Origin of the sequence: Prosthecobacter sp. SYSU 5D2, from assembly GCF_039655865.1 — a bacterium.
GTDB lineage: Bacteria > Verrucomicrobiota > Verrucomicrobiia > Verrucomicrobiales > Verrucomicrobiaceae > Prosthecobacter.
In genome coordinates this window covers 288357-346027 of record NZ_JBBYXL010000005.1, presented here as the reverse complement: position 1 = coordinate 346027, position 57671 = coordinate 288357, and the positions used below count along the sequence as shown (strand labels likewise).

Annotated in this window: 43 protein-coding genes (2 of these 43 cut by a window edge); 22 read left to right on the top strand and 21 right to left on the bottom strand. The window is 59.6% G+C overall.

Features of this window, described 5'->3' with window-relative positions; all coding sequences use genetic code 11:
- A protein-coding gene (ribD, locus tag WJU23_RS10610) for a bifunctional diaminohydroxyphosphoribosylaminopyrimidine deaminase/5-amino-6-(5-phosphoribosylamino)uracil reductase RibD (RefSeq protein ID WP_346332535.1) crosses the window boundary here: on the bottom strand, positions 1-161 show its 5' portion. It extends 898 nt beyond the left edge of the window; 161 of the gene's 1059 nt are visible here — the first part of the coding sequence; the start codon lies at positions 159-161; its stop codon lies beyond the left edge, outside the window.
- 120 nt (positions 162-281) lie between these two features.
- On the opposite strand from ribD, the gene WJU23_RS10605 reads away from it, so the two are divergent.
- Together WJU23_RS10605 and WJU23_RS10600 are read left to right on the top strand one after the other, a co-directional pair.
- A complete protein-coding gene (locus WJU23_RS10605) occupies positions 282-1337 on the top strand; it encodes a TIM barrel protein (RefSeq protein ID WP_346332534.1) in 1056 nt (351 codons plus the stop codon).
- Positions 1338-1478: 141 nt separating this feature from the next.
- Positions 1479-3140, top strand: coding sequence for an ATP-binding protein (locus WJU23_RS10600; protein WP_346332533.1), 1662 nt, complete (start codon positions 1479-1481; stop codon positions 3138-3140).
- A gap of 157 nt (positions 3141-3297) precedes the next feature.
- Here the strand turns inward: WJU23_RS10600 and WJU23_RS10595 are convergent, their stop codons facing one another.
- On the bottom strand, positions 3298-9654 hold the full coding sequence (locus WJU23_RS10595; protein ID WP_346332532.1) for an immunoglobulin domain-containing protein: 6357 nt from the start codon (positions 9652-9654) through the stop codon (positions 3298-3300).
- A 176-nt stretch (positions 9655-9830) separates the two neighbouring features.
- On the opposite strand from WJU23_RS10595, the gene WJU23_RS10590 reads away from it, so the two are divergent.
- The 5 genes from WJU23_RS10590 to WJU23_RS10570 all read left to right on the top strand — a co-directional run bounded on the left by WJU23_RS10590 (position 9831) and on the right by WJU23_RS10570 (position 13193).
- The gene (locus WJU23_RS10590; protein WP_346332531.1) at positions 9831-11009 is read left to right on the top strand and encodes an FG-GAP and VCBS repeat-containing protein; all 1179 of its coding nucleotides are present in this window, start codon (positions 9831-9833) and stop codon (positions 11007-11009) included.
- A gap of 76 nt (positions 11010-11085) precedes the next feature.
- Positions 11086-11682, top strand: coding sequence for a L,D-transpeptidase (locus WJU23_RS10585; RefSeq protein ID WP_346332530.1), 597 nt, complete (start codon positions 11086-11088; stop codon positions 11680-11682).
- 153 nt (positions 11683-11835) lie between these two features.
- A complete protein-coding gene (locus tag WJU23_RS10580) occupies positions 11836-12024 on the top strand; it encodes a type II toxin-antitoxin system HicB family antitoxin (protein WP_346332529.1) in 189 nt (62 codons plus the stop codon).
- 14 nt (positions 12025-12038) lie between these two features.
- Positions 12039-12263 carry a type II toxin-antitoxin system HicA family toxin gene (locus WJU23_RS10575; RefSeq protein WP_346332610.1) on the top strand — a complete coding sequence of 75 codons (225 nt, stop codon included), beginning with the start codon at positions 12039-12041 and terminating at the stop codon, positions 12261-12263.
- A 156-nt stretch (positions 12264-12419) separates the two neighbouring features.
- Positions 12420-13193, top strand: a complete 774-nt coding sequence (locus WJU23_RS10570; protein ID WP_346332528.1) for a sulfite exporter TauE/SafE family protein — start codon at positions 12420-12422, stop codon at positions 13191-13193.
- 28 nt (positions 13194-13221) lie between these two features.
- Here the strand turns inward: WJU23_RS10570 and WJU23_RS10565 are convergent, their stop codons facing one another.
- Positions 13222-14661: a sulfatase gene (locus tag WJU23_RS10565; protein WP_346332527.1), complete on the bottom strand. Its 1440-nt coding sequence runs from the start codon at positions 14659-14661 to the stop codon at positions 13222-13224.
- Between the two features lie 18 nt (positions 14662-14679).
- Positions 14680-16641, bottom strand: a complete 1962-nt coding sequence (locus WJU23_RS10560; RefSeq protein WP_346332526.1) for a VCBS repeat-containing protein — start codon at positions 16639-16641, stop codon at positions 14680-14682.
- A 207-nt stretch (positions 16642-16848) separates the two neighbouring features.
- On the opposite strand from WJU23_RS10560, the gene WJU23_RS10555 reads away from it, so the two are divergent.
- Complete coding sequence (locus WJU23_RS10555; protein WP_346332525.1) at positions 16849-20343, top strand: PKD domain-containing protein; 3495 nt, start codon at positions 16849-16851, stop codon at positions 20341-20343.
- A 7-nt stretch (positions 20344-20350) separates the two neighbouring features.
- On the opposite strand, the gene WJU23_RS10550 is transcribed toward WJU23_RS10555, so the two are convergent.
- Together WJU23_RS10550 and WJU23_RS10545 are read right to left on the bottom strand one after the other, a co-directional pair.
- Complete coding sequence (locus WJU23_RS10550; RefSeq protein WP_346332524.1) at positions 20351-21670, bottom strand: hypothetical protein; 1320 nt, start codon at positions 21668-21670, stop codon at positions 20351-20353.
- A gap of 38 nt (positions 21671-21708) precedes the next feature.
- Positions 21709-23022, bottom strand: coding sequence for a sialidase family protein (locus tag WJU23_RS10545; RefSeq protein ID WP_346332523.1), 1314 nt, complete (start codon positions 23020-23022; stop codon positions 21709-21711).
- Positions 23023-23084: 62 nt separating this feature from the next.
- Between WJU23_RS10545 and WJU23_RS10540 the strand changes: the two genes are divergently transcribed.
- Positions 23085-24350: a M14 family zinc carboxypeptidase gene (locus WJU23_RS10540; RefSeq protein WP_346332522.1), complete on the top strand. Its 1266-nt coding sequence runs from the start codon at positions 23085-23087 to the stop codon at positions 24348-24350.
- Positions 24351-24355: 5 nt separating this feature from the next.
- Here WJU23_RS10540 and WJU23_RS10535 read toward each other — a convergent pair whose 3' ends face one another.
- Positions 24356-25816: a sulfatase gene (locus WJU23_RS10535; RefSeq protein WP_346332521.1), complete on the bottom strand. Its 1461-nt coding sequence runs from the start codon at positions 25814-25816 to the stop codon at positions 24356-24358.
- Between the two features lie 102 nt (positions 25817-25918).
- Positions 25919-27262 (bottom strand): sulfatase-like hydrolase/transferase, encoded by a 1344-nt coding sequence (locus WJU23_RS10530; protein ID WP_346332520.1) that lies wholly within the window; start codon positions 27260-27262, stop codon positions 25919-25921.
- A gap of 114 nt (positions 27263-27376) precedes the next feature.
- On the opposite strand from WJU23_RS10530, the gene WJU23_RS10525 reads away from it, so the two are divergent.
- From WJU23_RS10525 to WJU23_RS10515, 3 genes are read left to right on the top strand one after another with little or no spacing between them, the layout of a single operon-like run.
- Entirely contained in the window at positions 27377-29428 is a 2052-nt protein-coding gene (locus WJU23_RS10525) for an alpha/beta hydrolase domain-containing protein (RefSeq protein WP_346332519.1), read from the top strand.
- Positions 29429-29453: 25 nt separating this feature from the next.
- Complete coding sequence (locus WJU23_RS10520; RefSeq protein WP_346332518.1) at positions 29454-30869, top strand: Gfo/Idh/MocA family oxidoreductase; 1416 nt, start codon at positions 29454-29456, stop codon at positions 30867-30869.
- A gap of 20 nt (positions 30870-30889) precedes the next feature.
- Positions 30890-31822 (top strand): GNAT family N-acetyltransferase, encoded by a 933-nt coding sequence (locus tag WJU23_RS10515; protein ID WP_346332517.1) that lies wholly within the window; start codon positions 30890-30892, stop codon positions 31820-31822.
- A 14-nt stretch (positions 31823-31836) separates the two neighbouring features.
- Here WJU23_RS10515 and WJU23_RS10510 read toward each other — a convergent pair whose 3' ends face one another.
- From WJU23_RS10510 to WJU23_RS10460, 11 genes are read right to left on the bottom strand one after another with little or no spacing between them, the layout of a single operon-like run.
- Positions 31837-34509 (bottom strand): hypothetical protein, encoded by a 2673-nt coding sequence (locus WJU23_RS10510; RefSeq protein WP_346332516.1) that lies wholly within the window; start codon positions 34507-34509, stop codon positions 31837-31839.
- Between the two features lie 19 nt (positions 34510-34528).
- Entirely contained in the window at positions 34529-35770 is a 1242-nt protein-coding gene (locus tag WJU23_RS10505; RefSeq protein ID WP_346332515.1) for a DUF1501 domain-containing protein, read from the bottom strand.
- Positions 35771-35789: 19 nt separating this feature from the next.
- Positions 35790-38144, bottom strand: coding sequence for a DUF1549 domain-containing protein (locus tag WJU23_RS10500; protein ID WP_346332514.1), 2355 nt, complete (start codon positions 38142-38144; stop codon positions 35790-35792).
- Between the two features lie 13 nt (positions 38145-38157).
- Positions 38158-39114: a hypothetical protein gene (locus WJU23_RS10495; protein ID WP_346332513.1), complete on the bottom strand. Its 957-nt coding sequence runs from the start codon at positions 39112-39114 to the stop codon at positions 38158-38160.
- A complete protein-coding gene (locus WJU23_RS10490; RefSeq protein WP_346332512.1) occupies positions 39111-39662 on the bottom strand; it encodes a sigma factor in 552 nt (183 codons plus the stop codon). The genes WJU23_RS10495 and WJU23_RS10490 overlap by 4 nt, the downstream gene beginning before the upstream one ends.
- Positions 39663-39709: 47 nt before the next feature.
- Positions 39710-41101 carry a sulfatase gene (locus tag WJU23_RS10485; RefSeq protein ID WP_346332511.1) on the bottom strand — a complete coding sequence of 464 codons (1392 nt, stop codon included), beginning with the start codon at positions 41099-41101 and terminating at the stop codon, positions 39710-39712.
- A gap of 31 nt (positions 41102-41132) precedes the next feature.
- Positions 41133-42497 (bottom strand): arylsulfatase, encoded by a 1365-nt coding sequence (locus WJU23_RS10480; RefSeq protein ID WP_346332510.1) that lies wholly within the window; start codon positions 42495-42497, stop codon positions 41133-41135.
- A gap of 20 nt (positions 42498-42517) precedes the next feature.
- Positions 42518-43600 (bottom strand): sialidase family protein, encoded by a 1083-nt coding sequence (locus WJU23_RS10475; RefSeq protein WP_346332509.1) that lies wholly within the window; start codon positions 43598-43600, stop codon positions 42518-42520.
- A 21-nt stretch (positions 43601-43621) separates the two neighbouring features.
- Entirely contained in the window at positions 43622-44350 is a 729-nt protein-coding gene (locus WJU23_RS10470; RefSeq protein ID WP_346332508.1) for a hypothetical protein, read from the bottom strand.
- Positions 44351-44406: 56 nt separating this feature from the next.
- Complete coding sequence (locus WJU23_RS10465; protein ID WP_346332507.1) at positions 44407-45519, bottom strand: sialidase family protein; 1113 nt, start codon at positions 45517-45519, stop codon at positions 44407-44409.
- Positions 45520-45536: 17 nt separating this feature from the next.
- Positions 45537-46451 carry a dihydrodipicolinate synthase family protein gene (locus WJU23_RS10460; RefSeq protein WP_346332506.1) on the bottom strand — a complete coding sequence of 305 codons (915 nt, stop codon included), beginning with the start codon at positions 46449-46451 and terminating at the stop codon, positions 45537-45539.
- Between the two features lie 142 nt (positions 46452-46593).
- Between WJU23_RS10460 and WJU23_RS10455 the strand changes: the two genes are divergently transcribed.
- The 9 genes from WJU23_RS10455 (at position 46594) to WJU23_RS10415 (ending at position 56299) form a co-directional block, all read left to right on the top strand.
- Positions 46594-47466 (top strand): AraC family transcriptional regulator, encoded by an 873-nt coding sequence (locus WJU23_RS10455; protein WP_346332505.1) that lies wholly within the window; start codon positions 46594-46596, stop codon positions 47464-47466.
- Positions 47467-47592: 126 nt separating this feature from the next.
- Positions 47593-48534, top strand: coding sequence for a universal stress protein (locus tag WJU23_RS10450; protein ID WP_346332504.1), 942 nt, complete (start codon positions 47593-47595; stop codon positions 48532-48534).
- Between the two features lie 11 nt (positions 48535-48545).
- Complete coding sequence (locus WJU23_RS10445; RefSeq protein WP_346332503.1) at positions 48546-50057, top strand: potassium/proton antiporter; 1512 nt, start codon at positions 48546-48548, stop codon at positions 50055-50057.
- A 190-nt stretch (positions 50058-50247) separates the two neighbouring features.
- On the top strand, positions 50248-52977 hold the full coding sequence (locus WJU23_RS10440) for a cation-transporting P-type ATPase (protein ID WP_346332502.1): 2730 nt from the start codon (positions 50248-50250) through the stop codon (positions 52975-52977).
- 11 nt (positions 52978-52988) lie between these two features.
- Entirely contained in the window at positions 52989-53987 is a 999-nt protein-coding gene (locus WJU23_RS10435; RefSeq protein WP_346332501.1) for a 2-hydroxyacid dehydrogenase, read from the top strand.
- A gap of 56 nt (positions 53988-54043) precedes the next feature.
- Positions 54044-54775: an SDR family oxidoreductase gene (locus tag WJU23_RS10430; RefSeq protein ID WP_346332500.1), complete on the top strand. Its 732-nt coding sequence runs from the start codon at positions 54044-54046 to the stop codon at positions 54773-54775.
- Between the two features lie 56 nt (positions 54776-54831).
- On the top strand, positions 54832-55074 hold the full coding sequence (locus tag WJU23_RS10425; protein WP_346332499.1) for a type II toxin-antitoxin system Phd/YefM family antitoxin: 243 nt from the start codon (positions 54832-54834) through the stop codon (positions 55072-55074).
- Positions 55071-55457 carry a type II toxin-antitoxin system VapC family toxin gene (locus WJU23_RS10420; protein ID WP_346332498.1) on the top strand — a complete coding sequence of 129 codons (387 nt, stop codon included), beginning with the start codon at positions 55071-55073 and terminating at the stop codon, positions 55455-55457. The genes WJU23_RS10425 and WJU23_RS10420 overlap by 4 nt, the downstream gene beginning before the upstream one ends.
- A 47-nt stretch (positions 55458-55504) precedes the next feature.
- Positions 55505-56299, top strand: a complete 795-nt coding sequence (locus WJU23_RS10415) for an alpha/beta hydrolase-fold protein (RefSeq protein WP_346332497.1) — start codon at positions 55505-55507, stop codon at positions 56297-56299.
- Between the two features lies 1 nt (position 56300).
- On the opposite strand, the gene WJU23_RS10410 is transcribed toward WJU23_RS10415, so the two are convergent.
- Both WJU23_RS10410 and WJU23_RS10405 read right to left on the bottom strand, forming a co-directional pair.
- Positions 56301-56672: a CoA-binding protein gene (locus tag WJU23_RS10410; protein ID WP_346332496.1), complete on the bottom strand. Its 372-nt coding sequence runs from the start codon at positions 56670-56672 to the stop codon at positions 56301-56303.
- Positions 56669-57028, bottom strand: a complete 360-nt coding sequence (locus WJU23_RS10405) for a hypothetical protein (RefSeq protein WP_346332495.1) — start codon at positions 57026-57028, stop codon at positions 56669-56671. The genes WJU23_RS10410 and WJU23_RS10405 overlap by 4 nt, the downstream gene beginning before the upstream one ends.
- A 487-nt stretch (positions 57029-57515) precedes the next feature.
- On the opposite strand from WJU23_RS10405, the gene WJU23_RS10400 reads away from it, so the two are divergent.
- A protein-coding gene (locus WJU23_RS10400) for an AraC family transcriptional regulator (RefSeq protein WP_346332494.1) crosses the window boundary here: on the top strand, positions 57516-57671 show its 5' end (the start). The gene runs 618 nt beyond the window's last position; only the first 156 of its 774 coding nucleotides appear in the window; the start codon lies at positions 57516-57518; its stop codon lies beyond the right edge, outside the window.

The window sequence follows — 57671 nt, the reverse complement described above, 5'->3', positions numbered from 1 at the left end:
TGCCCGGCTTGCCGGTGGTAACCTTGGCCGATGAGCTCGCCATCCGCCACGATCACCGCCCCCACGGCGGGATTGGGACTCGTGAAGCCGATGCCCTGGCGTGCTTGCTCCAGGGCAAGACTCATCCAGTGGAGGTCGGATTCGTGAGTGGTGGCGGACATGGTGAGTCGGTTTCCATAACGCGCCCGGTGGCGGCAGACAAGCCGGGTTTCATGCGCAATGGCTGACAGGGAAGAGCAGGCTTGACCGTTGATGTCAGGCTCTCTTCAATTCCCGTCTGCATGAACCGCCGCTCCTTTCTCCAACAGTCCGCCCTTGCCACCGCCGCCCTGACCGCCTCCAGGCTGCAGGCCTCGGATTCTCGTCCCTTGCTGGGACTGGATCATTTTTCCCTGCGGGCCACGGGTTGGAAGGCGGGTCAATACATTGATCATGCCGCCAGCCTGAAGCTGGACACGTGCTTCATCTCAGAGCTGCACATCTTTGAAAACTTTGAGGACGCTTACTTGAAGGGCCTGAAGGAGCAGGCGGCCAAGGCGGGACTGAAGCTCTACGTGGGCACCGGTTCCGTCTGTCCCACCTCCGGCACCTGGAAGGACACCTATGGCACGCCCGAGGAGCATCTGGCGCTGACCATCCGTATTGCCAAGGCCCTGGGCTCCCCCGTGGCCCGCTGCTACCTGGGCAATCAAAAGGACCGTCTCACCGATGGCGGCATCCAGAAGCATATCGAAGAAACGGTCAAGGTCATCCAGGCCAACAAATCCCGTGCCGAGGCGGAGGGCATCAAAATCGCCATCGAAAACCACGCGGGCGATATGCAATCCCACGAACTGAAGGCGCTCATTGAGGCTGCGGGCAAAAGCTATGTGGGGGCCAATATTGACCCAGGCAACGCCGTGTGGGCCATGGAAGAGCCGATGGCACACCTGGAAACTCTGGGTGCCATGACTGTTTGCTCCAGCGTGCGCGACAGCATGGTGTGGGATACGGAAGAAGGTGCCGTGGTGCAGTGGACCGCCGTCGGAGAAGGCTTGGTGGATTTCAAAGCCTACGCCACCCGCTTTGCCGAGCTGGCCCCTGGCGTGCCCCTGCAAGTGGAGACCATCTCCGGTTTCGCCCGGCCAATGTTGTATAAAAAGAACGAGGACTTTTGGAAGGCCTATCCCGGTTATCAAGAGACGGCGGCCTTCAAGGCCTGGGTGGAAATGTCCAAAAAAGGCAAACCCATCCCCAGCTTCAAAGCCCCGGACGGCCCAGCTAAAAAGGAGGCCGAGATCGCCTATCAAAAGGCGGAATTGCAGCGCAGCATCCAGTGGCTGCAGAACAAGCTGTAATCAGACAATTCTTAAGCCTGCGCCATTTCTGGATTTTCCACAATTTCAGAAATGAGATGCATAAAAGATCGGTTTCCCGAAAATTAAAGTTTACTTAATTATTTAAGGTAGCTTAATGGAGCCATAATACCTGTGGCTGCCATGACCCTATCTCCCGATACACTGCGTCCTGACACATTGGCCGAACTGGAAGCGAGTCTGCACCAGATGAAAACGGCCAATTATTTTCTGCGCGTGGCCGTGGACCAGGTGCCGGAGGCCGTGCTCATCCTGGAGGCGGAGACCAGTGAAAAATCCGGTCCCAAGGTGCTCTTCAGCAATGCCACTGCGGCCATTATGGTCGGTGTGGAGCCTGAAAAAGGCCTGCGGGGCATGGGCATTTCCGATCTGGCTTCAGGAGACATGGATGCGGCCATTTTGCTAAACTGCCTGAACCGTGCGGTGGAGAACGGCGGTGCGCATGAGTGCCAGGCGCTGATGCAGAATTTTTACGGCCAGCCGCCGCAGCCCTGCACCTGGCGGGTGCGTGCGGTGTTTAACAGCCTGCGCAAGCTGCTCAATTTCACACTTGTGGTTACGCCTTTGAAGTCCGCTTCAGCCGTCCTCCCCGCACCGGCAATGGCGGCCCCTCCGAGCTGCGATGATCTGGATGCGCATTCTGACCGGCTGAAGCAGGACAACCTCGCAGCGCTGGCACAGGGCATCGCCCATGATGTGAATAATTTGTTAGGCCCGGTCACAGTGCGGCTTTCAGACCTGCTGCAGCAGGTGGACGGCCAGCCCGGCCTGCAGGAGGAGCTCCAGCTTATTTTTGCCGGTCTCAAGCGTGCCCGCCAGTTCACCTCCCAGGTGGTCACGGCCTGCCGTGCCAAGCCGCATCAAAAGCAGCCGGTGGACCTCTCGGCGATCATTCACGACACAGTCAAATTTGCCGGTGCCGGCTCCAATGCCCAGCTCCGCGTCCGCCTGGGCACGGCCCTGCGCTGGCCGGTAGCGGATGCGGTGAAGATCAGCCAGGTGCTGCAAAATCTCATCCTCAACGGCATCCAGGCCATGCCCCAGGGCGGTTACATGGACGTGGATGCTGAGAACACCGACATCGGCCTGGGCCAGGACGAGATCCTGAAGCCGGGCACCTATGTGCGCGTGACTGTGCGTGACCGCGGCTGCGGCATCCCGCCGGAAAACCTGGAGCGCCTTTTCAAGGAAACCTTCACCACCAAGCCGGATGGCAACGGCATCGGCCTGACGACCTGCAAGCTGTTCATACGAGATCACGATGGCGACATCCGTGTGTCCTCCCGGCTGAATGTGGGCACCGAGTTTTCGGTCTATCTGCCAGCCGTGCCCGCCCAGACCGCCTCTACGGGGGTTGTAGAAAAGGACCTGGCACCGGTGCCTTTGAAAAACGGCCAGGGCAGGGTGCTCATCGTGGATGATGAAGACGATCTCCGCAAAGTGGCGCACCTCATCCTCAAGCGCTGCGGGTATCAGGTCATCGAATGTGACAACGGCCAGGATGCCGTAAAGATTTATCACAGCCTGGCCCGTACCGGCACCCCGCCCGATGTAGTGCTCATGGACCTGACCCTGCGCGGCGGCATGAACGGCGGGGAAACCGCTGCCGAAATTCTCCGCTTTGATCCTGAAGCGCGTCTGGTCGTCACCAGCGGCAGCGTCAATGAAGACGTTCAGATGAGCTACCTCGAAAAAGGTTTTGTCGGCGTGCTGCCAAAGCCCTATGAGGCTGGCGAACTGACCCAGATCGTCCACCGAGTGGTGACGATGATGAGCCGCGCCTGAACGTAAAGCCATGACCGGAACGGCGGGAAAATGCCCGCTTCCGGATCCCCACTGCCTGCCCCCCCAGGATGGAGGGTGACAGGCAGCGCTTCAGGTTAGAACAAAAGCGCTTTTCCATCTGCGGACCGGCACCAGGAAGGGCCCGCATTTTATTGAATCAAGGGTCCTCGTTCGGAGGTGTAAGTGCAGCGGGTGCACTTAAGACAGGGTTGTCGTTGTTGGCGGAGTTCTGCACCTCGACCGTGTACTCCCCGTAGTCTGTCTCACTGAACCCGGTGATTACATATTCAGGGCCGGTGGCATCTTCAAGCAATCCATCATCCTTGAACCATTGGTAGTCGAACGACCCGACCGCACCCGCATTGGGTACAGCCGTGAGGACGACCGTATCACCGATGTTCGGGTTAAAATTGTCATCCAGCACCTCAATGGTCGCCGAGGCCACCGGCAGCTTGACCTGCAGGGTGCTCGGTGCGCTCATCACACCGTCGGGCGTGGATTCATTTATCACCAGGACTTTATAGTCACCGGCACTCTCAGCCGTCACATTTGGGATGGCATAGATGGCGTTGGTGGCTTGCTGGATGAGCACATCTTCGCCCTCAACCACCTTGTACCATTTATAGGTAAAGTCAGGCTCGCCCTGGGCGGAGGAGCGGAATTCCACCGGATCTCCCAGGTCAATGTATTGGGTGGAAGGACTGCGCGTCACCACGACGTTGGCCACCTGGCTGCTCACCTGCAGTTCCACCTCATTACTGACGACGGCCTCGGGTGTGACACTGTTCTTCACCTTGACTTTATAGACGCCCGCATCTGAGCCGGACACGCCTGCAATGGTATAAGTCTCACCGGTGGCCAGTGTGCCGTCCTCGTACACGACAGGGACGTCCTCTTCACCGGAAACCTTGTACCATTGGAATTCATAAGGCCCGCTGCTGTCAATGTCGGCAATGCTAAACTGCACGGCAGCTCCATAGTTCACAGTCTCAGTATCCGGGTCCCGCTGGGCAGTGACGCTGGTGATTGGGTTGGCCACTGTCAGCAGATTCGTCGCGCTGGTGGCGTTTGAAACAGGTGTGGTGCTCATCACCCGCACACTGTACTGACCGGCACTTTCGACGGTGACCGGGCTGATGGTATAAGTGCTCATGGCCGCCGCCGCTCCATCAATGTCTGAGCCATTTTTCCTCCACCGGTAGGTGAAGTCGCCAGCCCCGGTGGCCGTCACGGAATACACCACCGTCACATCTTCCCCCAGCGCCACAGGATTGTTAGCCGGTGTGCGGGTGACCACCACATTGCCGACGGGGTCATTCACGTCCAGCAGCGCCCCTGGGCTGATGATGGAAGAAGTGGCCGTCCGGATCACCACATCATAAATCCCCTGTTGGGTTTCCGTCACCATCGGGATGGTGTAGCTGCTGTTGGTGGCGGTGGAAATGGCCACCCCGTCCTTTCGCCATTGATAGGAAGTAATGGCCACCGGAGCCGTTGCCACTACGGAGAAAGTCACGTTTGCAGTGTTTGGATTCACCGTCTGCGCCACAGGCGGCGTGACGATGCGGATCGGTGTCGGGTAAATCTCCACGCTGCCCGCGAGGATGGGGGCTGTTTTCAGCGTTTCCGCCCCTGAAGGCAGCTGTCCCAGCAGGAAGTGCCCCAGACCGATGGCATCCACCCCAGGAACCTCCGCCCGGGTGGAGCCGTCAGAAAAGGTCGCGGCCGGAATCGTCGGGATCTGCGGGATGATCAGGCCATTAAAAGTGGCTTTCCTTTTGGGTTCTGTTACAGATTCCAATTCGAAGCTGCCGCTGAACAATCCGGTCGCTGCCGTTACTGACAGCTTGAGTTTGCCTTCGTTGGTTGACCCTGAAGGCACCAGCGGTGTGCCGCCAAGTGTCAGCGGATTCACAGAGGGGTCCAGTTCGGACTCTTCCAGGCCGCCTTCTTCAAAAAGGATGCTTGCATTGCCAGCCTGTTTTGGCAGTCCCATCACCACTGCATTTGTGCCCGGGGCCATGTAGGTCATTCCCAGGACACTCACCGGCAGCGGGCCAAACCCGGAGGCGTAATTGCGCTCCTTGGCAGAGGTCTGGGCAGTCTTGGTCCAGGCGAGCTGGCCGTCCACACGGAAGCGGTTGGTCGGATTATTGGCCGGTCCGGCCTGATCCAGGTAAAACAGCGAGGCCTGGCCCACCACGGCACCTGTGTGCTTGTAAAGGGACTGGTAGATAAGGAACTGCTGCTGGGCTCCCAGGAAGGAGCTGGAGGTCACCGTCGTCCCGTCTGCCATGCGTCCTGCCACTTTGGCGGTGCCATTGGCATCCAGAAGGGCCACCACATAGCCATGCCCCTGGGGCACGCTCTCATCTCCCACCGCATCCCCAACCAGGTTGAGACCCAAATTTTGCCGGCCTACGTAGGGGGAGATGCGCCCTTTCTTGGCATTGTACTGGCTGCGGTACGCCGTGAACTGCACGGAGTCCACCTCATCGTAAAGGGTTCCTGAAATGTCACCGCTGTAAATGTTCCCGGAGACCGCATAGGAGGACAGTACCAGTTTCAGCGGAGCAATGTTGCCTTTGCGTTTAACCAGCGCCTCCCCTTGGGTGAATACATTACCCGGTGTCTGCAACATCTGGCCGGTAAAGCTGAGCACTTCCTTGCCCTGGCTCAGTTTGCCTGTGATCTGGCCGCCTTCGGAAACAAACAGGTCAATCCTGCCGCCCTTGTTTTGATTAAAGGCCGGGGATGCACCAATCTGGCCAATGAAAGCCCCCACCACCGATTCTGGCATAGGCAGGACATTCATGGGAATGTTGCTGACGGAGCGGCTGCCTTTCGGATTCTTCACGGTGACTTTCAGCGTGTATTCACCCGCACGGGTGGCCTTGCCGCTGATGTGACCGGTGACTTTGTCCAGCGTCAGCCCGCCTGGCAGGCCAGACACCGCAAAGGAGGCGATGGAGGTGTTGTCATCCCCGCCGCCTGGGATGGTGTAGTTGTATTCGATGCCGACATAGGCATTGGCAGGCACAAAAGCATCCAGCATTGGAGGGGCTCCCGCCACACCCACTTTCCAGGGGCCGGTCTCCGCCTCCAAGTCTGCTGCGGCATTCCTCACCACGCAGGTGTAATCTCCTGCATCCGCGATGTTCGTGCCGAATTTCTTGATTGTTAGGGTGGCGGTGCCAGCGCCGGAAATGCGCTCACCATCGTCGGTGACCTCCGTTTCACCCTTTTTCCATTGATAGGTCAGGTCGGGTCCGGATGCCTGGGCTTTGAGAACCACAGTCTTGTTCGCTGCGGTGATTCGCAGGTTGGTGGCTTTGTCCACCACGATGATGGTCGCCGCATTCGTCTCCACCGTTCCTTCGACGTTTTTCGCCCGCATCACGTACGTGCCGCCATCAGTTACAGCCGCTGCAGGGATGTTCAAAGTCTGCTCCGTCTGTTTGGCCACTTTTTTGCCGCTGCGCAGCCAGGTGATCACCGGGGCGGGCGCGCCGTTGACTTTTCCGGTCAGCACCAGCGGAGTACCGGCTTCCACCACTTTGCTGGCCAGTTGCACCGAGCTGTCCACGACCGGTGCCGACCGGAAATCCACCCGGACCGTATCGCTGGTCAGAACGGTGGTGGCATTGCTCACCTGCACATCGTATTCACCCACATCTCCTTCCTGCACAGCAGCGATGATATGGGTGTTTTTGGTGGCGCCGGTGATGTTGACTCCGCCCTTCCTCCACTGATACAGAATATCCGTGCCGGTTGCAGTGACCTTCAGCGTGGCCTTTTTGCCAGGTTGCACGGCCACGGAGACCGGCTGGCGGGTGATCACGGGCAGCTTGTGCCCTTTGACCACCGTCACGGCAAAGCTCTGCTCCACCAGATTGTTGTCCAGATCTCTTGCCTTCACTTTCACCGTGGAAGTTCCAGGGGAGATGCCGTCCACACGCAAACGGCCATCAGTCACCACCACTGCACGGGCCACGGTTGGGTCGCTGTTTTCCACTTCGTATTTGAAAGCACCCACCTCCCGCGCACTGCGGATCTGCACCGTGGCATTCAGATTCATCGGCACTGGCGCTGCCTCTGTCGTCACGTTCATCGGCACATCCGTCAGGGCGGATGCCCCTGCAGACTGGAGCAGGCTGCCGTCAACAATGATGGACCCCGCCACTGTGGTGCCGTATCGGCCGATTGGCAGTTCGGCAATGTCATCCACCTTTTCCATGCCGTCCCCTGCCACACGGGCAAAGACGGTGAAGCCGGAGTTCTGATTGTCCAGTTCAATGCCTGTTTTGAGGCTGTTGTCTTCCAGGTTAAAGAAGAAGTCATGCGTGGCGCTGTCCGGGTTGTCTCCTACCTTGGCGTGTGCCACGGTGCCGCGCAGATTGGAGATGCCGGGTTCATTGAGCCCTGCCGGGCGTTTTTCGACGGTGGCAAAGGCATTCGGTTCTTGCACCGGATAGAATCCGCCGCCCTGCACAATGAAGCCTGGCACGGACCGGTGGAAGATGACGCCATCGTAGAGGCCGTTTTCCACATACCCCATGAAGTTCTCCACCGATTCGGGAACCAGGCTGGGGAACAGCATCAGGTCAATCACCCCCATCGTTGTATCCAGCCGCACTGCTTTCTCAAATTCTGCATCTGCAAACTTGTCTTCCAGTTCCAGGTAAAACTGCGTCCCGCTTCCCAGGGTCATTGGGGAAAAGGTGGCCGCCACCTGTGGCAGCGTCTGCTCCCTCAGGATGCGCAACGTCAGGGGCAAGGTGGCTGAATGACCTCCCGTATACGTCACCGTCATAGGACTCTCAAAAACACCAAATTCTTCCGGCTCCCCGGTGATCTGGCCTGTGGTCTCATTGAATTCCAGGCCTTCCGGAAGACCGTTCACGGCCCAGCTGGCACGGTTGGATGGATTGGAAACCGTCATCGTGTAATTAAAGGCCTCTCCTACTTTCGCAGGATGGTAGGCACGGCTGGTGAAACCGTGCCGGGAGAAGGCAGAGGCGGTATTGCTGGGGTCAGACTCTCCGCTGGCGGAGCGGCCCACGACGATAAACTCATGCTCCGCATCAATCGTCAACGGCACCCGGGGCGTGGGTACTGCCTGGACGGCGTCAAACTGGTAATCATAAGGGTTGTCAAAAGCCGTCCGGCTGCTGACGGTCAGCCTTGTTGTATCTGCCAGCACCGTTTGCACAAAGTACCAGGTGTCGTTCACCGTCTCCTCATCCACCACCCGGGTGTAGATGTCGTAGCTGCTTTCACCTTCAGAGCTGTCATTCCATTCCAGGTTGATCGTGCCCGAAGCGCCGGAGGTCGTGGCGGTCAGCCCATCCGGCTTGATGAAATCCATGAACACCGTGTACGGGTCGCTGTAATCGGTTGCCTCCACTGGCAGGTCGCTTTTATCATGGATCGCCCGGATGCGCCATTCCAGGCTGCCTCCAGCACCCACGGTGATGGTGTAGGAGGTGAGGTTGGCCTGGTTCAGAGTAAACTTGTCTGTGGATGCCCAGGTGGTCGCTCCCGGTGCACGGTAGCTCAGCTCGAAGCCCGTTTCGTTGAAGGAGTTGTCCTTCCAGCGCAGGATCACCCGTTCTGCGTCCAGCGGCTCCCCAGTAAGGTTGCTTGGCGCTGCCTGCTTGGGTGCGGTGTAATACGTCTGTGCCGCATTCGGGTACGTTTCAACATAAGTCTTGGCACTGTCCAGATTGGAGGCCGGGTGGGACGCCAGCGTGCCATAGGGGAGGCGCCGTGTCGCTCTCAGCATGAAATGATAGGATTCACCGGGGACCAGATTGTGCCTGACCAGCACCTCGGTACGGTCGGTCGCCGCAGTCCCCTCCTTGTTATCATACAGATGCAGCACGTAATTGGCGGGGTTGTTGGGAAAGTCTGGATCGTAGAGCATGGGCAGATAAGCCTCTTCTGCTTCCACCTGTTTTTTATAGAAGATCTGGTAGTAAATCTCGCTCGTGCTGCGGTCCTTCCAGCTGAATTTCAGTACTCCGTCATTCACACCTTCGCCGTTGGGTACCTCCGCCACCCTGAAGTTGCTGGGGGCGTTTAGATTCGCCGTCGAGGTCGTCGCCACGTTCTCAATGGGCACACTGGCAGAGGATTCCACCTTGTTGCCATTGTGCTTGAAGGCCACCACCCGGAACTGCGCCACCCCGCTGTTACCAAAGTCGTAGGACAGAATATACTCTGTCACATTGGCTGACACGGTATCCACAAACAAAAACGGCCCTGAATTGCCAAACCGCAGCTCGATGCGAAAGCCAGATTCATCCAGGGAGTTGTCATCCCAGGTCAGCCGGTAGTAGCGTGAGGTGCCTGAGGCGGGCGGTGCCAGCGCCAGGGTGGTCTTCAAGGCCAGATTGGTCGGTGCCTTTGGCGGGGTTGCCTGGGCTGGAGTCGTCAGGCCGGCAGCTAACACGACCAGGGGCAGCATCAAGGCACGGGCCTGGCGCGTGAGGAGTTCTGAAATGGACGGCATAGTGGATGGAGAGAAAGGGTTGGGGTACAGACCCGTTGGTGCAGGAGTACTGAACCCTGCGGTCTAACTTCGTTCAGTACAAATTACTCTTTTTGTCATTACAAAGTCAATCTTTTTGCAGGTCTGCTTCAGCTTTTGCTCGCCCTTCACGCCGGGATTGCTCAAAATCGCCCTTTATGTTTTTTCGACTTTTAGTTATCCCGTTCATCCTCAGCACCCTCCAGGCCCAGGTCAGCCCGCAGTTTCGTGAGCAGGAAATTGATTCCGAGGTCGGCATTGGCTATGGGCTTGCCCTCGCGGATGTGGATGGCGACGGGAAAAAGGACATCCTCCTGGCGGACAAGGACCGCATCGTCTGGTATCAGAATCCCTCCTGGACCAAACACATCATCGCTGAAAAACTCACCGAAAAAGACCACGTTTGCATCGCCGCGCGCGACATTGATGGCGATGGCAAGGCCGAGATCGCCGTCGGCGCCCAGTGGAACCCCGGGGATACGGAGACCAGCGGCGCCGTCTTTTACCTCCAGCCCCCTGCCGACCGCACGCAGTTGTGGAAGCCCGTCCAGCTGGCCCATGAACCAACCACCCACCGCATGCGCTGGGTGCGCAACAGAGCGGGCAAATATGACCTCATCGTCGCCCCCCTGCATGGGCGGGGAAATAAGAATGGCGAAGGCGTCGGCGTGCGCATCCTGGCCTATCACAAGCCTGAGGATGCCACCCGCCCATGGAATACCACCCTGGTCCATGACAGCATGCACATGACACATAATTTTGAAGTCGTGCCCAGCCCTGGAAATGAGGCCGAATCCCTCCTCCTCGGCGGCCGGGAGGGCATTGTCCGGCTTACTCCAGGGGATGACGGCTGGAAAGAACAGTGGGTCACCCGCCATGACACCCCTGACCTGGCTGGTGTGGGAGAGGTCCGCTGGGGTGCCTTCGCCGGTGGCCAGCCCTATATCGCCGCCATTGAGCCCATGCACGGTCACCAGGTCGTGATTTACACCCCGCCGCCCGCCGGACCCAAGGACGGCCTTTGGCAGCGCAAGGTGCTGGATGATACCCTGGTGGATGGCCATGCTCTCGCCTGTTACGATTACTTGGGCCTGAACAACCGCCAGATCGCCGTCGGCTGGCGTGCAAACAACAAACTGGGTGTCCGCGTGGGCGTGAAGCTTTTCCACACCACCAAGGAGGATGGCAACGGCTGGCAGATGACCCTGCTGGATGACAATACCATGGCCTGTGAGGACCTGATGGGGACTGATTTGGACGGAGACCGCGATACCGATCTCGTTGCCGCTGGCCGACGTACCAAGAATCTCAAGATTTACTGGAATTTACGGGAGTAATCAGCAAGAAAACTTTCCAGCGGTCCCTGCAGGAAACGTTGCAAAACCTTCATCCAGGCGAAAAGATGACGCCGCTATGAAGACTGCACGACTCACTCTGGCTGCCATTGCCGGCTGCGTTCTCTGTGCCTGCCAGATGCCCGCCACCTTTTCCCGTCAGGAAGTGGTCCGCCGCGCTATCTATGTCCAGCCTGCCAATTCCTCCAGCAGCCCGCTCTTTGTCTGGCATGGCAGCGGCCAGCCGGGCCCCGTCCGCGTCACCATTGATCTGAGCGAGCAGAAAGCGTACATCTTCCGCAACAGCGAAAACGTCGGCTGGAGCTATGTCGCCACCGGCACCAGCAACTACCGCACCCCAACCGGCAGCTTTGTCATCACCGAAAAAGTCATCAACAAGCGCTCCAACAAATACGGCAGCATCGTGGATGCCAATGGCAACGTCCTCCGCAGCAATGCCACCGCCGGGGTCCACAGCGCGTCCGGCGGCCGCTTCCTCGGTGCCAAAATGCCCTACTGGATGCGCCTCACTGATTACGGAGTGGGCATGCACGCTGGTCCCATCCCCAATCCCGGCTCCCCCGCCTCCCACGGCTGCATCCGCCTGCCCTACACCATGGCCCAATATCTCTATGAGGCCGCCCCCAGCGGCACCCGGGTGACCATTGTGCCTTGAGCCCGGTCCCGCAGTCTTCACCTAGCTGTAAACGCCGCAGATCCAAACAGTGGTATCCATCGGCCGCAGCAAAACGAGCAGGCCCACACGCGTCCTGTTAGCAGGACAGCATCCTCTGTTGAAAGCCGTGCCGATGACACCTAAACTGACCACATGAAATTTAACATCACCATTGACCGTGACGAGGATGGAGCCTGGGTGACCTCATGCCCATCCATTCCCGGCTGCCACAGCCAGGGGCAGACACGCCAGGAAGCCATTGTCAACATAGGGGAGGCCATCTCCCTGTGCCTGGAAGTGCGGGCGGAACGCGGGTTACCGCTGACGGTGGAAACCTACTAGGTGGAGGTCACGGCCTGATGCCCGCTCTGCCGATTATCAGCGGAGCGGAGGCCGTCAAAGCCTTTGGCAAGGACGGCTGGCAGCCCGTCAGGCAACGGGGCAGCCACATCATCCTGATCAAAGACGGAAGCCAGGCCTCCTTGTCGGTGCCCAATCATCGGGAACTGGCACGGGGGACTTTGCGCAGCCTTATCCGGGACGCGGACTTGACCACCGAGGAGTTTATCGAACTGCTGTAACGATGGGAAGAGGCAAGAACCCTTCCTCCTTTAGGCGTTTCTATTTTGCCATGAGCGTGCTGAACCGCAGAATTCGGCTTCAATAGGTCTCTGGAAAAATCACAAGACAAGGCTCCACCAGGGCGGAAGAGTGGACGGACACACCCCTGACCGCCTTTGATTCCCGACTGGCTCCAGCAGCATACCCTCTTCACTGGGGATCTCCGCATCCTCATTCTGGCCAGCATCGCCGCGCTGTGCATCGGCCTGTCCAAAAGCGGTCTCTCTGGCACCGCCACCCTGAATGTCGTACTGATGGCCCAGGCCTTTGGGGCCAAGGCCTCCGTCGGCCTCGTGCTGCCTTTGCTTATCGTCGCCGATTTCATGGGCTATTTTATCAACCGGCATGGCGGGAGCTGGCGGCGCATCATCCCCATGGCACCGCCGGCCATTTTGGGCGTCATTGCCGGGTATTTCCTCCTGGGGGAAATTGATAACGGCACCGCCAGGATGGTCATCGGCTGGCTCATCATCAGCCTTCTCGGTTTCAAGCTCCTCCTGGATGCCAGCCAGGGTGCTCTGCAAGTGCTCACCAGCCACCGCCTATTTGCCTGGGCCATGGGGCTCTGCGCAGGCGTCACCACCATGCTGGCCAATGCTGCAGGTCCGGTGATGACCGTTTACCTGCTCTCCCAGCGCCTGGAGAAAAAGGAGCACCTGGGTGTCTTCAGCCGCTTCTTTCTCTTCATCAATCTCTTCAAAGTCCCCTTTTCGGCCAACCTGGGGATCATTCACCCCCAGTCATTGATGACCAATCTCGTCCTCCTGCCCGCCGTGGTGCTGGGCATCCTCCTAGGCTGGCAGATCCTCAAGCGCATCCCGCAAAAACCCTTTGAGTGGACTCTCTTTGTGATGACGCTCGTGGCCGCCGTCTGGCTTATTATCGGTTGATCTTTCAAATCCTGTACGGAGTGGAACGTCACTCCAGAACCGGTTTCCAGCCGGGCTGCACGATGGGGTTCATCGTTTGCAGCAGCTTGGCATGCTCTTTGACCACGGCTTCACTATCCTGGTCCAGAGAGACATTGCGGGTTTCATCGGGGTCTGTTTGATGGTCATAAAGCTCCGTGGCCAGCGTCTTACCTGTCTTCCAGTCGCGCCATTCGGTATAGCGGTGCGTGGCGCTGCGGATGGAGTAGCCCATCGCTTCCGGGGCTCCTTTATAATACGCCGGGCGCGGATGCTGGGACAGCGCGGCAGGCCGCACAGTCGCAGTGGCATCCGCCAGCACCGGGGCCAGGCTCACGCCGTCCACGCCCGCCGGGGAGGGGAGGCCACAGAGCTCGGACAGCGTGGGGTAAAGATCCATCAGCTCGGCCAGTGCCGGGGTCTTTTGCCCGGCCGTTTTCCCGCCTGGCTGGGCGATGATGAGCGGAACCCGGGCATCCAGTTCAAAGTTGGAGGTCTTGGCCCACAGGGTGTGCTCCCCCAGGTGGTAACCGTGGTCGGACCAGAAGACGATGAGCGTTTTGTCCGTCAATCCCTGGCGGTCCAGCTCCTCCAGCACGCGACCGATCTGCGCATCCATGTAGCTGATGTTGGCCAGGTAACCGTGGCGGATTTCGCGGATGGCTTCCGGGGTCAGCTCGCGCTGCTTGTCACTGCGGATCTCGCGCCCGTTATGCCAGGCGATGCGGGGCGCATCCACCGGCCAGTCCGGGTTCTTGGGCATCGGCACATCTTCGCGTTGATACATGTCCCAGTAGCGCTTCGGCGCATTGAAAGGGGAGTGCGGTTTCCAAAAGCCGACCGCCAGAAAGAAGGGGTCCTTTTTGGCTTTCAGTTCGCCAATCGCCTTCACTGCCAGTGAGGCCACCCGTCCGTCAAAGTAGGCTTCATCCGGCACGTCCCGGCATTCACATTTTGGGTCCTGGGCCAGGTTTGGCGGCAGTTCGCCTTCTACTTGCGCCTTGTCCGTTCCGTGTGAGGCAAAGTGCATCACCGCCGGCACGCTCCAGGAGGCGGGATCTCCTTGGACTTCGTGGATCCAGTTGTGAAACATCTTGCCCACGTTCTGGGTGAAGTAGCCGTTGTTTTTGAAGTGCTGCGGCAGCGTCACCGCATCGGGAGCATGCTCACGGAAATGCGTGGGCAGGTCCCAGATGCGCAGGTTGTCCAGCCTCCTGCCGGTCAGCAAGGAGGCACGTGAGGGATTGCACACTGCCTGCTGGCAGTAGGCGCGGTCAAAGACCAGACCGCGCTTCGCCAGCCGGTCCAGGTGAGGAGTCTTCACCACGGTATCGCCATAGCAGCCCAGGTCATTGCGCAGATCGTCAGCGGCGATGAACAGGACATTCATCTTTTCTGCGGCGAAGGACGTTGTGCAGAGGAGGAGGCTGGTCAGGAGGGAGAATTTCATGCGTTTCAGGATCAGGATTCAGTGGGTTTTCAGCTTCTTGCCAGGCAGCAAATACAGGCGTCCAGTTTCGCTGCACACCAGCAGGTTGGGGCCGTCTTTGCCCAGCATTGTGCCGACCGCGCCCGTCTCATGGGCGCCGCCTGGCTGGACAATGGCATCGTTTTCATCACGGAAGGGGACGGGCCGGGCGAAGCGGGGCTTTTCCGCCGTGCCGGTGTTCAGCATCAGCAACGGCGTGCCCAGGGTTTTCTCGCCAATGAACGGCATCGGCAGACCGGTTTTCTGGTCCGGGATGGAATTGGTCCTCGCGGTGCCGATGACAAAATCCATCTTGCCGTCCTCATTCCAGTCGAAGAAGTCCAGCTTACAGCGTCCGCTGCGGCCACCGACTCCGCCGCTGGCACCAATGGGTTTGCCGTTTTCCTGGAGCAGTTTGCCGCCGTCCTCCACGTTGTAGTCATCAATCCGCCAGTAGAGGTGAAACTGGTCCTGACCATCCACGATGGCCAGCGCCATGCGGTCACCGATTTTTCCCACCGCCGGGCGCGCCCGCCACATGCCGCGCAGGTCAATGCCGTCACAATAAATCGGCCGCGCAGCCTCCAAACTCGGCTCTTTTTTGCTGCCCCGGTTCATATAAACCAGATAATCCCCCGAGATGTCTCCCGTGATGATATCAGGCAGGCCATCACCATTCCAGTCCGCCACGTTGGGGGAAAGGTAACCCCAGCGCGCTTCCTGAATACCCTGCAAACTTCCGGAATAGCCTGCCTGCACCTGGATGTCGCGCCCGCCTGCCTGGATGCGGGTGGCCGGGAGAAAACGCGGCTCGTCATTGCTGCCAATGTTTTCAAAAAACAGCACAAACCCTTCCGAATTCCCCACCACGATGTCCAGCACACCGTCGCCGTTCCAGTCCACCGTTGTCGGGCTGGGCAGAGTGCCGGCATAGAGATTGGCTTTCTCCTGAATGGCCTCCACTGGCTCTTCATAAACGGGCGCGCCATTGGACGTAAACTTGCCCGTGAAGCGGTAAAAGTAGATCGCCCCTTCACCCCCGGCGATGAGGTCCGAAAGCCCCTCCGCATTGGGATACGCGCACACGCTGGTGCTGATGCTGGGGTGGCGCAGCGCGATACCGTCCGGGCCAGCGCACATCCGCTTTTTCTCCAGTTGGAAACCCATCTCTGCCTGGTTGTGATAATGCACCAGGATGCCCTGCCGGGAGCCGGTAATGAGATCTCTTTCATGACCCTTGCCCAGGTTCACCGCCGTCATCCGGTGCATGGCAAAGAACACTTCCTGCCGTGTCTGAGTGATCTGCTTCAGGTCCGTCAGCGGGCCTTTCAGCAGGGAAGGCAGGTGCGCACCATACAGATACTTGTAGCGCAGTTCCCCCTGGGCGATGCCGGACGAGTTGAAGGGCCGCCACTCTTCCGTGCTGTTCTTGCCGCTATAGACTTTGGCCTCATGCGACATTTCAAAAGCTACATCGTAACTGCCGTCAGCATTGGCCAGCACGGCGATGCTGGCCGGACTTTTCAGCTCCTTCGGCAGCTTCAGGCGCTTAGTCTCCTTGAACTCCAGGGCCTCCAGATCAAACAGAGTGTGGATCATCTCCTCCTTGTCAATCCACAGGCCATGCACTGTCTTGTCAGAACTTTGAAAAACAATGCCCCGGACAAAGGGGCTCTTCACCGGCACCGGTGGCGCAAAGACCGGCGCTCCATTTTCCGCCGTGTCCAGCCAGCGGCACAGATACGTCATCTGCGGCCCGCCACTGCCCGCCAGGAACAGATCCGCGCCTTTGCCTCCATGAACAAAAGCCGAGCCTAACAAATGATGATGCAGATTGTCCAGCGCCAGCGGCCCCCGGCCGTTCTTCGCCGCCGACGGAAGCGGTAGGGTGCCCGGCGGCAGCGAGGGCTGCGCCAGACAGACCGACGTGCAAATGAGGAGAGCAAGAAAAGGACGGAGCATAAGGGTTGGAGGGTGGCCAACCTACCACCGGCTCCCCCAACGGGGCCACCATCGTCTGCTGCCCATCTCTGACTTCCAGATGCAGAAACTTGCCCTCTTTACTCCAATTCTTTATCTCGTTAGGCCTACTCTCATCAGCATTGTTTTGATTTTATTTTAGCAATAGTCTCAGCCTTGATCGTTTAATCTGCGTTTCCCAGCCTGACCATGAACCGTACCGCCCCACTTCTTGCTTCGCTTTTCCTGGCCGCTGCGGCCGGCGCGGGCCTGTGGTGGCAGGGGATGCTAAGCGACAAAACGTCTGCATTAGAAAACATCGCCGCGAATGCCAGGGTGACCCCGGTTCAGGCTCAGCCCGTTCATCCTCCGATTACCGATGCAAACCGCCTAAAGGAGGGGACTGAGGCGCTGCGTCTCTGGCTGACCGCGCGACCCGGCACAGATGTACCGGAGCGTCTTTCTCAATGGGAAGCCGAAGGTCTGCGGCTGGCCTCGGAGCGCCGTGAGCAGCTCTCCATCCTCATGCGCACGGATGCCGAGGCGGCTCTCAGGCAGGCCATCACCTGGGATGAATGGGAGCGGCTGCCTGAGGGCGTCCGCGCCGTCTCCGAGCGCCCGGTCAGCGAGTGGGTGCGCCAGGATTCCTTCATCGGTTGCGATCCGGAAAAGGGCTATTCGCAGCATGAGCTGAGGATCACCCGGGAAGACGGATCCTCTCTGCGCGCTTACAGCCATGGCCGCCGGCGCATGCCGCTAACCCGGGCCGGAGTGCCGGTGCAAGGGTTTGTCCTGGGGGAAGAAGCGGCACTGGAGGCAGATGCTGTTAAAATCGTCACCGGAGACGAAACGGCCGCCGCCCGCCGCGCTCTGCCTGTGCTGGCATCGGCCGCAGGCGTCAGCCTCTGGAGCGGGCAACCCGTAACGGGTGCGGAAACCGAGGCCGTCACCGTGCTTGTCGGCGGTTATGTGGCCCAGGTCCTGCCTGATGAAGTTCCGCTCCTGCGCGAGCGCCTTCATGCCTGGGAGAACATTCCTGGAGAAACCGCAGGCGTGGAGCGTCTTGCCGCCTGGCTGGAGTCTGGTGATTCGGGGGACTTCATTCCGTTCATGGAGGAAGAGTTTGCCCCTCCGGAAGACGATCCTTGGACGGGCACGCCCAAGAAGCTGCTGCTCATGCGTGTGGATTTTTCCGACCTCACCGGCGCTCGCGAAACCCATGCGGCCCTGGTGGACAAGCTGGACAACAGCATCTCGCCTCTCATCGAAGAGATGTCCTATGGCAAAACCCGGCTCATCACCACCGTCACCACCGAGGTCATCCGCATGCCGGAACCCAGCACCTACTATGCCGAGGAACAGGCTGCCGGGAACAATCCCAGCCAGCAGATCATGAATTCCGCCGAGGCGGCTGCGCGAGACCTGGGATACGACGTGGATGACTATGCCCTTTGGTGCGTGCAGTTCAAGGGCATTGGCCTGCCATATGGCGGTCTGGGCGGCATCGGAGGCAAGCGGTCGTGGATCCAGTCCAGCGGCTTCAATGTCTTTGTTCACGAATTTGGCCACAATTATGGCCTTGGCCACGCCAGCCGCTGGCTGCCGGATCCGGAGGATGGGCCACTGGGAGAAGGAGGAACCAGTGTCGAATACGGCAGCGGCTCCAGCATGATGGGTGGCGGGCCTTATCCCACCGGCCATTTTGATGCCCAGTCCAAAGCGTTTCTAAACTGGCTGGATGCCACCCAGTGGCAAAACGTCACCACCAGCGGCCGCTACCGCCTCTGGCGGGCGGATGACCCCCGCTCGCCACTGCCCGGACATCTCGGGGGCTTGCGAATCCCGCGCCCGGATGCGGCGGGAGATTTCCTCTGGCTCAGCTACAAACGCAACATCCCCGGCAGGCGACGCCTGGCGCGCGGCGTGTCGGTGCTGTGGGAAAAATTAGACTCTCCCCGGCGCACCTGGATCATCCGTGCCGGGCGGCCTGGCTCCTTTCCGGAAGATGATTATGAGCTTCCTGTCGGGCAGACTTTCAGCGATGGCAGCGGCGTCCACATCACCCCCGTGGAGCGCGGCGGCACAGCACCCTGGCAATGGGTGGATGTGGAGGTCCGGCTGGGGGCGGCCTCCGGCAACCAGGCCCCCCTGGCTTTCTGGAGCCGTGTGCCCTCCGGGGAAGTGCAGCCATTTCAAACCCTCCGCCTGGATGTCCAGGCCCTGGACCCGGATGGCGACGCGCTGGCCTATCATTGGGATGTCGGCGACGGCAGCGAGGTCAGCTACAATGGCCCTTCGCTGATCCATACCTATGAAACCGGCGGCTTGTACGAAGTGAGCGTCCAAATTTCCGACATGCGCGGCGGCAGCACGACCCTCACTCATGTGATTGACGCAGGTTCGGCCTCCTCCGCCTGGACCAAGCGCAGCAGCGGCACCACGGCCCAGTTAAATGCCATCACTGCTTCCACCACCCGCGCCGTGGCGGTCAGCGCCACCGGTCACATCGTCCATTCGATCAACGGCACAGACTGGACCGCCTACGATCTGAAAGCCGCGCTCGGTACTCACACGCTGGACTTCCGCGAAGTCCTTTCGGACGGCAGCCAGTTCGTCGCCGTCGGCCGCGAGCGCCTGGAATCCGGCGGTTCCTTCGAAGGTTGCATCTTCCATTCCCCAGATGGCCTCACCTGGACCCGGGTTTATTGGGGTGGCTCCATCCTTCAACGTGTGGCCTATGGTGACGGCACCTGGGTGGTCTCGGGGGAAAATTCCACCATGCTCACCTCCACCGATGGCCTATCCTGGTCCGCGGTTTCCTTCCCGGAAACGGACCACATCCAGGCCCTGGCCTACGGTAACGGGCGATGGCTGGCCATGGCCGACAGCAGTGGCCGGCGCACCTGGGCCCACACCTCCACCGATCTGCAAACCTGGACCGAACTCACCTGGGCGGAAACCCTCTCCAACAACCAGATCGTGCGGCCCGTCCGCTGGATGGACGGGGAGTTTTATTTGGGCGGTTTTGCCGTCGGGCTGCGGTCCGTGAGCGCCGATGCCCAGACCCTGGATGAAACCCAGCTCCTCTCCGGCATGAGCGTCAGCGACATGGTCATGGTCGGCGGCATCCGCTACGTGGCGGGAAACATCACTGAAGACGATACCGACCGCGGCCACGTCCACCTTTCCGTCACCGGCCAGGAATGGCAGCGCATCCCTCTTGCCAATGCGCAGCTCATCCGTGGTATCACGCTTCTGAACAACCGCCTCATCACCGTCGGAAATGCCGGGGAAATCTGGCAGTCCGGCTTTCTCTCCGCCCCCGCCGCCAGTGGCTGGCATTTGTGGAAGACGGAGAATAAAAGTTTGTTAGGCGCTGAAGATGACCCCCTGGAGATCCCGCCGGGAAGTTCGTATTCCAATCTCTTCCACTATGCCGTGGGCAATGCCCCCGGCAGCTCCGCCAATGCCCGTCTCCCCTTTGCCTCCGCCGATCCCAACGGCAGGCTCAAGCTCGCCCTTCCCCGCAGCAGCATCCGCCCGGACATTCAGTATCGCGTCCTGCGTTCCACCAATTTGCAAACCTGGAGCAGCACCGGCATCGAGACTCTGGTGGATTCCCCGGATCTCCTGGAAGTCCGCAGCAGCTCCCCTGCTTTCCAAGGCCGCGAGTTCCTGCGCTTTGAAGTGGAGCTGGATCCGTGACTTGTAGTTACGGGTTTTTCAGGTCTTCCTGCTTGAGCGGAGGCGGCGGGCCGGACTCATGTCCCAAGGCAGCTAGACGGGCCATTTGTTCAGGAGTCAGCACCTCATTAAATACCGCCACGCCGCCGATGTAGCCGGTGAAGCCGACACTGCGGCCGGTGTGAATGAAACGGCCGATGGTGAAGGGGCCGCCTTCCTTTTCACTGGCGGGTGTGTAGAGATCATGCGGGAACCAGAAGGGGTTGGCCTTGAGGGCGATGAGTTCACGTTTCTTGATCTGCGTGAAACGGCCTTCGGCATCTTTGCCCAGGGTGACGCGGACGCGGGTGAAGGGATACTGGTGGAGCTCCACGCGCTCGTCATCGGACTCTGAAATGACTTTGTTTTCCAGCGGCTCCTCTTCCGGTGGCTGATAATATTGGTCGGCGGGATAGTCCGGTTCTTCTCCCTCCTGCAGGCCCGGCAGCTTATGCAACTGCGCCTGCAACCAGCCACGGGCGGGCCATTTGAAAAAGTTCTGCTTCTCGGGGGATTCGATCCAGTAATCGGTGGCCTTGCCGTTGAGGTAGGCGGTCACGGTATTGGCCGCGTTGTCAAAGGTGAAGCCGAGCAGGCTCCAGGTGGCATCGAGTATTTCGGGCGTGGCATCCGGCGGAGCGGTAGGAATCAGCTCCGGCGTCACGGCGAGGTTGCGGGCGTATTTGTCACCGAAGGATTTGGCCCCGTTTTCCGAGACATGCACGGCGGAGGCACCGCTTTTGGCCCCCAGACCGGCGAAGATTGCATACTGGCGGCGGCCTTGCTCCACGCGGACAATCGGGCCTTTTTGGGAATGCAAATCGGTGCCCTCATGCCAGATGCCGGCGATGGCGTGGTTGCCGCTTTCACGGATGACCCAGGCGACCATGGAGACGGAGCCGCCGACGCCTTTCACATCCAGCCCCGTATCGTGCAGGCGCTCACGCGGCACCAGCAGACAGGGGCGGAAGGTATCATCCGTTTCATTGAGAAGCCGCACCGCCTGGCCAAAAGGGCCACGGCCTAAAAGAGGAAAGTCCTCATAAGTCGCAGCGCGGCCCTGGCCCCAATAATCCAGCACGTAATTCACAGCCTCCAGGCGAAAGTCATGAGCGCTGCCCTCAGGCTGATGCGCGGTGAACTGGCCGGTGGCGGCATCCCGCCGGACGAAGTCCCACAAGGCCACGAAGCCAGGCAGGCCGCGGACGGTTTCCACGCGCTGCTGATATTCCTTGGCGGCGGCTTCATCAGCCTGGAGGTGGCAGGGCAGAAGCAGCAGAGGCATGAGGGGCAGAAGGCGGCGGGTCATGAGGTGAGCCTATCTTTAGCAGACCGCCCCCATTGAACTCAATACACAAGACTGCGAAACTTCTTCACCCGGTGGAAGGAGATGACATTGCCATTGTGGGCGGAGTGGGCCTTTTCATCGCCGCTGCGGCTCAGGATGCAGAGGTCCTCGCCATCCATGCACATGCTGGCGTAATGGCGAGATTCCTTGGGCGTGGCTCCGGTGCACACGAGCCCGGCGAAGCACCAGTCCATCATGTTTTTGGAGAAGTGCAGCACCAGGCGGTGGCGCTCGTTGTCCGGGGTGCCCCAGCGGTCAGGGGACATGCGGTCCGGGCGGACCATGGAGTCGGTGGACTGGGAACCGAGCATCCAATAGAGCTTGGTCTTTTCATCCCACAGGATGTGGAAACGCATCTGGCCACCGGGGCAGGGGACATAGAGCATGGTGTTACCAGCGGGTGACTTGACCAGGGAGGTGGTCATGCTTCCGTCCTCGTTTTCCTTCACCTGGGCGATGGCGGCATAATTGGTTAGTCCGGTGTGGGCGCGCATCCAAAGGTGGAAGGTCTTGCCCTGCGGATCATGCCAGATGTGATCGGGATCGGTGAATTCCACGACGTTTGTCTCCAGCCAGCCGAGCGGGGCAATGCTGCGTCCCTTCGGCGGCACCAGGAAGGTGGCCTTCTTGCGGTCCACCGGATGAAAAGGAATGCCGAAGTAGTGGCTCTTTTTCGCATCCCAGATGTCTTCAAAAACCAGCTCGCTGGCAAAGGTCCAGTTCTTCCGGTCGGTGAGGGCGGAATCCGCCTTGGCGCGCATGAGCACCGGGGCCAGGTCGCCGATCTGCCAGGCCTGGATGCCGCGCCGAGGGGCGTGCTTTTCCATGACGAGATAGACATTGCCTTTGGAGAAATGCACGTTGCAGGCGGACTGGTGCCAGATGCCAACGTCATTGAGAAAGACCCGCTCACTCCAGGTGACGCCGTCATCGTCTGAGCGGATGATAGCCACCTGCTTGCTGCGGCCCAGGATGTAGAGGGACTTGCCAGCCACAAAGGGACGGGCAAAGCTCAGGTCGTAATTGGCACGGTGCGTCCAGGTTTTGCCACCGTCATCGCTGGTCAGGATGCGGGCTTCATGCACAGCCTTGCCATCCGGCCCCACGGGCTTGCCAGCGGAGGAGATTTCATGGGTGGCCACCAGCCTGCCGGAATCCAGACGGCAGATGCCAGGAGTATAACCATAAATGTGGCGGGGATCTGGTGATTCCCAAAGGGCCACATAATCTTGGGCGAGCGGGCGTATCTGGGCGGAGGCTGATGCAGCGATGAAAAGGCAGCAGGCCAGCAGAGCGGTGTGCAGGTGTGTCATAGGCGGGGGGAAGAGAATACGGATCACGAAAGGAAGGCTTGGTGAATACTGTTGGTAGATGGATGAAACAATGGATCCATGATGCCGGACTGAGCTTGATGACAATGATGATGCTCCTGACTGGCCAGGCGATGGCGCTGACCGTGGAGGCTGATTTTGAAGGCGGCTCGGTGAGGCAGGTGCAAACCGATGCCGCGAGCCAGACGGTGCGCTTCATGCCGGGTGGCGATCCGGCTCGCGGCTGGCCTTGCTGGTGGCAGTTTCGTGTCAGCGGGTTGCAGGCGGGTAAGGAGCTGACCTTGGAACTTCAGGCTTCTGACCTGCCCATGCCTCAGTCCAATGGGCAGCCTTCCGGAAAGCCCCTGTCCGGCAGCTGGGCCATGCCGGAACGGGCCGCCTACTCGGTGGATGATGGTCGGACTTGGCTGCAAACCGCCCCGGGTCGCAAGCAGGAAGACAGGATCGTTTACATCCTGAAGACGGATGCGACGTCGCTTCTCGTGGCCTGGGGTCCGCCTTATACGCCGAAACAGGCCGCGTCCATGGTCACCCGGCTGGGCCAGGCCCATGCGGCCGCTACCGACACCGAACTCTGCAAATCCCGTGAGGGCCGGAACGTGCCGATGCTGACGGTCATGGAAGGAGATCTGGCCAAAGGCAGCCGCTATGGTGTCTGGGTGCAGGCCCGGCAGCATGCGTGGGAATCCGGCGCAAGCTGGGTGTGTGAAGGATTCTCCGAATGGCTGCTGGGCACGAGCCCGGAGGCCGAGTGGGTCCGACAGCATGCTGAAATTTTCATCGTGCCCATCATGGATGTGGACAACACAGCCACCGGCAACGGTGGCAAGGAGGCGTTGCCGCAGGACCATAACCGTGACTGGACGGAGAAGCCGAACTGGAACGAAGTGGCGGCTGCCCAGAAGCACATCAAGAGCCTCGTCGCACAGGGGCGGATGGATGTTTTTATGGATCTCCACAATCCGGCACCTAGAGATTTGAAAGCCTTCTTTTATGCCGGACCTGATGACATGCTTGCGGAGCCGGCCAGGGAAAACTGGAGCCTCTTTTTGAAACTGGCCCAGGAGAGCATCTCCCCCGTCATGCCGATGCTGGATGCTCCCAAAATCACCGGCGCGAGTTATCATCCGCTGTGGCGGCAGATCAGCCGCAACTGGGTCCAGCTTCATGGCAATCCCCACACCGTCTCCGCCTGCCTGGAGACTCCCTGGAATACGGAACGCAGCCATGTGCAGGGGTACAAAGCGGTGGGTGCCGCTCTCGGAGCAACGCTTCACACCTATCTGCAGGCGCAGCCAAAACGGTCCTGATTCTCTCATGGCTTTGCCTTCTTGCCTGCAGGGGTGGCCAGGCGGGCGTTGCTTTCTTTGAGCAGGGAGGTGAGCTGGCCGCGCAACTGCGTGACGAGTTCCGGATGATCCGCTGCGAGGTTGCTGCTTTCACTGGGATCTGCGGACAGGTCGTAGAGCTCATCGCGACCGTCTTCATCAAAGCGAAGCAGCTTGTATCGGCCCAGCCGGATGGCTGAGTGCGGCCGCGTCTGGCTGGTGACGAAGTCGTCCGTGCCGATCTTGGCAGGGGCTTTTTGAAATCCCTTTTCCGGGTGATAATACGGGAAGTGCCAGAGCAGGGGTCGCGCATACACCTTCTTGTTAGGCTCTCGTAAAAGCGCGGTGATGTCCATGCCGTCCAGAGGAACGGATCCGTCCGTTGCCGCCCCGGCCAGGGCGGCAAAGGTGGGCAAGAGATCGCAGCCATGTACCGGCTGGTCACAAGTGCCGCCAGCGTTGATGTGACCTGGCCAGCGGGCGATCATGGGCACGCGGATGCCGCCTTCATAGAGGTTCCACTTGCTGCCACGCAGGGGGCCGTTGGCCGCGTAGTTGGGATGGCCGCCGTTGTCAGACATGAAGACGACCAGGGTATTTTCCGCCAGGCCCGTTTGTTTCAGGACCTCCAGCATGCGCCCCACCTGATGGTCCAGCGTCTCCACCATGGCGGCATACGCGGCCCGTTCATCGGGAATGTCCGCTGGCAGCGCGCGGCGGTATTTTTCAAAGAGCCAGCGGCTGCGGGTGTGCACGGGATCATGAACAAAGTATTGCGACCAGTAGAGCAGGAAGGGCTGCTCATGCTTGCGCTGAAGAAAGCCGGTGACCTTGTTCGTCAACGTATCCTGCGGATACTCGCCTTCCGGCAGGTCCAGGAAGTCGCGGCCCTCCTGCTTGAGATAAGCATAGGGATGGCTGCCGAAGTCGGAATCGCCTTCCGTGAAACCCTGCTGTAAAGGCCCATGCGATGGGGACCAGCCAAGATAACCACCGTGATGCTGGTTGAGGTGCCATTTGCCAAAAAAAGCCGTGTGATATCCGGCTGCGGAAAGCATCTCCGGCATCGTAATTTCCTCCAGCGGTAGATTAAGAGTAAAGGGTGGCGACTGCAAAGGCTGTCCCAGCTTTTGCCTGCCAGCCTCCTGCTTGGTGACAAACTCAAAATTCAACCGGGCCGGTGTGCGACCCGTGAGGATGGCCGCCCGTGAGGCCGAGCAAATGGGCGCGGGTGCATAGGCCTGGGTGAAACGAAGGCCTTCCTTGGCCAGGCGGTCCAGGTTCGGTGTCTGGTGATAACGATGTCCATAGCGGCCCAGGTCGCTCCAAGACAGATCATCGGCAAGAATGAATAGTATGTTAGGCCTGTCTGCTGCATGCACGGCGGTTGCGCCTGACATCAGGCAGCAGGCCAGGAGAGAGATGAAACGGCTGGGTAAACAAATCACGGGTTCATGCCACTATGCATTCGATGCCAAGTCAATGCCGGGCGGCTGCCGATTATGGACCTGGTATGCGCATTCTTGACCGGGGTAGGATTGACAGACAGGTCACGGGACTGTGCGCTGGCGGTGCTTTTCCACTTCCTGACACCAGGCTTCCAGCGCTGATTTCATCTGCTCAAAGCGTGCCGGGTGCTGCTGTGAAAGATCTTGGGTTTCTTGGGGATCGGAGTCCATGTGGTAAAGGACAGGAGCGGCAGGAGTTTCGCCTTTTTTGATCAGGTTTTTCGTCACATAAGGGCGGACCAGTTTCCAGGGGCCATCGCGCAGGGCGGCATTGTGGCCGTATTTCGGCTGCGCCCGGTTCCACTGCCAAAAGCGGGCAGGTGCGGCGAACTGGCCCTTGCCTGTGAGGAGTGGGACAAGGCTGACGCCATCAAGCTTGTTCTTTGGCTCATGCTTCAGGCCGCAGAGTTCAATGAGGGTGGGAAAGAGATCAGTAAAATGGACGGTTTCATCACGCACACCGGCTTTCCAAAGACCAGGGCAGGACATGACCAGGGGCACATGGATGCCGCCTTCATAAGTCTGGTATTTGCCACCGCGCAGGCGCACATTAAAACGCTCCGGCACGACCGTATCAGGACCGTTGTCGCTGGCAAAGACGATGAGCGTGTTCTTGCGGATGCCCAGCTTTTCCAGCTCCGCGATGAGCTCCCCAATGCCCCGGTCCATGATCTCCACCATGGCATAGATGGTGGCCACTTCAGGGTTCAGGCCGGTTTTCAGATATGGCTGAATGGCTGCCTCCGGGGCTTCCAGCGGACGATGCGGTGCATAGTGGGCCAGATGCAGAAAAAAGGGATGGTCCGCATGTCGGCGCACAAAGCTGACGGCGCGTTTGGAAAGCTCGTCGGTCAAGTATTGATCCGTGGCCTCTTTCGGTTTGTCCGGGGAGTCCCCGGTCTGGATGACGTAGTTAAAATAGGCGGTTTTGTCGGAACCGTAAAAGCCTTCGAATTCTTGAAATCCCCGGCTCAAGGGGCCATAACCAGCGCCCATGCCTGTATGCCATTTGCCGACCAAGCCAGTGCGGTAGCCGTTCTCCGCAAAGACGTTGGCCAGGGTAGTTTCGTCTTTGTGCAGCCGGGTCAGCAGCGGCTCCTTGTTCATGTCCAAGGAAACCACGCCCGTGCGATGCGGATACCGTCCGGTCAGCAGCGCCGCCCTTGAAGGAGAGCAGACGGGCGAGCCTGAATAGGCGCGGCTGAACCAGAGGCCGTCGTCAATCAACCGGTCCAGATTGGGTGTGCGGGTCAGTCCCCCGTTGAAATAAGACAGGTCACCGATGGCCATGTCATCGGCCAGGATGATGATGACGTTCGGCGGTGTGGCAGCCAGCCCACAGAGGGGCAGCAGACAAAAAGAGAGCAAGACGGCCAGTCGCATCATAGATGTCAGGGAAACGCATGGGAGCTTCCGTGCTATCACTCCAAAAAGATGCGGGCGCTGCATGTTGAGGCGTAGATTTCTTGCAGAAACCCGGTGAAACGACGTACCCAAAGGATGCCTTCCCGCATTGTTCTGTTTTTGGCCGTTTTCTTCATCTCCTGCTTCCTCCCATTCACCGCCGCCCTGGCTGAAGTGCTGCGCATGGAAATCACTGAGCGCATTCCTTTTGCAGACGGATACTCCTTTGAAAACACGGGGCCTTACGAGCGCATCACCGGCCGCATGATGATGACGCTGGACCCGGAATCCCCGGCCAATGCACGGGTGCATGACCTGAAACTTGCCCCGCGCAATGAAAAGGGACTGGTGGAATACTGGACGGACTTTTGCCTGCTGAAACCGGTGAATCCCCAGCGGGGCAACGGGCGGCTGATTTATGATGTACACAACCGGGGCAACAAGCTGGCGGTCTGGACCTTCAACAGCGCCCAGGAAATCACCAACGATCCTCGGACGCTTGACCATGCGGGCAATGGATTTCTGATGAGACATGGCTACTCCGTCCTCTGGACGGGCTGGAATGCCGAAGTGCCAGAAGGCGCAGATCGCATGACCCTGGGCGCACCCGTCGCCACGGAAAAAGGCCAGCCCATCACTGGACGGCTGCATGTGGAAATCTGTGTGGCGGAGAAGACGCTGAGCCGCTCCTTCGCCTGGAGCCAGTGGGGCATCCCCAAGATCTTTCCTGCGGTGGGCGACCACACCCAGGCCACGCTGACCCGGCGCCCGCTGCGCAGCGAGCCTGCCGAGGAAGTACCCCATTCAGACTGGGCCTTTGGCCGCTGGGAAGATGGCAAGGTGGTGCCGGACAACACACAGGTTTATCTCAAAGACGGTTTCAAACCCGGCTGGCTTTATGACCTGGTTTATACCGCGCAGTCCCCGCGTGTGGCGGGTGTCGGCCTCACCGGCATCCGGGATGTGGTTTCCTTCCTGCGTCATGCTGAAAGGGACCGCGAAGGCCGCGCCAACCCTCTCGCTGGCAGCCTGGAGAAAGCGTATATCTTTGGCATCTCGCAGTCCGGCAGGCTTTGCGTGGCTTTTATTCACGAAGGATTCAATGCGGACTTGAAGGGCCGTCCGGTCTTTGATGCGGCGTTGATCCATGTGGCCGGGGCGGGCAAAGGCCACTTCACCACGCGCTTTCGCAATGCCACGGATGCAGGTAACCACCACGAAGCCAACTGGTGCGGATCGGAGTACTTCCCGTTTTCTCCGGCGCCGCTGACCGACCCGGTGACCGGCCAGAAAGGCAGCGTTCTGGACCGTGCGCAGGCAGCGGGCACCGTTCCGAAGATGATCTATGTGCAAAGCTCCACGGAGTATTGGGCACGGGCGGCTTCACTGGTGCATACGGATGTAGAAGGCCAAACCGATGTCGAGCTGCCGGACAATGTGCGTGCTTATCTGACTGCCGGGTCGCAGCATCTGGGCAAAGGCGAATGGACTCCTGGCGAAGGCCAGCAGAACCGGAATACCTTGGACGACCGGGGCCCTGTCCTGCGGGCCATGCTGACGGCGCTGGACCGCTGGAGCAGCACAGATACGGCCCCGCCGCCGAGCCGTTATCCACGGATCAGTGACAGCACGCTGGTGGATGCGGCCACCTTCGCCAAACAGTTTCCCAAGCTGCCCGGTGTGAATCTTCCGGAGAGTTATTATGAGCCGGTGAGGCTCGACTTCGGCCCACGGCTGGAAAGCGAAGGCATCGCCGACACGATCCCTCCCAAGATCGGCCAGACCTGGCGGACGCTGGTACCGGCGGTGAATGCGGATGGCAATGAAACCAGCGGCATCATCTTACCCGAAGTGGCCGCTCCTCTGGGCACACACACGGGCTGGAACCTGCGTTCGGCTCAGTTCGGCCCGGAGAAAATGCTGACACGTTTTGACGGCATGTTCCTGCCCTTTGCCAAAACGAAATCGGAGCGTGATAAGACTGGCGATCCCCGCCCGTCTGTGGAAGAGCGTTACCCGACCCGCGCCGATTATCTGAGCCGCATCACCGATGCCGCCTTGAAACTGCGTGACGAAGGTTATCTGCTGGATGAAGACCTCGCTGACATTTTGGACCGTGCGGCCCGCCAGGAACTTTGGAAAAACTGACACCCTTTTCGCCTAACTATCTTTTATGCAAAACACCGATCCGACAACAAAAAGCCGTCGCCAGTTCCTGAAAACCGCCGCCGCCACGGTGGCCACGTTTAACATTGTTCCCCGCCACGTGCTGGGCGGTCCCGGTTTCGTCGCTCCCAGTGAAAAGGTGAACGTCGCTCTTATCGGCGGCGGCGGCCAGGGCCATTCCAATTTGAAGAACCTCTTCCAGCTTGAGGATGTACAGGTCATCGCCGTGGCCGATCCTGCGGAGGCTTATGATCACTCACAGTCGTATGCCTACTACAAGACAATGGGCGGCCGCATGCCGACGAAGGCCATGATCGAAACGAACTATGCGGAAAAGACACCCAACTTCCGCTGTACTCCCTATGAAGACTTCCGCGTGATGCTGGAAAAGGAAAAGAGCATTGATGCCGTGCTCTGCGCCACACCGGACCACACGCACGCCTACATCTCCGTGCACTCCATGCGTGCAGGCAAACATGTGTATTGCGAGAAGCCGCTCACGCATAACATTTGGGAGGCCAGGCAGGTGGCCAAAGTAGCCAAGGAAACCGGTGTGGCCACACAGATGGGCAGTCAGGGGCACTCCTCCGTAGGCACCCGTGAAAACATCGAATACATCCAGGGCGGAGCCATTGGCGCAGTCCAGGAAGTGCACGTCTGGGTGCCTGCCACCCGCTATAATTTCGACCTCAAAGGTTATCCCGCCGACAAGCCGGCGGCACCTGCCGGGCTGAACTGGGATCTGTGGCTGGGGCCACGTGACAAGCATTCCTATCACCCCGCCTACCATCCTTTTTCCTGGCGTGATTTCTGGGCTTTTGGCAACTCGGCTTTGGGGGACTTCGGCACGCATGACATGAACAGCGCGGTGCGTGCGCTGGAGCTCTGGTCACCCACGCTGGTGGAGGGTTACGGCATCGGTTTTTCCAATGAGGAGATCGCGCCCTATGGGTCCATGGTGCATTTCCACTTCCCGGCGAATGACAAGCGCGGCCCTGTCAAACTGCACTGGTACAGCGGCGGCGCCAAGCCTGCGCAGCATGAAGCCCTTGGTGCCTTCACCCTGCCACGGCGCGGTGCTCTTTACATTGGGGACAAAGGCGTCATCCAGCATGACGGAAGCGGCGGCCCGCCACGCCTTTTCCCGGATACACGCCGCGTGGCATTCGCCAAACCTGAGCCACGGCTCCCCCGCTCCAACGGCCATCACCGTGACTGGATTGATGCCTGCAAAGGCGGCAAACCCGCCTCTTGCCCATTTGATTACGGCGCTCAACTGACGGAAACCGTGCTGCTGGGCGTGCTCTCTCAGCGCCTGGGCAAGGCCATCAAATGGGATGCCGAAAACATGAAGGCCACCGGCCTGCCTGAGGCGGACGCCATCATCCGTGAAGCCAGCCGCCCCGGCTGGGAGATCGCCTGATTTTATCCCAACAATTTGTTATGTCCTCCGCTGTAACCCTCACCACTCTGCTGCCTTCCGATGCGGAAGCCGCCGCCCGTTTGATCCACCGCTCGCTGGTGGACTGGTATCAAAGCCGTCTGGGCCAGGGCGCCCGCTTTGGCGACAGCCACGAGCCCTTTCTCCAGTTCCCCCAGGTCTATGAAGCCCTGGATCCTGGTGAGGGGCTGGCGGTGCGGGATGAACAAACAAATAGTTTGTTAGGCGTCTGCTTCACTCACGAGCGGGAAACCCATGTGGCCATCGGCATTGTGGCCACCTCGCCTGAGGCCGCAGGCCGTGGCGTCGCCCGCAAGATGATGGAAGCGGTATTGGGAAAAGCGCGGCAGCTAGGCAAACCGGCGCGGCTGGTCTCCAGTCTTCTGAACCTGGATTCATTCTCCCTCTATACCCGCCTGGGTTTTGTGCCGGGAACAATTTTCCAGGACATGCTGGTCAAGGTGCCTGAATCCGGCATGGCGGCCCCTCCACCCGTTGGCGCTGAGCGTGTGCGGGAAGCCCGCCCGGATGAAGCGTCGCGGCTGGCGGATTTTGAACTCCGCCTGCAAGGCGTCCGACGCGAGAAGGACTATGCCTTTTTCCTGCGCAATGAGACAGGCTCCTGGAAAGTACTGGTGCTGGAAGATGAAGTGGGCGGTCTGAAGGGCTTCATTACCCTCGGACTTTCGTTCGGCATGATGGGCCCAGGCGTTGCGGCGGATGATGCCAGCGCAGCGGCCCTTCTTTGGAAAGGCCTGGATGCCATGCGCGGCAGCAGCCCGGTGTTCCTGGTGCCCTGCGCGGCTTCCAGACTGGTCACGACCCTGTATGGCTGGGGCGCACGCAATGTGGAGCTTCATGTGGCCCAAAGCACCGCGCCCGGCCCGACAGCCCAGGGAATCAGCTTCCCGACCTTTCTGCCGGAGTCGGCGTGAATCTGCTTCCAGAATTAACGGGAAAGAGCGGCCGGTGCCGCCGATTGTTTCTCATCACGCCTGTTGATAATCTCAACAGAGATGTTGAGGTCTGCATCCCCCGGCTTCAGCGGCAGGGTGAATTCAAAAGGGAAGCTGTCATCGCTGAGCACTTCACTCCGGCCAGAGACATTTACTTTCAGTTTGGCGGACTTCACCTGCTGGTCATCGGCGGAGAGGTAAACGTAAAGCCAGGTCAGCTCCGGGCCGAAGGAGAGAATCATGGCCTGAGCGTCACCGGTAGGTGTCTTGAAACGACGATGCGTGACGGCTTCCGCGCGTGCTTGAGCAGGCGTGAATTTCTCCTGAAACGACACAAGAGGTTCCAGGCCTTCCACCACCAGACTGGTGATGCCTTTGGGCGAGAGGGAGACTTTGGCCTGGCCATTTTTGAAAGTGATCTGACCATCTACGGGTTTGTTATCACGCCACACGCGGGCTTTGAAATCATCATTGAAGCCGCCTTTAAAGTGAGCCGGATCTAGCTGCAAGGTGACGTCTTTCAGCTCCCGGTCACACTCGTTCATGAGGGCGATGCACAGGGTATTGTCACCCCGGCCGGTGACGTAATTGACCTGCACGTTATCCGTTTTGACCAGGCCCTTGGGCATCCAGGGGTGCACGTTGTTTTGATCGTAAAAGGCACCCGGTTCGCCATAAATCTGGCTTTGCAGGAAGGCGTAGCACTCTGCGTATTCCGAGGGGAAATCAATGGCCCCCTGGGAGCGGTCGTAGGCCTCGGCCATGAGGTAATCAAGCACCAGGTTGGCCATCGGCAGGACATGATTGTAGTGGAATGAGGTGGTGGGCTTCAGCTCTTCATGCGGATGCAAAGGGAAGTCCGGCTTCTCATGCACGGTGGAGTACATCGTATTAAAATGATACCCTGGGAAATTGGCAAAACGTCCGATCATGGCCGAACGTGCAATGTCCCGCAGAAAGCCGTCGCCTGTCTCCTGGGCGATGCGGTGGAAAAACGGCGCATGGGTGGCGAAGTAGAGTGCGATGCGCTGGACGGTGCCGTTGCCTTCACAAAGCAGGCCGTGCTCAGACACCTGCCAGGCGGGCACCGTTTCCTTGGCGATGGGGAGGCGCCCCGGCTGGGTGAGGGAGCCGCGTTTCGGTGCCAGGCCGGTTTCGTTCACGGTGATGGTTTCTTCGGGAACCGAAGGGTAAAACCAGATGAGCTGGGCAAACTGTCGTGCCCCGCGATGCGCTGCGGCGAGGTGCTTCGGATCGCGCGTGTCCTTGTAGAGCTCATAGAGGTCTTTCCAGGCGGGCAGCATGTATTCAAAGAAGGTGCCGGTGGATGCCTCGCTGAAGTCCGTGGGTTCTTTGAGAATACGTCCGGTGATGTAAGTGTCAGCCTTCTGCCGGGCGGTCTCCAGCCAGCGCTTCTCGCCGGTGGAACGGTAGCGCCAGAGGTCATTCTGCCAGGAGTTGCCGGGGGTGACCCAATCAATGTTCAGGATGCGGTCCACGCCATGGAGCTGTTCGACTTGGTCGCCAAAAAAAGGCGTGGCACCCTGGCTCATGCGATGAAGAGCCGCCAGCTCCGACAGCGGAACGGCGGGGCCGGCCATCTTGCGGGAGGGGATCTGCCCGCTTTTCATGCCGTCTTCATTAAGGGCAAAAAGGAACTTCTCCCGTGACATCAAGAACTCCAGCAGTGGCACGCCCTGCTCGCGAAAAAGGCGCTCATTGTCGGTGACCCGGGCGAGGCCCAAGGGATGCAAAGCACTGACGTTCTTCACCGAGCCGGGGGAATCTGGATAATAAAACGCGCGGTTGGCCGCATCAAAGTTTCCCCAAGGACCGAGGACATAATCCAGCATGTTGTCCAAGGCGGTGTTCAAGGAGGCGAGGGTGTTTTCGCGTCGGTCCTTAAAGCCGCAGACTTTCCGTGCCACGTATTCAAAAGTATCGCTAAGTTTGTTAGGCCGGGTCACAAGCTCCAGCTCAAAAGCAAACTTCGTGTCAACTTTGAAATGGGATTCCTTCGTTCCGGGAAAGGGGGCGAAGACGAGCGGCTGAGCCTGACCAGCAGCGTTCCGCAGTGTCACCCCAAAACGCCGGGTCAGTGAGGTGGGCATGGCAAAGGGAAACTGGCCTGGCGAGGCGAGCACACCCACGGTGCCTGCCTTCGTCTCCACCAGACAGCCGGGGATGGAACAGATGTCATCGGGAATAAGAAAACTTTCTTCGGGCAGGCGGCGGCCGTTCCAGACCAGAGGCTGGAAGAGTTCGATCACGTCTTCCATGGCCGCCGCTGGTGCGCCGCTGAAGGCCACGGTCCATGTGCCAGGTTTTTTGGGTGTGAAGGTGTAGCTTAGCTTGCCTTGGGACAGCTCGGCTTCCACTTCGATGGCTTCGTGAATGAATTTCCAGCGAGTGCTTTCACCCGTCTTTTCAATGGCGGGCTCAGTGAGTGAAATGACCTCGCCGATTTTGAAGACATCGCGTTCCAGCCGTTCATCCTGGAGCTTAAAGGCAGGGAGGTTGTAGATGGGGCTGCTGGCTTTGAGATTTTTGAAACTCAGTGTCACCGGCGAATGAATGGCAATGAACTCGGGGCGGAATTCCGGCTGGGCCTGAAGGCAGGTCAGCAGCGCAAGTGAAAGCAGTGAAACAAGGGCAGCGATTTTCATGAGGGCAGTCAGCCGGGCTTCAGGCGAAGAGTTCAGAGATGGCCTGGCCCTTGTCCGCAACGGTGAAGGGGCGGCCGGATGGGGAGTGCTCGATGTGCTTCAGATCCATGCCTAACGCGTGGGCAACGGTGGCGTTGAAGTCCTGCATGGTGACGGGTCTCTCGGCCACGCGCTCGCCAGCCTCATCGGACTTGCCATAAACATACCCGCCTTTCACACCGCCGCCTGCCAGCCACCAGGTGAAGACGCCCGGATGATGACCACGCCCGGCGGTGACTTCGTTGATCTGCGGAGAGCGGCCGAATTCTGTGGCCATGACGACGAGGGTGGAATCAAGAAGCCCGCGCTGATGCAGGTCCTCCAGCAGGGCAGCCATGCTTTGATCGGCACTGGGCGTCATGTTGCGCATGGAGGCCACCTGGTCATTGTGGGTGTCCCAGTTCTGATCATCCTCCACCTCGACAAAACGGACGCCGCTTTCCACCAGGCGTCGGGCCAGCAGGCAGCCTTTACCAAAAGTGTGCTCGCCATAAGCCGCGCGCGTTTGGGCAGATTCACGGGAAATGTCGAAGACCTTCAAGTCTTCACTCTTCATCAGGGCGATGGCTTCTTGTTGCACTTTCAGGTAGGCCGCTGCATCCCGATGCGGGGCGTGCTCGACAAAACGTTTGCCAACGGCCTGTGCCATGGCGCTGCGGCGGGTGAAGTCCCGCTCGGTCACCTTAGGAGGGAGGGCGGCGTTTTGCAGCCCGGCACCGGGATCCACGATCGGCAGTGGGGCCAGGTCCGCCGCCATGTAGCCGCTGCCGGGATGCCCGGAGCTGCCATTGATGAGGATGTTGCCCGGCAGCAGCGGGTTGGCGGAGCCGAGCAGCTTCGCCGCCCAGGAGCCGAGACAGGGATGGGTGATCGTCGGCGTGGAAAAGTAGCTGGTGTGTGCGAGGTAGTTGCCGTTTTCATGCACGCCCTGGGTGGAGGTCATGGAGCGTACCAGCGCCACATGCTGCATCTGCCGGGCCATCTTGGGGAACCACTCGGAGACAAGCACGCCATCGGCTTGGGTTTTGATAGTGCCCACACCGGCCATCTCGGGCCTGCCGGGTTTCGGATCAAAGGTGTCCACATGGGAGAGACCCCCGCGCAGGTAGAGGTAGATGACGCTTTTGACCCGGCCCTGAGCAGGCGCGGCGTGCAGCATCCTCACGCCCATGCAGGACGCGGCAAAGGCCTCGATGAAGCGGCGGCGGTTGAAGTCTTTCATGGTCGGCAAGGAGGCGAGGTTATTGGATGAAAAGAAACTCGGGGGAGTTTAGCAGCGTCCAGATGAGATCCTCATCCGGGGTGGGGCTGTCTTGGGAGAAGGTGGCCAGCTCATGCAGCTCGTCTTCACCGGGACGGCGCACCAGTACGGCCTGGTAAATCATCCGCGTGCGTTCAGCGGTGTCTTTGACCGGGTGTAATTGCGTGCGCAGAAGGGAGGATCGTTCCAGCACCTTGGACGTGAGTTCTCCATTCATGAGAGCCAGGGAATGAGTCGTATTGGGATCTGTTTGGAAGGCATCAATCTCCCGCCGGTCGGACTGGCCGAACTGGCGCAGGAAATGGCCCATGGGCAGCGGCAGCGGGGTTTCTGAGGCGCGCACCAGGTCCTGCGGCAGCCGGGTCCAGCGAGGGTCGGTCTCCTTGGCATAATAAAAGCCGTTCATCTGGACGGCATCCGCCACCTCCTCAAAGCGGGCGTTCTCCGCGCGGTGCTCAGCCTGGAGTTTCCGCTCCAGGGTCACATCACCTTTGGCGCGGGCCGCCTGGCGTTGCTTATTTTGCTCCACCAGCCTTTGCTGATAGGCGCGGTGGTTGATGCGATGATCCATCTCCACCCGGGCACGCTCCAGCACTTGTTCAGCGGTCATGTCCGTCAGTTTGAGCAGCTTGTCTTTGTCCAGCTCGGAGTGATCATAACGCCGCAGGCCTTTCCGCTCATCAATGTCTTCGGCCAGGAGCGTCAGATAGGAATCCCACACCTGCTCGGCGGAGAGGCGCCGTAAGAATGGGCCGCGCAGCGCAAAGGGGGCCCCCGTCTCCGGCGTGGCACGGTCTGCTTCACTTTGGTACAACTGGGTGTTCAGAAGCACCGCCAGAAAAGCCCGTTCATCAAATTTCAGCCTAACCATGGTTTCCGTCAAAAAAGTGAGCAGCCCTCCGTGCTCCGAGCGCGTCATGGCGGACAGGCTGTCCACAGGCTCCACCAGGCCTGCGCCCATGACCCGTTTCCAGAGCAGGTTGGCGATGTTGGTGGCAAAGCGGGGGTTGCGTGGAGAGGTGAGCCACTCGGCAAAGACCTGACGCCGGTTCTCCAGAGAAGCTGGGGCTTCATCACCAAACAAAGTACGGGGCTCCACTATTTTCCCGCGCGCCTCTATGTCATAAATATAGTCTTTGGGAAAGGTGAGCTGTTTTGATGAATCTGCGGTTAGGCGCTTCAGATAGGAGATGGTCCGGCTCACACCCTGGCTCAACGCTTCATCCGGGCCTGCTTTCTTCATGAGCGCCTGGATCTCCGGCCACTGGCGGACGTTGGCATTGGAATAACCTGAGGGGTTTCCCAGATTGGTGACGCCGAAGGTGTAGGCGGCCATCTGGTAAAAGTCCTTCTGGGTGACCGGTTCCAGAGGATGGTCATGGCATTGGGCGCACTCGATCCGCGTGCCGAGAAAGATGCGCGTCAGGTTGGACATGTGATCCAGCGGCATGCCCAGGTCGCGCAGATAAAAACCCACCGCTCCCGTCTGCCAGAGATAGCCGGTGGCGGTGATGAGTTGACGGACAAATTCATCATAGGGCATGCCGGAGCGGATGGACTCCTTGACCCAGTCATCATAAAGCCACTTCGGCTGGCCGCTGAGCGCCTGGGGGGCGATGCGCAGCTTGTCCGCTTTCCAGTTAAAGGTGTGGCTGACGTAACCTTCACCGGCCAGAAGCTCCTGGATCAATGCGGCCCTTTTTTGCGGGTCTGAACTTTCCAGGAACCGGGTGCTTTCCTCCAGGCTGGGGATGCGGCCTGCGACATCCAGATAGACACGGCGGACAAAGGTTTCATCACTGGCCGGCGGGTTCGTGCGGCTGCCTTTGGACTGATGATGTTTCTGCACCAGGGCATCCACCTGAGCTGCCAGTTGTTGCGTTTCATCCTTCTTCAAAGGACCGCCTGCGATTTCCAAAGCAGGACTGCGATGCTCAAATTTCACCCATCCGCCAAAGTCCGCACCATCTGCGATCCACTGCTTTAATACGGCACGCTCTTCTGCACTCAAAGGCTGCGCGCCGCCTTCCAGCGGAGGCATCACATCTTCATCCGTATGCGGCAAAGAGACCCGTGCCAGCAGGTCGCTCTCCTCAGGTTTCCCCGGCACGAGCGAGCCGCTTTCGATGATGGCCGCTGCGGAGTCGAGCTTCAAACCGCCTTTCGGTTTCACCTGTTTTTCACTGTGGCAGCTAAAACAGTGATGATACAAAACCGGCAGCACCTGGTCTTCAAAGACGGGAGACTTGGCCGTTGCAGCAGGAACTGCCACTGTCATCAGGCAGCCCAAAACAGCAGTCAGCAGTCTGCGTGGTATAACAATGAGTGAAGACATGATGCAAAGGTAGTCATGGCAGGGGCACTTCAGGTAACCTTGCTAGGGTCACGCGCACCTGGTCGGCATAATGATGGGCAAAGGAATCCAGTCGTTGGCCGGGCTCGGTGCTGTCTTTGTTCACTCCGATTTGAATCATCAGATAATCCGTCTCCGGCGGCAGGCGGAGTTCATTGCTGGCCGCCTGCCAGGAGGTGGCATCAGCATCCAGTTTCACGCGGGTGGTTTGGGAGAAGGCGAGCATGTGTTGGCGGAGATTCGGCATCGGTGTGCCGGGCTTGCGTCCCTCCACCAGCTTTGCATCCAGCGCATAAAGCATCAGCGTGCAACTGATGGGATCCATCACCCCCTCGGCGGAAGCATTGAACAAAGCCGAAAGCCGCACCACACCGCCGCCATCGGCCAGGTCCTGCTTGTAATGCCGGACATCGAGCAGCCGGAAGAGGTCGCTGCTGCGGCTGCCCGGCAGATGTTCCAGGGCATCATCGCCCCGGAGAAAACGCAGCATCTTGTTTCCCTCTGCGGGCTGCACGCTGCCTTGGGAACCGACGACTTCCGTGTAATCCCCGCTCCACTCATCAGGAGAAACGGGTTTGCCTTTCGCTGCCGGATTTGTTCCGGCTTCAAAGCTGTCATGAAACAGTGCCGTTGTCTGCACCCGGACGGTAAGTCCAAATCCAAACACCATGGAGGCACTGAAGAGGCCGACGACCAGTCCCGCTGCAGCTGCGAGCAGCGGGCGCAGACCGGCCTTTCGCGTTCTGGCTTCCGCTTTGGACAAAGGTGAAGCTGGACGGCTCTGCACAAGGTCATGCAGACCATCCTCCAGATCCACATGGGCGAACCACAGCCGGCGTGCGTCAGGATCCTGGCGGAGACAGTACTGCAATTCAGTCTTTTCTTCCGGGGTTAGCCGGTCATCCGTGCAAGCACAAAAAAGCTGGTGCAGCCGTTTGGGATCAGAGTTCATGCGGGTTCCTCCTGAAGCTGGCGCTGCACGCACTCGGCGAGCGCACGGCGGAGATGGTTAAGTTTGTTATACAGTGTCTGCGGTGCGCGGTTCATGCCTGCGGCCAGGGCGGCGATGCCTTGCTTCGTGCCGTCCAGATAAGCCGCCCGCACCAGCCGCTGCTCGTCCTGGCCCAGCTTTTCAAAGCAGGTTTCCAGCGCACGGATGCGCAGCTCACGGGCAGGCAGGTCCTCCAGCCTCTCACTGCCCAGGGTGGCCAGAAGATCATCATCAAAATAAAGCGGTGAACGGGAGGCGAGACGGATGAAATTCTTGGCCTCGTAAAAGCAAATGGTGCAGGCCCAGGCCATAAAATCAGTGCCTGCCTCAAAGTCGGCGAACTTCTGCCACATCAGCACGCTGGCACGCTGCAGCACATCCTCCGCATCCTGCCGCCTGCCAAGAAGAGCCATCAAATACCCCATCAGTTTTCCATGCGAGGCCGTGAGAACAACCACAAATTCCGCATGGCGCTCATGCGGGGAATCAGAAGGGCAGTCAGGTGGCATTCACCATTGTATGTCCATCGCCGGCCGGGTTTACCGGAAAAAGTTTGTCATTTTGGCCGATGGACTGGTTGAAACGCCGGAATGGCCTGCTCCCACGTCTCCAGTTCCCCTCGAAGCCTGGCCACCTGCTCAGGGTGTGTCAGGGCGAGGTTTTCGCTTTCACCCAGGTCCTTTTCCAGATGGTAGAGCTCCGCCGGTTTTTTTCCGGCAGGCAGCACCAGCTTCCAGGGGCCGCGCCGCACGGCCCGGTATCTTTTTAAACCATTGCGCCAGAAAAGGCTGCGCTCAGGCAGTGATTCGTCTTTGAAAAGCAGCGGCAGGAGGCTTGTGCCGTCCAGGGCGTTTGGACCCTTCGCCTCTGGCTTGGGAATGTCGGCCAGCTCAAGAAAGGTGGGCATCAAATCCATGCTCATGGCCGTGGCGGAGGTCACGCGCTTTCCGGTGATCCGGCCCGGCCAGCGGGCGATGGCGGCGACACGGTGACCACCTTCGTAAACGTCCCCCTTCTGGCCGCGCAGGGCACCATTGCTGGAGATCCCCTTCGTATAAGCCTGGCCATAGTTCAGATAGCCACCGTTGTCGGAGGTGAAGAAGACGAGTGTCTTCTCATCCAGTCCCTGCTCTTTCAAAGTGGACATCACCCGGCCGACACTTGTGTCCAGTTCCTCGATCATCCGGATGACCACGTTGGGCACTTCCTCCGGAGAATGCGGCCCAAGCTTGCTCTGCTGCCCAGGACGGCTGTCTGTAAACGCGCCCCCCTTTTGACGCACATCTCTGTCTGCATCCTCCGGCCCCTGCCAGGGAAAATGAATGGCCAGATGCGGCAGGTACAGAAAGAACGGCTGCTCACGATGGCGGGTGATGAACTGCGTGGCATGATCCGTGAGCACCGTGGTCACATAACCTTCTTCTTCGATGCGCTGGTCATTGTGCCACCAGTCCTCAATGCCTGTCCGGTCCAGTTTGGAAAAGTAGTCGCCACAGCCGCAGGTGAGACCGCGAAATTCGTCAAAGCCATGGCGCGTGGGATTGCTGTCCGCGTGTTTGCCCAGGTGCCATTTGCCAAAGATGCCGGTGGCATAGCCCGCCTGGCGCAGGCGGCTGGCCAGGGTGATTTCCTGGCTGTTGCGCGGATGCCCGATGCCATTGTCCTCCCAGTCCGTGGGCAGCGCATCTTCAATGCCCAGACGGTGCGGATAACGCCCGGTCATCAGCGAGGCACGCGTGGGCGAACAGACGGAGCCATTGCTATGGAAGTCGGTGAAGCGGATTCCCTCTGCCGCCAGGCGGTCCAGGTGCGGCGTGCGGGCCTGGCCGCCATAACAGCCCAGGTCGCCGTAGCCCAGATCATCTGCGACAATGAGGACAATGTTAGGCCGGTCTGTCGCCAGGGCAGGGGACAGAAGCAGGGTAAGAAGGAGAAGCAGACGTGACATGATTGATCCGTATAAAAGCGATGCCGCCAGGTTAGGGCGCTTTCTTTTTGGCCGGGGCTTTCGGCGGGGCGATGGGGTAGTCGGGATGCGGGGTGGAGGCGCTGTCCATCAGGGCTGTGAGACGTGCCACCACCTCCGGATGAGCGGCCGCCACATCCTGGGTCTCCTGCCGGTCATAGGCCACCTCATACAGCTCCACCGGCTGGTCTGTGCCGTTGCGCACTGCCTTCCAGTTCCCCTGCCTGACCGCTTGTTTAAACAGGCCGCGTGTGTGACCGTAGTCCCAGTAGAGATATTCATGCTGCGGGGCCTGGTCGCCTTTCAGGGCGGGGAGAATGGAGTGCCCGTCTATGCGGTGGGTGACCTTCGCTCCCGCCACTTCGGCCAGGGTGGGCAGCAGGTCCCACTGCGTCCAGATTTCATCGCTGACCTTCCCGGCAGGCACCTGTCCAGGCCAGCTCACAATCATCGGCACGCGGATGCCGCCTTCATAGAGGTCGCGTTTCGTGCCGCGGAACTCAGCGGCACTGTTAAAAAAGGCGGGCTTGTGTTTGGCTTCTGCGGAAGGTCCGTTGTCGCTGGTAAAGAAGATCAGCGTGTCCTTTGTGAGGCCTTTTTCCTCCAGAGCGTCCATGAGCCGCCCCACATCCCGGTCCAGCATGGAAACCATGGCCGCATAGTTTTTCTCCACCTGCGGCCAGTCGCGGCCGGTGTAAGGCGCATCACTCGGGACGATCTGCGATTCGTCGGATTTCAAAGGATAGTCGGACCAGTGCGGCAGTGTGTACGCCAGATAAAGAAAGAAGGGCCGGTCAGAAGGCTCGCTGATAAAATGGAGGGCGCGTTCTGTGAACAGGTCCTGTGTGTACTGCTGTTTGCGCTCGCCACGATTCCCCGGCAGCAGCACCACCCGGTTGTTTTCCCAAAGGTGGTCCGGATAATAAAAATGCGCCTGGTCCTGGTCCTGATGACCGTAGAAAAAATCGAAACCCTGATTGTCAGGCTGGCCGGGAGACGGATGCACGCCCAGGCTCCATTTGCCAATGGCTCCGGTGCGATAGTCTGCCGTTTTGAGCACTTTGCCGATCGTCACATCTTCATCCTGCAGGGTGACTCCGTGCGGGATGTTGTCGCGGATCCGGGCATTGCCATTGTGCATTCCGGTCATCAGGCAGCAGCGCGATGGAGCACAGACGGAGGAGCCCGCATAGACTTGAGTAAAGCGTGTGCCCTGGGCTGCCAGGCGGTCCAGGTGCGGGGTAAGAATCTGCTTTTGGCCATAGCTGCCCAGGTCTCCATAACCCAGATCATCGGCCAGGATGAACAGGATGTTAGGCGCGGCGACAAGAGGACTTGTGAGGGCCAGAGCGAGGCCCAGCAGGAACAGACGGTGCATGATCACTTAACAAGAGGCTGTCATTTGACGGAGTCCGGCCACTGGCCATCCACCATGGGCTGCGTCTCCAGCTTGGCGGGATCCACCACCACGTGTTTGATGAATTCCCTTTTCCACGTGTAGGTGATGTGGACCAGGCCATCACCGGTCTGAATGATGGCCGGGTAGCTGAACTCCTTTTTGGGCTCCGTCTCCAGCACAAGCGCGGCTTCCCATTTTTTGCCATCTTTGGAAACGGCCAGGTTCAAGGGTGAACGGAAGCCGCTGGGGCGGTCAATGTCGGTGCGGTTGCCGGTGTGATTGTAGATCAGCAGATGGCGTCCATCCTTCAGCGTCACGGCATCCGTGCCACTGTTATTGTTAGGCAGGTCCATGAGCGACATCTTCCCCCAGCTCATGCCGCCGTCTTCAGACCAGATTTCAAAAAGCTTTCCCTGCTGCGTGCGCCCCAGGGCCTGCAGGCGGTTGCCGGGGTGGAACAGGATGCTCGGCTGGATGGCCTGGATCTCGTGCCCGTCATTGACCGGGCCGATGTATTCCCAGGACTTGCCGCCATTGGTGCTACGCTCAAAATGCACCCGCCAGCTGCGCCCTTGGGGGGAGGGGATTTCCACGCTGGTGGGGCTGAGGATGGAACCGTCCGCCAGCAGCACGGGTTTGTTTTTCACGGGACCAAAGAGGCCGTTGTAAAGCCGTTCCGGTTTGGACCAGGTGGCCCCGTTGTCCTTGGATTCTTTTTTATACGCCCACCACTTGCCCGTTTTATAAAACAGCAGCAGCGGCCCCTTCGGCACCTGGAACAGGACGGGGTTCAGGCAGTTCACGCGCGGGTCTTCGGTCTCCGCCCCGTTGGCCACTTCCACCGGCGGTGTCCATACGCCATCCTGATGACGCGACAGCCAGATGCCGACATCCGGATTGCCCTCGCGGGTGCCGCCGAACCACGCTGCCACCAGCCCCGCAGGCGTTTCCACAAGGGTGGACGAGTGGCACTGGGGATGGGGTGCGGGATCAAAGATGAACTCGCTTTTGATGACGCCGGGTTGCTCAGCAAAGGAGATGGCCGTGAGGGATGTCAGCAGGATGGTTAAAAGATTCTTCATGGGGGGTAACAGGAGGCTGAATCAGCCGGGAATTGGGGTTCTGTAACGGCGGAACATCCAGGACATCACCCCCAAAATCAAAAACAGCATCCGTGAAGGTTCCGGCACTGCGGACACGGAGCCGCTTAAGGCGAGGTCATTGCCTGGCAGGCGGCCAAAGACAAACTGTCCGCCTGAGTTCCAGGCATACATCCTGAATTCCACTTCTTCGGTGACGTTTTGCAAAGCCGCAATGCCACTGAGATTCAACGTTGGCTGGGCGACTCCGTTGGTGTTGTATTCACCCACAAGAGCCAGCGGCTCGCCAATGTCCACAAAGCTACCGTCTCCCACTTTGTACTGCCAGAGATACCGGGTATCCCCGCTGTTCCATGGGGTTGACACCAGTCGGACATTGTAGTCCAGAGCGCTCAGGGACATCAGATTTCCCTCCTGCGGGGCCAGCGAGAAAAAGAGGTAGTCGTTATCGGAGATCGCCGCGGCTTGAGTGGTCTGGTTAATTCCTGTCGCCCCCCATCCATTGTTGAGGGTGCCAGCGGTGGTGCCGGCCCCGCGGTTCAGCCCCTCGACAATCTGGATGCCGCTGTCCACGGTCACGGTGCCCCCTTGGCTGGAGCTGGACCAGCCGTCCGGCCAGCCGCCATTGGCTGCGGACATCCCCTGGGGATCCCAGCCGATGAGCACCACAGCGTGGGCATGAGGAAGAGTGACCATCCCGAGAATGGCCGCAACAAGGGCGGTGAATTTCATGGCGTGTTCTGGTTGGTGGTTCGCAGAGCGCCTGACAAATGATGATGCGCTTTGCTTTATTCAGGCCACTGGCCGTCCACGAAATCGCGGAGGGTCAGCTTGGAAGGGTCAATGACCGCGTGTTTCACCTTCTGACGTTTCCAGGTATAGGTGACGTGCACAAGGCCGTCGCTGGTCTGAATGATGGAGGGGTAGCTGTATTCGCCAGGGTCGGTTTCCAGTACAAGGGCGGCCTGCCAGGTGCGGCCGTCTTTGGAGGCGGCAATGTTCAGCGGGGTGCGCTTGCCACCCCACTTGCCGGGGGTGCCGCCGATGTGGTTGTAAATGATGAGGTGTGTGCCGTCCTTCAGCGTCACCGCATCCGTGCCAGAGTTGTTGTTAGGCAGGGTACCCAGCTTCATCTCGCCCCAAGTCTTGCCGCCGTCCTCACTGCGGATTTCGAAGACCTTGTCCTGACGTGACCGGCCCAGGGCCAGCAGCTTGTCGCCGCCCAGGAAGAGGATGCTCGGCTGGATGGCCTGGATCTGGATGCCGTCATGCAATGGCTTGGTCCGCTCCCAGGTCTTGCCAAGGTCGCGGGTAAGCTCGAAGTGGGCGGTCCAGACATCCTGCTTCGCCACCGGATCTTTTTCGGGAGACTCCTCGCTGGTGGGGCACAGGATGCTGCCATCTGGAAGTTGAACGGGTTTGTTTTTGACCGGACCGAGGATGCCCTCCGGCAGGCGGCGGGGCTGCTCCCAGGTCTGGCCGCCATCGGTGGAGGTGGTCAGCATCCCCCACCAGGTTTGAGGCGTCGGGCCTGCTTTGTAAAAGAGCATCAACGGACCGTCCTTCGGCTGAAACAGCACCGGGTTCCACGTGGGGTGGCGGACCACCGTGCCGTCCGTGAGCATGTGCTGTACACCGTTGGCCACTTCCACGCTTGTCGTCCACTTGCCATCCACCTGGCGGGACACCCAAATGCCTACATCCGGGTCCTTTTCACGGGTGCCACCGAACCAGGCTGAAACGAGGCCGGTGGGAGTTTCCACAATCGTTGTCGCATGGATCTGCGGATAAGGCCCGGTGTCATAGATGAACTCGGACTTTAAAAGTGCAGGATCCGCCGCAGAGGACAACCACGGAAAACACAGAACACACGGAAGATAGAGGAGGGATTTGAGAGTCATGGTTGGTTAGGGGGGGATCAATCAATCAGAGCCAGGGCGCGCAGTCTTTCACGGATGATCTCACGCTCCGGCGGGTTGAAGCGCTGGAAGGGCTCGGCCATCTGGTCATCGCAGATGCCCAGCAGGGAGAGGCCGCATTTGATGCCCTTGATGATGGCGCTCTTGTGACGGCCCACGGTGTAAATGCTGCCGGCGAGTTTCATCACATCCGTGTGGAGCTGGCGTGTCAGCGGCAGGTCCTGTGAGGCGGCGGCCTCATACATTTTGACATACAGCCTCGGGTGCAGGTTGGCACCGCCGTTGATGCCGCCATGACCGCCGAGAAGGACGGCCTCGGCGGTGAGTTCCTCCGGTCCGACGAGGACGCTCCATTCCGGGCGCTCACGGGCGACTTCCATCAGACGGTGAAAATAGATCATGTCACAGGAGCTGTCCTTGACCCCGCAGATGCCGGGCATGTCCAGCGCCCGGCGGACCAGCTCGATGTCAAAGCTCACCTTGGTCAGCCCGGGCATGTTATAAAGGAACATCGGCAGAGGCATTTCCGCCACGAGGTCTTCAATGTACTGTTGCAGTTCAGGCGGTGCCGCCGGGAAATAATAGGGCGGTGCCGTCACCACTGCGCTGGCGCCTTGTTCAGCGGAGTATTGCGCCAGGTTCACGCTTTCCACAAAAGCCGTATCGGTAATGCCCACCAACACCGGCACACGATCCTTCACCAGCTCGCAGGTGCGCTCGATCAGCTCACGCCGCAGGCGGTAGCTCAGGCTGGGGGCCTCCCCGGTGGTGCCCAGGATGAAGAGCCCGTGCACACCCCCGGTGATGAGGTGCTCGACGAGCCGCTCCAGACCGGCAACGTCAAGGGTGTCGCGACCAGACAAAGGGGTGACCAGGGGCGGGATGATCCCGCGAATAGGTTGGGGTAAGGACATGTGGGTGGGACTGTCAGCTTGCCGCAGGCACCGCCTGAAAGGCAAGATCTTGCTTGTGCTCATCTTTGGCAGCCGGATGACGATTCTTGACTCTTGCCGCAAGAAGTCGTGAAGTTCTTCCTTTGATCTTGCTACCCCCGCCATGCCCGCCACTGAACAAGCCGACTACTTCTCCACCCAGGTGGTGCGCACCCGGCGTTTTTATTTGCCAGACTGGAAGGAACGCCAGCGCGAGCGTGGCGGCCTCTGCCTGGTAGGCGGCGGCTGCGAATGGTGCGCACCGGATTTTGTGGTGGACCGCCAGACCTTTCCCTACCTGGCCTTTGAGTTCGTCTCGCGTGGCAAAGGCCACGTCACCCTGGCCAACCGCATGCAGGAACTGGGGACCGGCCATGCGTTCTTTTTTGATCCGAACACCGCCCACGTCATCCGCTCCGATGCCGAGGAGCCCATGGTGAAGTACTTTTTCAATTTCACCGGTGCACGCGCCACCGCCCTGATGGAAGAGCTGGGCATTGGTGCTGGATCTCTTATCCGTGTGCTGGATGCAAGCCGCGTCATCACCTTGCTGGAAGAGGTCATTGACCATGCCCTGCGTGGAGGCCGGCTGGGCCTGCGTGCCGCCAGCGCTGCGTTGGAGCACGCGCTGGTCCTTTGCGCCGACAGCCGTCAGCCGGCGACGACGAAACTGGATCCCGCCTATGCCACCTATCTCCGCTGCCGGGGGCACATTTTGAGGAACTATCCGGTGCTCAGCAACATCGAGGAAGCCGCCCGCCACTGCCATGTTTCCGCAGCCTACCTGACCCGCCTTTTTAAACGCTACGATGTGGAAACACCGCTCGCCTGCCTGACCCGCCTGAAGCTCTCGCAGGCCGCCATCAAGCTCCGCCAGCCGGATGCCCAGGTCAAAGCCGTGGCCAGTGAGCTTGGCTACAAAAGCCCGGCCCATTTTTCTCGCGCCTTCAAAGCCTGGAGCGGGCGCTCGCCGACGGACATCCGCATGGATGGTTGAGGGTTTTTTGTTATGCCCGGTCATCCTGTCAGCCGGGGGCGGCAGTGCTTGCCCTCGGGCATATCCGCTTCATGTTGGACGGGTGTGCTTTGGGCAGCCGTTACACTGCGTATCACACAGCCAGACATGAGCGATTTAACCCCTCCCACATCTCGTCCCTCATCCTTGCCCCAGGTGAGCCGTTTGCTGGTGCCGGTGGATTTTTCTCCGGCGGGCCGCATGGCTGCCCGTACGGCAGCCGGCATTGCCAGAAAGCAGGGGGCAAAAATAACCCTTTTGCATGTGCTCACGCCCGTGACTCATGGGCCGGAAACCGTCATTCATGGGGAAAATTTTCAAGCTAAACGCCGCGCCTGTGCCCTGGCGGAACTGGAGTCCCTGAAAGATAGCCTGGCTGAGGGAACGGACGTTTCCTGCGCTCTCCGGGAAGGCTCTCCTTTTGAAGAAATCATCCGCTTTGCCCGCTCACATAAGACCGGCCTGATCGTCCTGCCCCGCACCCGGCAGCCAGGTCTCCTGTCCCAGCTTCTGGGAAGCACGGTGGAGCGTGTCGTGCATGAGGCACCCTGTGCGGTGCTGGTGCTGGCCGGTCCAGAAATATTGTGGCTGGACGAACCGCAGCATGTGCTGCTGACCACGGACTTTTCTCCTGATTCGCTGGCCGCCTTCCCGTGGGCGGAGAAGGTGGCCTGCACCTATGGCGCACGCGTCACCCTGACCCATGTCCAGGTGCCAATGGGCCTGCCCGGCACACGGGAGTACGCCCGCTATCATGATTCGATTGATGAGTTGCGGCAGGCGGCGGATGCCATGCTCATCAGCTTCCGCCAACGCCATCTCAGCCCCGCTGTTGAGGTTGATACAAGGGTTGTCGAAGGCACGCCTCATCGCGCCATCAACCGACTGGCCAGGCGGCTCAGCGTCTCACTCATCATCATCGCCGCCCATGGCGTGAAAGGCTGGCATCATATGCTCACAGGCAGCACCGCCCAGAGGGTCGTCCGGCACGCCACATGCGCTGTTCTTGTGGTCATGCCGCAGTCGCCAGTTTCCTCTCAGGCAGCTTAGTTTTGCTTTTCATGGACATTGCTTACATTCTCATCCCCTCCCTGCTCATCCTAGTGGTGCTCGCCTCCGTGTGGCTGGACCGCTTCAGCGTGCCCGTCATCCTGGTCGCGCTGGGGGCAGGCATTCTGTTTGGCAGCGATGTGCTGAATCTTTGGCACTTTGAGGATGTCGCCCTGACCAACCAGGTTGCCAACGTCGCGCTGGTCTTCATCCTTTTTCAGGGCGGTTTTGCCACCAAGCACAGTGACCTCAAGGCGGTGGCCCTCACGGCCGGCGGCCTGGCCACCTGGGGGGTCTTTCTCACCGCCGTCGCCTCCTTCTTTTGCCTTTGGGGCGTGCTGGGCTGGTCATACGAAAAGGCCCTGCTGCTCTCCGTCATCATATCCTCCACGGATGCGGCGGCCATCTTCTCCATTCTGCGCCGTCAGTCGCTGCCTCCGCGTCTTTCCGGCACCTTGGAAATCGAAAGTGCCGCCAATGACCCCATGGCCATCCTCATGACCATGGCCGCGATTGAAAGCCTCACCTCAGGGGAAAGCCAGGGCCTGGCCACCATCGGCATGTTCATCTGGAAATTCACCGCCGGTCCCGCCTTGGGATGGGTTCTGGCCCATGTGGCCCTCAGCATTTTCAACCGGCTGAATCCGCAGGATCGCGGTTATTATTATGTGCTGCTTCTCGGGGTGGTGCTGCTCACGTATGGCGTCACCGAGATGTGCCATGCCAGCGGCATGCTGGGCGTCTTCACCACCGGCTTTGTGATGGGGAACAGCCACTTCATTTACAAGCAGGGTGTGCGTAATTTCTCAGCAGCCCTGGCCACTATTGCCAACATCGGCGTCTTTGTGCTCATGGGCCTGCTGGTCTTCCCCAGCCGCTGGGCCACCCTGTGGGTGGAGGGGATCATCCTCTTTGCCGTGCTCACCTTTGTCGCCCGCCCGGTGGCCGTCTGGCTGGGCACTCTCGGCATGGGCCTGGATGCCAAAAGCAAGCTCTTCACCAGTTGGGCAGGCCTGCGTGGAGCTGTGCCCATCGTCCTCGCCACCTACCCCCTCGCCGCCGGGATGGAGGTGGGAGAGGATGTCTTTAACCTGGTTTTCTTCGCCGTCATTCTGTCCATCTCCATCCAGGGCTCCACCCTCACCTCGGTGGCCCGCTGGCTCAAGCTTTCCACGCCTTCCCGCCCCATGCGGCGTTATGGACTTGAACTCGTCACCATGGCCAAAAGCGAGCTTGATCTCGTCGTGGTGGACCTGCCTGACCCCAAAGGCAAACTCGGTCCCAGGATTCGCGATCTGAAGCTTCCTCCGGGTGCCATCATCACCCTCATCACCCGCGATAATGAGGTCCTTATCCCCAAGGGCAACTTCCGCCTCCAGGGCTGGGACCAGGTCACTGTGCTGGCCCGCATCGTGGAAGAAGACCAGGTGCGTGAAGCTCTGCTCAAACCTTTTGAGCAGGAAGATACGAATGGCCCCACCTCATTGAGCTCTCCAGAAGCAGCAACACCCCCGATCTTGTGATCAGATCAGCCATCTTTGTCATTACTTGATTTCGGTTTGGCACGCGAGGCGATTGTTGATTGCCCCAATGGGTAACGTGGGACATGTAAATCTACATTTCCGGCCTGTATCCTTCAGGCTCCATCACTTCAGCGCAAACTTCGTAATATGAGGATTGCGAAGACTGAATGAACCCTCGCGAATGACCTCGATGAAATCTGATCCCACCCTTGATTCGTCCGACTGGCACAAGCTGGAAACCTCTGAAGTCACCCGCCTGCTCGAATCCGATTGTGAGCATGGTTTGAGCGATGAGGAAGTGGAGCGGCGGCAGAAAAAATTCGGGGCCAATACCATGTCCGCGCGTTCCGGCACTCCGGCCTGGATGCGTTTCATTCAGCAGTTTAACCAGCCTCTGGTTTACATCCTCGTCGCCGCATCCGTCATCACGGGACTGCTTCAGGAGTGGGTGGATTCAGGCGTCATCTTTGGGGTGGTTTTGGCCAATGCCATCATCGGATTTATTCAAGAATCCAAGGCTGAAAAAGCCATTGATGCCCTCAACAGCATGGTCGTTACCGAGGCTACTGTCCGGCGTGGCGGTTATAAAAAGCGCATCCCTTCCTCCCAGCTCGTTCCGGGAGATGTGGTGCTGCTGCAAAGCGGCGACCGGGTGCCGGCGGATCTGCGCCTGTTCGATGTGAACAGCCTCCAGGTGGATGAATCTGCCCTCACGGGGGAGTCCGTGCCTGTTCAAAAACATGCTGATGTATTAGGACATGATGTTGTGCTGGCCGACCGTAAAAACCAGGCTTTTGCAGGAACCTCCGCCACCTATGGCACTGCGCAGGGGCTGGTTTCGGCCATTGGCGACAAGACAGAAACCGGGCGCATCGCCTGGCTGATTGCCGAGACCGTGGAGCTGTCCACCCCGCTCACCCGCAAGATCGCCGCCTTCAGCAAGCTGCTGCTGTGGGTCATCCTGGGGCTTTCCATTGTCACCTTCGTCGTCGGTGTCATGCGTGGAGAGCCTCCGGTGGATATGTTCATGGCTGCAGTTGCCCTGGCCGTTGGTGCCATCCCGGAGGGGCTGCCCGCCGCCGTCACCATTGTCCTGGCCATCGGCGTCAGCCGCATGGCCAAAAGGCGCGCCATCATCCGCAAGCTCCCCGCTGTGGAAACGCTCGGCAGCACCACCGTGGTATGCTCCGATAAAACCGGCACCCTCACGGAAAACCAGATGACCGTGCAGCGTGTGTATGCCGGCGGGCAGGAGTATCAAATCACCGGCGTGGGCTATGAGCCCAAAGGCCACTTGCTCGGTGAGGATGAAGCCAAACTGGAACTCGCAGACCATCCCGCGCTTCTTGAATGCCTGCTCGCGGGGGTGCTCTGCAATGATTCCCAACTCGTCATCGAAGATGGCAGGCACCTCATGCAGGGCGATCCGACCGAAGCCGCCCTGCTGGTGGCCGGTGCGAAAGCCGGCCTGGATCATGAGACCTCTATGAAGGAAGCGCCGCGTCACAGCATGATCCCCTTTGAATCCCAGCACATGTTCCGCGCCACTCTGCATGAGCATGAAGACGGGCGCGTCATTTACAAAGTCGGCGCTGTGGAGCGTCTTCTGGAGCGCTGCGCAGACATGCTCGGCAGCGATGGCAAAACAGTCCCGCTGGATAAAGAGGCCATCCGCGTGGCGGTTGAAAAAATGGCCTCGCAGGGCATGCGTGTCCTTTCCTTTGCCCGCAGTCATGACGTCCCGGAGGAGGGGGATCTGTCTCACGATCACGTCAAGGAAGGCATGACCTTTCTTGGCCTCCAGGGCATGATTGATCCTCCCCGCCCGGAGGCCATCGCGGCGGTCAAAGACTGCCGCATGGCGGGCATCCTCGTCAAAATGATCACCGGTGACCACGCCCTCACCGCCCGCGCCATCGCGGAAAAACTGGGCATTGCCGATGGTGACGGCGTCCAGACCATGACCGGGCAGGAGCTGGAAAAAATCAGCGATGCAGATCTCCCCGCCATCGCCCACCGGGTGGAGGTCTTCGCCCGCGTCGCCCCTGAGCAAAAGCTTCGTCTGGTCCGGGCTCTCCAGACCCACGGCCATGTCGTCGCCATGACCGGAGACGGCGTCAATGATGCTCCCGCGCTGAAGCAGGCGGACATCGGCATCGCCATGGGCATCACCGGCACGGATGTGGCCAAAGGCGCTGCCGACATGGTGCTTGTGGATGACAACTTCGCCACCATCAAAGCTGCTGTGGAAGAAGGGCGCGGTGTCTTTGACAACCTGCGCAAATTCATCGTCTGGACCCTGCCCACCAATCTGGGGGAAGGATCCATCATCCTTGTATCCATCATCTTTGGCCTCACCCTCCCCGTGCTGCCGGTGCAGCTTCTTTGGGTGAACATGACCACAGCGGTCTTCCTGGGCCTCATGCTCGTCTTTGAGCCCAATGAGCCCGACCTCATGCAGCGCCCGCCGCGTGATCCCAAGCGCCCGCTCCTGACCTTCCCCCTCTTCATGCGTACCGGACTGATTTCATCTATCATGATCCTTGGCTCTTTCTGGCTTTTCTTTGAAGAGTTGAAAACTCCCGGCGAGACCGAGCAGGAGGCCCGCACCGCCGTCATCAATGTCATCGTTATGGTGGAGGTCGCCTATTTGTTCAGCTGCCGTTCCTTAAACCATTCCCTCTTCTCCATCGGCCTCTGGACCAATCGTCTGGCCATCCTCGGTGCCTTCGGCATGATCTGTGCCCAGTTGCTCTTCACCTACACCCCTCTCATGAACAAACTCTTCCACACCATGCCTTTGGGGGCCAGTTCATGGGGCAAGATCCTCATTGTCACCCTTCTCTCCTTTGCTGCGGTGGAGTTTGAAAAATGGGTCCGCTTTGGTGGTGGCCGAGGCAAAGACAAACTCCCTGAATAATCTCTGATACCATGACCAACATCGCCTTTTACGATACCAAGCAATACGACCGCGAAGCCGTTCTCGCAGCCCCCGGCGCGGAGGCTTTAAACTGGACCTTTCACGACTTTCGCCTCACAGCGGAGACCGCTTCCACCGCCGCCGGTGCGGAAGCCGTCTGCGTGTTTGTGAATGACCGGCTCGACCGGCCTTGCCTGGAAAAACTCGCCTCTGCCGGGGTCAAGCTCGCCGCTCTTCGCTGCGCCGGATTCAACCAGGTGGACCTGCCTGCCGCGCGTGAGCTTGGCATCGCCATCACCCGCGTCCCAGCCTATTCCCCCCATGCCGTCGCGGAGCACGCCGTCGCCCTTTTGATGACCCTTAACCGCAAGATCCACCGTTCTTTCAACCGCGTGCGAGAGCATAATTTTTCCCTCGCCGGCCTTGTCGGATTTGATCTTTATGGCAAGACGGTGGGCATCGTTGGCACCGGCAAAATTGGTCGCTGCACCGCCCAGATCTTCCGGGGTTTTGGCACCCGTGTGCTCGCGCATGACCCCTTTCCCGTCAGTGACTGGGCTGCGGAAAACAACATCGAATACACTTCCATGGAAACGCTTTTGAAGGAGAGCGATGTCGTCTCCCTTCACCTCCCGCTGACACCGGAGACCCATCATCTCCTCAATGGCCAGACCCTGGCCCAGATGAAGCCCGGTGCCTATCTCGTCAATTCCAGCCGTGGTAAGCTGGTGGATACCACCGCCCTCATTGAGAGCCTGAAATCCGGCCACATCGGCGGAGTCGCCCTGGATGTGTATGAGGAGGAGGAAGGCATCTTCTTTGAAGACCTCTCCGGCCATGTCTTGCAGGATGACACCCTCGCCTTGCTGCTCTCGCTCCCCAATGTCCTCATCACCTCCCATCAGGCCTTTCTCACCCAGGAAGCCCTCGGCGAAATCGCCCGCGTCACCGTCGCCAATGTAAGCGCGGTAAAAGACAGCACTTTTCTGCCCGGCACCGTCCTGAAGTGACCTGAACTGAATCGCAGGCTTGGCAAAAGACCACATGACGCGCACAGTCAGCGCTCATGCACCTCCATGGTCAAATTTGTGTCATCACCGGAGCCGCGCGCGGCATCGGCCTCGCCACGGTCCACTCCCTCATTCAGCGTGGGGCCAAAGTGGTGCTTGTGGACCTCGACTTCGCCGCCCTCTCCGCTGCCATGAGTGGTCTCAACGAAGAGCAGGCGCTCACCATCATCGCCGATGTCAGCCGGGGGGAGGATGTCGCCCGCATCGTTACCGAGACCACCGCGCGCTGGGGGGATATCTCCGTGTGGATCAACAACGCCGGCCTGGCCCGCCATCGCTGGATCACCGACTACACCGAAGGCGAGATTGACGTCATGCTGGACGTGAATCTCAAAGGCACCATCCTCGGCTGCCAGGCCGCGCTCCGTTGCATGGCTCCCCATCGTCGTGGCCACATCATCAACATCATCTCCACCGCCAGCCTGCGCGGCATCCCCAGTGAGACCGTTTATTGCGCCGCCAAGTGGGGCGTGCGCGGCTTCACCCAGGGCCTGGCCGAAGAAGCCGCCCCGCATCGCATCCGCGTCACCGCCATCCTGCCCGGCGGCGTGGACACCGCCTTCTGGGATGAAGCCTCGCCTCGCACCGCGCCTAAGCAGCTTTTCCTCAAGCCCGAGCACATCGCCGACGCCATCCTCCGCTGTCTGGAAATGGACGACTTCTGCGTCCCCCGCGAGCTGGTCCTCCGCTCCCTGGATGACAGCGATTTCTCCGTCAAACCGGAGTGATGATATCATGAGTGGACTAACTTGACTAACTTTGGCCAAGCCCATAAACTCCCCTCATGACCACCATCACCACCCACGAGGCCAAAACCCACCTGTCCCGTTACCTCGCCGAGGTGGAGCAAGGCAAAGAATACATCATCGCCCGGGGGAAACACGCCGTCGCCATGCTGGTGCCTGTCCCGGCTGAACAAAAGAAAGCTCGCCCAAAAGTAGGCGAAACCCTCGACCCTCCGTTCGACATCCCAGACTCCGCTTTTGCACCGCTTACAGAAGAAGAACTGAAAGAATGGGGCCTATGAATTTCCTCCTCGATACGTGTACCTTTCTTTGGCTCGCCTTACCCCCGGGCCGCTTGTCAGATGAAGCCACCCGCCAGCTCAATGATCCCTTCAACCGTCTGTATCTCAGTGACGTCAGCGTCTGGGAGATCACCTTAAAACACTCCGGCGGCAAGCTGCCCTTGCCTGCTGCTCCTCGTCTCTGGCTACCCAGCAGACTGGCGTTTTATCACGTTCATCTCCTGCCCCTCACCCACGCCGCCATCTTCCGCAGCGGCGAGCTCCCGCGCAGCCACGTGGACCCCTTCGACCGCCTCCTCGCCGCCCAAGCCATCGAATCCGGCATGACCCTCCTCTCACCTGATCTGCCCCTGTCCCTGCTCGGAGCTTCACGGATGTGGTGACTCAAGGATCCAGCCAGGTTCTGAACTTTAGACGCGTTTCTTGCCCCATGCCTTTTCGCACCATCGAGATCTCCCTGCCGGAGTATGCCCCGGCAGGTGTTTCTTTTGTCACCGTCAAATCCTCCGCCTTAATGCGCCGCGCAGACCTCACTCTGTACGTGCCGCCAACCGCCCCTGCCGGTCCGCTGCCCTTGGTCATCCTGCTGCATGGAGTCTATGGCAGCCACTGGGCCTGGCTGTTTAAAGGCGGCGCACATAAGGTGCTGGACCGCCTGATCGCGGAGGAAAACCTGCCACCCATGATGCTCGCCATGCCTTCCGATGGTCTGTGGGGCGATGGCAGCGGCTACGCGCAACATGCCGGGGCGGACTGCCATCGCTGGATCGTCGAAGAAGTCCCCCAGGCCGCCACCCTCGTTGATCCCCGAGTTGCCCGGTCACCTCGTTTCATCGCGGGCCTGTCCATGGGCGGTTACGGCGCCATGCGCCTGGGGGCTCTCCATGCCGAAAAGTTCACTGCCATTAGCGCCCACAGCAGTTGCACGGACATCGCCCATCTGCACGGCTTTGTGGAAGAAACGTCCGCCCAATTTGTGCTGACGGAAAAGGAGCCGATGTCTGTCATCGAGTGTCTGACACAGAATGCGCACCGCCTGCCGCCGCTGCGTTTCGACTGCGGCAGTGACGACATCCTCATCGAGCACAACCGCACACTGCATCAGCAGTTAGACCAGGCCGGCATCCCGCATGTCTATGAAGAATTCACCGGCGGTCACACCTGGGAGTACTGGCATGAACACCTGGCAGACAGTCTGCGCTTTTTTGGTCAAACTATACGTTAGGTCAATACTGCCCTGTCGCCAGCATCACCAGAGTGCAGGCCTCCTCCGGACGGATGCCCGCATTCTCCAGCTTATCTTGCAGCTCCGGATTCTCCGAGCCGGGATTAAAAATCACCCGTCGCGGTTTCAATGCCATCAGCTTGTCCGCCAGCCCTGCCGAGATGGCCGGGCCAACATACATCGTCACGGTATCCACCGGGCCGGTCACCTCTCCCACATCGGCCAGCACCGGGCGGCCTTCGATCTCCTTATGCCTCGGATGCACCAGCACCACTTCATGCCCATGCCGCAGCAGGGCTTTCATGGCTTTGTGGGCATAGCGGTCTGGCCGGTCACTGGCACCGAGGATCACGACACGTTCAGGGGTACTCATAGGTTTTGATTGTTATCGTTTTCATCCAGGTGGAACAGATGCAGCGCGCGATGCGCCGCCGGGGCGAGTACAATGCCCATCACGGAAATGAACACCAGCCCGCTGAAGAGAGCATACGCACTGGCGAAGATCTTGGCGGCATCACTGTTCAGTTCACCCATGGGCCCCATGCCGCCGAGAATCATGGAGGCATTCAGCAGACTGTCCACCCAGCTCATTTCCGCAATGTATCGGTAGCCGAGGATGCCGATGATGAGTGCCACGCTGGCGATAGTCATGGCGAATCCGAAAAACTTGGCCATGCGCCAGGCAAAGACTGGCACGGATGCCAGCGGAGATTCACGAGGTTCAAACATCACGCAAAATGCAGCAGCCAGGCAATTTGCGCCAACAGCGTTTTTTCGGTGAACATTTTGCCCCTCAAGTCATCTCATTACAGTCTTGAATGCGGACCTGGCCCTGTCTATGCTACTTCTTAATTCAAGATGGGCGCTCTCGGGTTCCCGCCGTTCTTTGAAATCCCCTTTCCCGGGAAGAAAGCCTGACTGTTTCTTCCTTTCACTCTCCTGCAGTGTTCGTCATCGGGCTGTTAGTGACCCGGCCCGTTTTTATGACTCCGGGAGTCACGTGACCTGGGATGTCTTGTCATGCCTTCACTGGAAGACAGCGCCCTTGTTCATGGATTCCCACCTCGTCGCCCTTGGGATACGAGGTCCTCAGACCGGACGGCACAACGTGGGACTCAAAGCGCCCTGGCTCTTGTCCAGGGCGCTTTCATTTTTTGGGGGATGGGTGTGCATTCACATTCCCACCCCGTTCTCCTTATGCTAAACAGGCCATGTCATGGCCCAAGCGACCCTCCAGACCCAAAAGTCCTTTCTCGCTCTGGCGGTGGGAGGCAGCCATTTTGGCCAGTTGTTTGATGAACTGCCCGGAATCTCCTTCTTTGCCAAAAACCGGGATTTTCAGTTCGTCGCGGCCAACCGGCGCTTCTGGCGG

Coding starts and splice junctions, on each gene's coding strand:
- WJU23_RS10605 (WP_346332534.1), top strand. CDS start 282: ATGAACCGCCGCTCCTTTCTCCAACAGTCCGCCCTTGCCACCGCCGCC.
- WJU23_RS10600 (WP_346332533.1), top strand. CDS start 1,479: ATGACCCTATCTCCCGATACACTGCGTCCTGACACATTGGCCGAACTG.
- WJU23_RS10595 (WP_346332532.1), bottom strand. CDS start 9,654: ATGCCGTCCATTTCAGAACTCCTCACGCGCCAGGCCCGTGCCTTGATG.
- WJU23_RS10590 (WP_346332531.1), top strand. CDS start 9,831: ATGTTTTTTCGACTTTTAGTTATCCCGTTCATCCTCAGCACCCTCCAG.
- WJU23_RS10585 (WP_346332530.1), top strand. CDS start 11,086: ATGAAGACTGCACGACTCACTCTGGCTGCCATTGCCGGCTGCGTTCTC.
- WJU23_RS10580 (WP_346332529.1), top strand. CDS start 11,836: ATGAAATTTAACATCACCATTGACCGTGACGAGGATGGAGCCTGGGTG.
- WJU23_RS10565 (WP_346332527.1), bottom strand. CDS start 14,661: ATGAAATTCTCCCTCCTGACCAGCCTCCTCCTCTGCACAACGTCCTTC.
- WJU23_RS10560 (WP_346332526.1), bottom strand. CDS start 16,641: ATGCTCCGTCCTTTTCTTGCTCTCCTCATTTGCACGTCGGTCTGTCTG.
- WJU23_RS10555 (WP_346332525.1), top strand. CDS start 16,849: ATGAACCGTACCGCCCCACTTCTTGCTTCGCTTTTCCTGGCCGCTGCG.
- WJU23_RS10550 (WP_346332524.1), bottom strand. CDS start 21,670: ATGACCCGCCGCCTTCTGCCCCTCATGCCTCTGCTGCTTCTGCCCTGC.
- WJU23_RS10545 (WP_346332523.1), bottom strand. CDS start 23,022: ATGACACACCTGCACACCGCTCTGCTGGCCTGCTGCCTTTTCATCGCT.
- WJU23_RS10540 (WP_346332522.1), top strand. CDS start 23,085: ATGAAACAATGGATCCATGATGCCGGACTGAGCTTGATGACAATGATG.
- WJU23_RS10530 (WP_346332520.1), bottom strand. CDS start 27,262: ATGATGCGACTGGCCGTCTTGCTCTCTTTTTGTCTGCTGCCCCTCTGT.
- WJU23_RS10525 (WP_346332519.1), top strand. CDS start 27,377: ATGCCTTCCCGCATTGTTCTGTTTTTGGCCGTTTTCTTCATCTCCTGC.
- WJU23_RS10520 (WP_346332518.1), top strand. CDS start 29,454: ATGCAAAACACCGATCCGACAACAAAAAGCCGTCGCCAGTTCCTGAAA.
- WJU23_RS10515 (WP_346332517.1), top strand. CDS start 30,890: ATGTCCTCCGCTGTAACCCTCACCACTCTGCTGCCTTCCGATGCGGAA.
- WJU23_RS10510 (WP_346332516.1), bottom strand. CDS start 34,509: ATGAAAATCGCTGCCCTTGTTTCACTGCTTTCACTTGCGCTGCTGACC.
- WJU23_RS10505 (WP_346332515.1), bottom strand. CDS start 35,770: ATGAAAGACTTCAACCGCCGCCGCTTCATCGAGGCCTTTGCCGCGTCC.
- WJU23_RS10500 (WP_346332514.1), bottom strand. CDS start 38,144: ATGTCTTCACTCATTGTTATACCACGCAGACTGCTGACTGCTGTTTTG.
- WJU23_RS10495 (WP_346332513.1), bottom strand. CDS start 39,114: ATGAACTCTGATCCCAAACGGCTGCACCAGCTTTTTTGTGCTTGCACG.
- WJU23_RS10490 (WP_346332512.1), bottom strand. CDS start 39,662: ATGCCACCTGACTGCCCTTCTGATTCCCCGCATGAGCGCCATGCGGAA.
- WJU23_RS10485 (WP_346332511.1), bottom strand. CDS start 41,101: ATGTCACGTCTGCTTCTCCTTCTTACCCTGCTTCTGTCCCCTGCCCTG.
- WJU23_RS10480 (WP_346332510.1), bottom strand. CDS start 42,497: ATGCACCGTCTGTTCCTGCTGGGCCTCGCTCTGGCCCTCACAAGTCCT.
- WJU23_RS10475 (WP_346332509.1), bottom strand. CDS start 43,600: ATGAAGAATCTTTTAACCATCCTGCTGACATCCCTCACGGCCATCTCC.
- WJU23_RS10470 (WP_346332508.1), bottom strand. CDS start 44,350: ATGAAATTCACCGCCCTTGTTGCGGCCATTCTCGGGATGGTCACTCTT.
- WJU23_RS10465 (WP_346332507.1), bottom strand. CDS start 45,519: ATGACTCTCAAATCCCTCCTCTATCTTCCGTGTGTTCTGTGTTTTCCG.
- WJU23_RS10460 (WP_346332506.1), bottom strand. CDS start 46,451: ATGTCCTTACCCCAACCTATTCGCGGGATCATCCCGCCCCTGGTCACC.
- WJU23_RS10455 (WP_346332505.1), top strand. CDS start 46,594: ATGCCCGCCACTGAACAAGCCGACTACTTCTCCACCCAGGTGGTGCGC.
- WJU23_RS10450 (WP_346332504.1), top strand. CDS start 47,593: ATGAGCGATTTAACCCCTCCCACATCTCGTCCCTCATCCTTGCCCCAG.
- WJU23_RS10445 (WP_346332503.1), top strand. CDS start 48,546: ATGGACATTGCTTACATTCTCATCCCCTCCCTGCTCATCCTAGTGGTG.
- WJU23_RS10440 (WP_346332502.1), top strand. CDS start 50,248: ATGAAATCTGATCCCACCCTTGATTCGTCCGACTGGCACAAGCTGGAA.
- WJU23_RS10435 (WP_346332501.1), top strand. CDS start 52,989: ATGACCAACATCGCCTTTTACGATACCAAGCAATACGACCGCGAAGCC.
- WJU23_RS10430 (WP_346332500.1), top strand. CDS start 54,044: ATGCACCTCCATGGTCAAATTTGTGTCATCACCGGAGCCGCGCGCGGC.
- WJU23_RS10425 (WP_346332499.1), top strand. CDS start 54,832: ATGACCACCATCACCACCCACGAGGCCAAAACCCACCTGTCCCGTTAC.
- WJU23_RS10420 (WP_346332498.1), top strand. CDS start 55,071: ATGAATTTCCTCCTCGATACGTGTACCTTTCTTTGGCTCGCCTTACCC.
- WJU23_RS10415 (WP_346332497.1), top strand. CDS start 55,505: ATGCCTTTTCGCACCATCGAGATCTCCCTGCCGGAGTATGCCCCGGCA.
- WJU23_RS10410 (WP_346332496.1), bottom strand. CDS start 56,672: ATGAGTACCCCTGAACGTGTCGTGATCCTCGGTGCCAGTGACCGGCCA.
- WJU23_RS10405 (WP_346332495.1), bottom strand. CDS start 57,028: ATGTTTGAACCTCGTGAATCTCCGCTGGCATCCGTGCCAGTCTTTGCC.